Source organism: Mycobacterium sp. MAA66 (genome assembly GCF_041261665.1).
Lineage (GTDB): Bacteria > Actinomycetota > Actinomycetes > Mycobacteriales > Mycobacteriaceae > Mycobacterium.
The window spans coordinates 1,134,391-1,191,454 of sequence record NZ_JBGCCC010000001.1; the positions used below are offsets into that span (position 1 = coordinate 1,134,391).

Consider the following 57,064-nt stretch of genomic DNA (forward strand, 5'->3'; position numbering starts at 1 on the left):
TGGATGGCCGAGTTCGCCCGTCATCTTGAGGCCTGTGGATTCGAATCCATTGTGGTGGTGGAGCATACGGTCCTGATGACGCGGTATTCCAGCGTATACCCGTACGATGCGTCCGGTCGGGTGGAGCTCGCCGCGGACTGCCCGGTACCTGATCCGCTGGATCTGTTGGCCTTCCTTGCCGGGCAGACCACCACCTTGGGCCTGGCCACGGGTGTGCTGGTGCTGCCGAACCATCATCCGGTGGTGTTGGCCAAGCGCACCGCGACGCTGAATGTGTTGTCCGGCGGGCGTCTTCGGCTCGCCGTCGGCATGGGCTGGCTGCGCGAGGAGATCGAAGCGTGCGGGGTGCCGTTCGAGTCGCGGGGACGGCGGGCTGACGAACAGCTAGACGTTTTGCGGCTGCTGTGGTCCGACCACCCCGACGGCGCGGACTTTCACGGGGAGTTCTTCGAATTCGCCGGGGCCGCATGCTATCCCAAGCCGGTTTCGCCGATTCCCGTCCACATCGGTGGACACAGCCGCGCCGCTGCCCGACGAGCCGGCCGTCGCGGCGACGGACTGCAGCCGCTGGGCGTCGCGGGTGCGGAGCTGACCGATCTGATCACCGTCATGCGTGAGTCGGCCGAGCAGGCCGGGCGCGATCCCGACGCCTTGGAGCTCTCGTTGGGACACCTGGTGACCAAGGTCGACGCCGATCGTGCCGGACGACTGGCCGACCTGGGCGCTCATCGCGTGGTGCTGGCGATGCCGGTCGTCACCGACATCGAAGAAGCCAAGGACATGCTGTCGGCCTGCGCCGAGAGGCTGGGCTTGGCGCCGTGTCGTTGACCATCGCGGACCGGTTGGCCCTGTCCGACCTGGTGCACCGCTACGCCGCCTACGTCGACGACCGCCGTTTCGACGAGGTCGTCGAATTGTTCACCGAGACAGCGGAAATGCATCTGCCAGAACCGCCTGCACAGCTGGAGCCGACGCTGGTGCGCCGTGGACCGGACGGGGTCCGCGCGGCGATGGCCGCCCTGGCTGCGCTCACCCGTACCCAGCACGAGATCGTCGGCGAGGTCTATGCCGACGGGCCCGGGCACGCCACCGGAAGGATCGTCTGCGTAGCCCATCACTGGACGCGGTCCGACGACGGTGTGACCGACGTGGTGTGGCATCTGCGTTATGACGACGAGTACCTGCCGACGGCGCAAGGCTGGCGCATTCGCCGGCGGGCACTGACCCTCAACGCCATCGAGACCCGGCCGATCCGCAAACTCCGGGACTAGGCCGGCCGGCAGGTGATCAGCAGGGTGTCGCCGCCGACCTGAACGCCGTCCTCCCCGATCAATTCGCCGAGCCTGCTTCGCAATTCACGCGCTCGCTCCGGTTCGAGCACCAGGTGGTTGGAGTAGGTGAACACCAGGTCCAGCCATCGCTCGCGGCTGTACTGCTCGCCTCTCACATACGTGCGACTGTCGACCACGAACCCGGCTCGCTGTAAGTCGGCAACCAATCCGCCACTGTCCATCCCCGACCCGGTGCCACCGGTGGGGGCGGCCGTCACCAAAGGTGAAGCACCATCGATGAAATCGCGGTAGACGTCTGCGAAGTCGGTGCGTGACGGCACCACCGGGAACAAGCGATTCCAGGCCAGCGCCAAGGTGCCGCCGCCCCCGTCGCTTCGCAAGAGCCGGCGGATCTTCGGCAAGGCGACTTTAGGATCGACCCAATGGAACGACTGCGCGAACAGGATCACATCGAATCCGTGTCCGGCGTCGTCCCAGTCCTCGAAGGTCGCCACCTCGACCGTCAGGCCCTTGCCCCGGGCCAGCTCGGCCATTCTCGGATCTGGTTCCAGCGCAAGAACTTCGGCACCGTGGTCGACCAACTGCTGCGACGCGATCCCGGTTCCGGCCCCGACGTCCAGCACCCGGGCAGCGCGGCCGCCGAGCAGGTCGTCGAACATAGCTTCGGGGTACCGCGGCCGGTGCGTGTCATAGGCCCGGGCCGCACCGCCGAAGGAGTCCGCGCGTTGTCGTTGTCGGTGCAGTTCCTGGGACTCAGCCACGATTCGACCGTACAGTGGTCGCCCACATTCCCAGCGGCCGCCTGACAGGGCATTCTGGACATCATGACGGATCCGCCACGCCCTTGGGATTGGCAGCTGGGCCAGCTGGCATCCGCGTGGTGGAATGCGGCGACCTACCCGATGAACACCGGCGCAGCCGCGCTCTACCAGGCGACGTTCAAGGCGCTACGCACCTTCGCAGTCGGTCGCCGGATCACGGCGCGTATGGGTGGTGGCGAGTTGACCATGACCATCAACTCCTTCAACGCCGAGCCGGACGTCCGCGGCATGTCGGTGGGCAAGCTGGGCCAGGCCGAGTTGGCAACCCGGAGCCTGCGGTGGAATGGGATCGACTTCAATTCCGGTGGAGCCACGCTGCACAACCTGCGGATCCGACCGTCGATGCCACCGGTACTGACCGCCGGACCGATCGACTTCTCCATCGAGGTGCCGTCAACAGCGATCGATCCGCTACTCCGCAACTCGTTGCCCACGCTGGCCGGCCTGTCCGGTGCGGTCGACCCCAACGGGGTGGCCAAGATCGGGCTGTCGCGGCTGCCCGGGGTCCGCATCGAGGTCGATATCAGCCTGCACGACTCCACCCTCTGGTTCACTCCGCGCAAGCTGGCCGTGCGCCGCGCCCGAATCCCCATCCCCCGCCTGGTTCCGCCGGTTCCGGTCCGGTTGCCCAACCTGCCGCGCGGCCTGGTCCTGACCTCGGTGGCCATCGAGCCTCAGGCCATCCGCCTGCTGGTCACCATGCCCGAATGGGAGATGGACGTCCCCCGGACGGTACTCGAGGAGGCTGCCGGCCAACTCGGGGCGGTAGGACGGGCACCGGAGTGGTTCTGGCTGGGCTGATTGGACGTCTACCGGCGCGCGCCGCGCTGAGGAATCGCCGGTCATTTATTACAGTCAGCAACGTGACCCGTGGCGGATATGCCCGATACGTCGCCCTCGGCGACAGCCAGACCGAAGGTCTGTGGGACGGCGACGACACCCGTGGTGTCCACGGTTTCGCCGACCGTCTCGCGCTGCGCATCGACGGATTGTGGCCGGGCCTGTACTACGCCAACTTGGCGGTGCGCGGCCGGCGGATCCGCGATGTCCTCGATCATCAACTGGCCGCCGCGCAGGCGATGCAGCCCGACCTGATCACCAGCTGCATCGGGATGAACGATGTCACCCGGCCGGGGCGCAGCTTCGACCGGGCACTGGACGAGCTGAACGTGTTGCACGCCGAACTCGCGGCGACCGGCGCCACCGTGGTCGTCACGACGTTCCCGAATATCGCGCAGATTCTTCCGGCCGGTCGGCTACTCAGCAGCCGGGTACAGCAGATCAATGCGGTGATCCGCGCCGATGCAGCGCGGCACGATCTGTGTCTGGTTGATCTGTATTCGGCGTCGTCGATGACCGACCCGCAGACCTGGAGCGCTGATCGGGTGCACGGCTCCCCCCGCGGGCATCATCTGTTCGCCGAGGCAGCGGCCGAAGCACTGCGACTGCCCGGCAGCAACCACGACTGGGCCGTGTCGCGACCGGATGTCGTGCTCCCCGGATTTCGATCGCGGATGTATTCGCAGGCACTTTGGGGCCAGAACATGCTGATGCCGTGGATCTGGCGACACCTGCGGGGCAGGTCAGCGGCCAATGGACGTGGCCCGAGACGACCGATGTTGGAGCCGGTCAGCGAGGCGCGGGTGTTCTCAGAAGCCGAGTAGGCCGAGCGGCAACGGCGGTTGCCCATTGCCGACCGCCGAGACGACGCCCGGGCAGAACGCCGATATGGCCAAGCCGGTGAACATCGTCGCCGGTCCGAGCGACATTCCGGACGCATCGGCCACCTTGGCGGCCGCATCGGCGACGTGCTGGCCCGGCTCCGACAGCATCGGGCACACCGACTGCCCCAGCGCCACCGGATCGGAGGCGTTCGGCAAGGTCAGGCCGGCATTGCTCAGCGAATTGATGAACGAGCTGGCGGTGTCGTCGGCATGGGCGGGAACCGCCGTCAAGGTCGCAACACCGACCAGCACCGCCGCAGCAAGAATGTTCTTCATCAGCTGCCGATGGTAGGCCAGGGGTCTGTCAGATGCCTGTCCAGGCAGAGTCGATCATCGATCCGATATCTATGATCTTGGCTTTCTGCGCACCCGGACTGTTGATCTCACCGGCCACGTGCGACGCGATGAACCTGCGGATCTCGCCGTCAACGTTGCCGACGATCCGAACCAACTCGGCACGGATCGACGACGAGGTGACATGGATGGCGATGTCCGAAGCCCGCGGACGCTGCACGTCGAGGATGAGTAGCAGCGGCTTGGCGGCCACCGCCCTGGCCCGCAGGTTGATCTCACCGAACACCAGGAATTTCGGGCGGTCGATCCGGAGGTCGATCGTCAGATCGATCTCCAGCGGGATGCGGATCGCGAAGTCGATGTGCTCGCCCAGGTTGCGGGTGACGATCGGCTGTTTGATCCGGACATTCGCCGAGATCTTGGCGATCTTGCCTGGTCCCTGCGCGAATGGGCCCATCGAGAACTCGTCGCCGGCCATGGTGCCGATCGCGTCACCGACGCGCCCCTCGGTAACGGCTATCTCGAAGAACCGGCGACCGAATTCCTCATAGCTGAGGGCTTCGTATTCTGACTGCTCTGACATTGTCTGAATACAGTCTCATGCCCGCCCGCGGCACGACAGCAAGGTCGGCGTTTACGTCGACGAGTGTCTTCGGCCGACGGGGTTATTCGACGAACAGCCGCAGTGCGCCGATGGCCGGACGACCCGGCGTCATTTCGGCGATCACGACGCCCCGTTCGCCGTTTCGGTCGGTCCCGGCCACGACGAACCGGCCGGCGGCGATCAGCTTCTGCACCCGGGCTCCGGCGAGTTCGGCCGCCAGTTCCGAAATGCCCATGCGGACGCCGTCGCCCCGCGTGATCTGCACCGGCTCGGACAGCCGCCGTCTGACGGCCAGCTCGTCTCCGGAGGCCGCCGCGGTCAGCACTTCACTGACCAGCCGCTTGGCCCGGCGGCCGCCGGTGCGCAGCCCCGTCAGAAATCCGCCCGCACCACCCAGGCCCTGATTGCGCAACAGCGCACCGGACAGGCCCAGACCGGCAGGGACGGCAGCCACCCCGCTGCGTACAAATTGCCCGATCATCGCCGGGAGTTCCCAAAAGGCTTGCAACCGCGTGATTTTGAGTTCACCGGCGACATCGGTCAAGTCGTAGCGCAGATAAGCCGGGATGCGCATCCGCACCGATTTACCCATCACGACTTCCAACTCCACGTCGCGCACCACGGTGTCGCCGAGCACGATGTCCGTATCCCGGCGGAACGTGATGGTGCGCGGACCGATGAAGGTGTCGTAGAACCGCTCGATGGCGGCGCGCCCGACATGTGGGCGGGAACCGACCGGGTCCTCGACCTGGCCGTCGGCACCGAACAGGCCGACCCAGGCTGCTCGATCGTGTGCGACAACGGCCTGAGGTGAACGTTCGACAGCGGCCAGCCGCGCGCTGCGTGGTGTCGATGCGGACATGCCACCATCGTCCCTCACGCCCATCCGACCTCCACGACCGGACATGGCGGCCACCGCACCAGTGGGCGCACACTGGTCGTTACAGCGACGGAACCCAGGAGCAGCCATGAGCCAGAGCGGGCCTTTCGGCATCAACCCCGAGGACTTCGACCGGGCGTTCCGGGATGCCGGGGATGGCATCCGGGACGCGCTGGAGCGGCTGGCTCGCGGCTCGAACTGGGCCTCGCTGCTGGGCGATCTGGCGCGGCAGCCACGAACCGAACACGAGCCGGCGACCGCAGGTGCCGCCGGAGACGGGATCTGGGTCGTCCATACGGTCGGCGCCGATGGTGGTGCGCACATCGAGGAGGCCTACCCGTCCGAACTTGACGCATTGCGCGCCAACAAGAACAACACCGATCCGACCCGGCGAGTCCGCTTTCTGCCGTACGGAATCGCTGTCAGCGTGCTCGACGCGCCGGAGTAACCGGTCCAGCGAAACCCGCCGACGGCGCAGCGCCAGCCGTTAGGCTTTGCCGCAAACGCCTAGGGGAGTTTCGTCCGAGGGGAGACACGCAGTATGTTTCGCGCAATCACGGTGGGTGCCGTCGCATTCGCCGGAGCCGCCGTCGCATTGGCACCGATCGCCGGTGCCGACCCGGCACTGGGCGGCAACGACGATTCCGGCCGCTACCCCACCGACGTGCCCGGCATGAACTACCAGGCCGCAAGCGGCGCACCCTGCGACAACACCGATACCTTCATCTTCGGCCGCGGCCCCGGCGGCGAGTCCATGGCCTGCCATTGGATTCCGAATCAGTGGCCACCGGTCAGTACCGGTTTCTGGGTGTACTCGTACCCGATCCAGGGAGTCCAGCCGATCGGCTCGCCGTGCCCAGGACCGCAGAGCGCCGCACAGGCTCCCGATGGCCGGCCGATGCTGTGTCTGGGCGCGCAGGGCTGGCAGCCCGGCATCTTCACCGGGGACGGGTTCTTCCCCGGCTGATTCACTCGAAGTGGCAGCCGATGGCGGCCAACATGGCGGTATGGGCTTTGACGGCCTGCCCGACCGTGAACGCCGCCAGCGGTCTCGGCGCGCTGATGTCGATGTTCTCGGTGATGGTCGTGCCCGTCGCACTGGGATCGAATGTCACTGCTCCCGAAAGCTTCACCTGCGGGAACTGGCGGGCTTCGGTGTAAACGAACCCTTTTGGGTCGACGAGTATCGAGGCGCGGTACGTCACCGACAGATTCAGCGGCCCGATCGGAATCCGGTCGCGCACCAGATAGTCACTGAAGTCGCCCGCCGCATCGCTACGTCGGTGGACGCGGTCCACCGACACCACCAGCGGATGCACCAGCGTCATATTGTGCAGGTCGGTGTAGAAATCACGCACCAGCGCCGGCGGCGCGGGCACCTCGGCAGTGAGTCGACGCCTGGTCTGCACGATCCACATGGAGCCCAACCGTACGGGTCCGGATATATGCGTGGGTCCGACTCCTTATATACGCGATATATGCGCGGGTCCGACCTGGTGTTTTCCCGCCTCCGAATCGGGGCACTTGACCGGTTCAGCAACGGCCGCGGCCCGGCAAGATCCACCCTCAGCACTATTGAAAGTTAGCTGATTACAGCTCCACAACGACGTCCGTGACCTTGCATTTGCACAAAGGCTATGCATGGCAATACATTAGACGCACTACCTGCGAGTTCTCGAATCTGCCTATGCACCAACATCATCCAGTTAAACAGGGATGTTGCGGACACCACAGTTCTGCCGAAATGTGATGGCAGACACAGAATTTTGCTAACTCGGAATTTTTCTTGCTAGCGTCCATCCGCATGTTTGCTATTGCGACCGCATCCCTGATCGCTCTGGTCAATCAGGTGTCGGGTACTCCGTACGTCACCGGCGGTGACTCACCGCACGGCACCGACTGCTCCGGATTGGCCTCCTGGGTGGCCAACGCGGCCTCCGGTCGCCCTGTTTACGGCAACCGGTTCAACACCGGCAACGAAGAGGCCGCCCTGCGCGCCCGTGGCTTCGTCTACGGCACTCAGCCGGGTGCGCTGAACATCGGCTGGAATGGCGGCCACACGGCCGTGACGCTGCCCGACGGCACGCCGGTCTCCAGCGGCGAGGGTGGCGGCGTCCGCGTCGGTGGCGGCGGCGCCTACCAGCGCCAGTTCACCCACCACATGTACCTGCCGACGGCCATGGAGGAGAACGCTCCGGCCGATCCGCCCGCCGGGGACCCGGCGCCCATGGCCGCACCCGCTCCGATGGACGTTCCGCCGCCTCCGCCGGGCCCGGCTGACCTGCCGGCCCCGGACATCGCTCCGCCGGGCGCGCCGATCGTCATGGCGGCGGCCAACATCGCTCCCGAAGCACCTGCCGGCCCGCAGGCACCTGCCGCACCGGAGGCACCTGCCCCGCCGGCGCCGGGTATGCCGGCCTGAGACGAACTCGAACGGGCGCTATCGGCCGACATAGTCGGCCAGATGCCGGCCGGTCAGCGTGGCGCGAGCCGCCACCAGATCGGCCGGGCACCCTTCGAACACCACTCGGCCGCCGTCATGCCCGGCGCCGGGGCCCAGGTCGATCAACCAATCGGCGTGCGCCATCACCGCCTGGTGGTGCTCGATCACGATCACCGACTTGCCTGCATCGACCAATCGGTCGAGCAATCCCAGCAGTTGGTCGACATCGGCGAGGTGCAACCCGACCGTAGGCTCGTCGAGGACATAGACCTCGCCCTGCTCGGCCATCTGCGCGGCCAGCTTCAACCGCTGCCGCTCCCCACCGGACAGCGTGGTCAACGGTTGACCAAGCGTCAGATAGCCCAATCCGACATCGGTCATCCGGTCCAGGATCTTCTGCGCCGCCGGCACCTTGGCCTCGCCATCGGCGAGAAACCGTGCGGCGTCGCCGACCGGCATGGCCAGCACTTCGGCGATGTTGCGCCCACCGAGGGTGTATTCGAGCACCGAGGCACCGAACCGCCTGCCTTCGCATTCCTCACAGGTCGACTCGACGGTGGCCATCACACCCAGCTCGGTGTAAATCACTCCGGCGCCGTTGCACACCGGGCACGCACCCTCTGAATTCGAGCTGAACAGTGCGGGTTTTACTCCGTTCGCCTTGGCGAAGGCCTTCCGGATCGGTTCCAGCGCACCACAATACGTTGCCGGGTTACTGCGTCGCGACCCACGGATCGGACTCTGGTCAATGGACACCACGCCCTCACGGCCGGCCACCGAACCGTCGATCAACGAGCTCTTGCCAGAACCGGCCACCCCGGTGATGACCACCAGCACCCCCAACGGGATGTCGAGGTCGACGTCCTGCAGATTGTTGGCGCTGGCACCTCGAATCTTCAATGCGCCGTTGCCTTTACGTACTTCGACCTTCAGTTCTGCACGGTCGTCGAGATGGCGGCCGGTGACAGTGTCGCTGCGCCGCAACTCCTCCACCAGACCCTCGAACACCACCTGACCGCCGGCCGAACCGGCACCCGGACCGAGGTCGACGACATGATCGGCGATCGCGATCATCTCGGGTTTGTGCTCCACCACCAGGACGGTGTTGCCCTTGTCCCGCAACTGGATCAACAGGTCGTTCATTCGCTCGATATCGTGCGGATGCAGGCCGATGCTGGGCTCGTCGAACACGTACGTGACGTCGGTCAGCGAGGATCCGAGATGACGAATCATCTTGACCCGCTGCGCTTCTCCGCCTGAAAGGGTGCCGGCCGGCCGGGACAGCGAAAGATACCCCAGGCCGATCTCGACGAACGAATCCAGGGTGTGCTGCAACGCGGCCACCAGTGGCGCAACCGACTTGTCCTTGACCGTGCCGATCCACTGCGCCAGATCGGTGATCTGCATCCCGCTGGCGTCGGCGATGTTGACGCCCTTGATCTTTGACGACCGTGCCGTTTCCGACAGTCGGGTGCCGGCACATTCGGGACAGCTGGTGAAGGTCACCGCGCGGTCGACGAACGCCCGGATGTGCGGCTGCATGGCCTCGACGTCCTTGGACAGGAAGGACTTCTGGATCTGCGGGATCAGGCCGAGGTAGGTCAGGTTGACGCCGTCGATCTTGAGCTTGGTGGCCTCTTTGTGCAGCAGCGCATCGAGCTCTTTCTTGGTGAACTTGTTGATCGGCTTGTTCGGGTCGAAGAAGCCGCAGCCGTTGAAGATTCGCCCGTACCAGCCGTCCATGCTGAACCCCGGGATGGTCAGCGCACCGTCGTTGATCGACTTGGTGTCGTCGTACAGCGCGGCCAGATTGATGTCGTTGACCGCGCCCCGTCCCTCACATCGCGGGCACATGCCGCCGACGATGTTGAAGTCCCGGCGTTCCTTGACCGTCCGTCCACCCTTCTCGAAGGTCACCGCGCCGGCGCCGCTGATCGAGGCGACGTTGAACGAGAAAGCTTGGGGCGAGCCGATATGCGGGGTCCCCAGCCGGCTGAACAGGATGCGCAGCATCGCCCCGGTATCGGTGGCGGTGCCGACCGTCGAGCGCGGATCGGCACCGAGCCGCTGCTGATCGACGATGATCGCGGTGGTCAGCCCCTCCAGCACGTCGACGTCCGGCCGGGCCAGCGAGGGCATGAAACCCTGCACGAAGGCACTGTAGGTCTCGTTGATCAGCCGTTGCGATTCGGCGGCGATGGTGTCGAACACCAACGAGCTCTTACCTGAGCCCGATACCCCGGTGAACACCGTCAGCCGGCGCTTCGGCAACTCCAGATCGACGTTCTTGAGGTTGTTCTCCCGAGCCCCGGTGACCCGGATCAGGTCATGACTGTCGGCAGCGTGTGATGTCCTGGCCATGGCGCCTACGCTAGCGGTGCGTCCGGTCCGGGTGCTTCTCGATTCCTGATCTCAACGACGGTCCCGGCCCGGCCCGGTGAGGAATTCACGTATCGACAGCCGACGGGAGAACGGCGGGATGTTGAGCCGGACGATCCGCAGTGTGCCACCGACCAACACTGCGGCCAGCGGCAATTCACCGAACGCAGCCGACAGGATCGAGGTGAGCCGATCTCCTGAGCGGGCGGTCATGATGTCGAACCAGGCATCACAGACCAGCAGCACGCCGGTCGTGAATGCGAAAACGGTCAGCAGTGGACTGTGCAGGAAGCCCAGCACCGCGGTCGCCGACAAGAACACCACCAGCACCACGTCGAATCCGATCCAAGTCCCGCGCCAGTTCTCAGCGGTGTAGTCCTGCGGCAACGTGGCGCCCAGGTAGACGATCCACGGCAACAGGGCCAGCGCAGCGCTCACACTCACCCACGACCGGATGCGACCGATGGCCCGGGTGTGTTGTGCTCTGGCCATCAACCACCGCGACTGACTTCGAACGCCTTGACCACGAGCAGGACCGCTCCGGCAACCAGGTAAGCGCGCAACCCGATCATGCCCAGCCGGGTGGCCGGGTTCCAGGTGACCGGCTCCAACAGGGCCAGCGGGGGCATCCGCCAGGTATCGCGATCCAACTCGGCGATGTCCTTCAACGCCGGTCCCGCAGGTTGGCGTTTCGACATTGCCCGCAGTGCCACATAGGCCAATACTCCGGCGACGGCCAGGCCGATCGCCAGGTACTCGCTGACAGTGACGACATTGATCTTGGGGAACAACGTCGTTGCCATCAGAATGCCGGACAGCATCAACAGCACACCGACGATGACCGCGGCCAGCCAATTGAGCCACGGGCGATTCACCCAGGGCCCCAACACTTCCCGATCGTTACACAGCAGCAGCAGGAACACGCTGGCACTGGGCAGCAGCAGACCTGCCAAGGCCTGCACCGCGGTGGTGATCAGGCCAAGCGGGGCATTCGGAATCAGCACGACGGCCGCGGCCAGCATGATCATGGCGCAGTAGGACACGTAGAACTGCTTGGCGTCCTTGAATCCGCGGTGCAACGAATGCTTCATCCCGAACACGTCACCGAACGCGTAGCTCGTGGCCAGCGTGACCGCGGCGGCACCGACGATGGCCGCATCCATCAGAACGATCGCGAAGATGTTGCCGAGGGCGTGATTGTTCCGGCCGAGGAGGTCCGCGACATTTCCGGCGTCCTGGAAATTGCCCACCTGGTTGGTGGAGTTGGCAGCCCAATCGCCCACCATGACCAACGCCGCCGCACCGATGACCACGACGAACGCGCCGATCACCGTGTCCGCACGCTCATAACCGATGAACCGGGGGGTGATGCGCTTGTCGACGATGTTGGACTGTTGGAAGAACAACTGCCACGGCGCCACCGTGGTACCGACAATGGCGATGATCAACAGCACCGCATCCGAACTGACGCCCCCGGAAATACCAGGCACCACAAACGATTTCGCTGCTTCGCCCCAGCGCGGATGGGACATGAACAACATCGGTATCTGCAGCAGGGTGATCGCGATGAACACGAACATGGCGCGTTCCCAACGGCGGAAACTGCCGGTGGCCATGATCGCCACCAGGGCCACCGCCGCCGTCGGCACGACGATGTACTTGGACACCCCGAAGTAGTCCGCCACCAGCGCGATGCCGATGAACTCGGTCACGATGGTCAGAAAGTTCAACAGAAACAGATCACCGACGGAGAACCAGCCCCAGCCGCGGCCGAACCGCTCGTTGATCAGTCGGGCATGCCCGACGCCGGTGACCGCTCCCAGGCGCACCACCATCTCCTGGTTGACGATCAGCACCGGGATCAACAGCAACAGCGTCCACAGCAGGCTGTAGCCGTAGTTCTGGCCGGCCTGGGCGTAGGTCGCCACCCCACCGGCGTCGTTGTCGCCAACCATCACGATGATGCCGGGGCCGAGAATCGCCGCCAGCGTCAGCAACCGGGTCTTCAGCGTCGAGCCGCTGTCCGGGTCGCTGACGCTGATCTTGCCGAAGGCGCCCTCGATGTCACCGAGATGCGCCGAATCCAGAACGGCGCTCGGCTGCCGTGGCAACGCTGAAGGTGTTGGCTGAGAAGGTGATTCGGGCGCACTCATGGCCGTGTTCCGTTCGGACGGCCGGGCCCTGCGCCGATGTCGCGGATCGGACGCGGCGCAGGCTCGCGCCGGCGCCAGTCCTCGGGTATGAGCGCCTCGAGGATGTCGTCGTAGGTCACCACACCCAGCAGCCGGTCGTTGTCGTCGACGACCGGCACAGTGGCCAGGTTGAAATCCGACATGAGCAAGGCGATGTCGGTCAGATCCGCATCCGGCGACACGCGCACCGGGTCGGGATCCATCAATTCGGAAACGCCGGCGCCGGCCGGGTCGGCCTGCAGCAGCCGTATCACCGAGACCACGCCGATCAGCTGCTGATCGGTATTGAGCACGTGCATCTTCAGCAGCGCCTCGGGCTGCAATGAACGCGCTGCGGCAATCAGGCCAAGGGCGGTGGTCGCGGAGGCGTCCGCGGCGCAGGTGACGACGTCGATGTTCATCAGACCGCCGGCAGACTCGCGGTTGAAACCCATCAACGTGATCACCTTGGTGCGCTGCCCGTGCGGAAGCAGATCAAGCACCTTGCGGCGGCGCGACTGACGTAGGTCGAACACCGCATCGGCGGCATCGTCGGCACGCATCCGTCCCAGCACCGCAGCTACTTCGACGTCAGGCATGTCGCCGAAGAGCTGACTGGCCTTCTCGGGATCCAGTTCCTCGAAGACATCCGCCTCCAGCTCGGGGTTCTCTCGAACCCGATCCAGGATCTCGTCTTCTTCCGCCTCGGTGGCGTCTTCGAGCAGGTCGGCGATCTGAGCCGGCTTCAGGGTGTTCACCCGGCCCTCGACACGACGCACCAGCATCGACTTGTCGTGGCCGATCAACGGCTCGAACGCACGCCAGTCCCGGCTGGCATGTCCCCCGCTGGCCTTGATCAGGCCGAACAGCCGGGACGGCTTACGGGTGTCCAGTCGCGCCAGGATCCAGCCGTCTGCGGTGGATTCCAGCTCCAGGTCATACGCATGGACCAACTCGGCGTTCGGAACATCGATGAATCGATGGTCGAGGATGTCGGCCTTGAGCAGATATTCGCCCTCGCGGCGGCCGAAGGCCCGCAGGTCGACCTTGTTCTTGGTCAGCTCTACCTGGTCGGTGGCGAGTTTCTTGACGTGCTCCGCGGGCACGAAGACCTGATGGCCACCGAGGCCGACCACCAATCCGGTCACCAGCGGATAGCTCTCTGCTCCGCGCAATCGGACGATGATGTCGTCGACCTTGCCCACGGCCTCGCCGGAACGCGAAACCACCGGCGCTTTGAGCAGTTCCGAAAAATGCATCACCGGATTCTCGGCTCCAGTGTCGGCCGGTTTCCCTGATTTGCTCATAGCGACTCCTTCGAGTACGGCACGGCCGATCGTGACGGCAGCGCTCGGGCAATACGGACCTGAGGTCGATTCGGATTACCGTTTAGTAAATCGACTGCAAACAAACGGATTTCGCCAACCCGAGTGACCGATCACGACACCGCGAGCACGCATCAACATACCTGCATGGCGGGAACCGCCGATCAGTTGCCACGAGGGAATTGCACCACAGATCTTCTGTGGATTGGCTGGAGATCACCAGCGGCACACACTGGCGTCAGCGTGTGCCGTTCGACCGCGCTCGGTCGGTCAGCGGCCGAAGCCGGCGTCCCGCAGAGCCTGCGCCATCGAGCCACTCGGCGCCGCCGACTCCCGACGACCAGAGTTGTTGCCGCGCACCTGATTACGGTTCTGACCTCCGTTGCCCTGGCCACCACGGCCCTGGTCCCCGCGGTTCTGCCCACCGCCGTCCCGGCGCGGACCCGCAGGCCGCTCCCCTCGGCCGGCCGGCCGTTGCGCCTCATCGTTCAGCCGCAGGCTCAACCCGATCCGTTGGCGTTCCACGTCGACCTCGAGAACCTTGACCTTCACCACCTGGCCCGACTTGACCACCTCATGGGGGTCGGACACGAACCGATCGGCCATCGCCGAGACGTGGACCAGACCGTCTTGATGCACACCGACGTCGACGAAGGCACCGAAGGCGGCGACGTTTGTCACCACGCCTTCCAGCACCATGCCGACCTTGAGGTCGGTTACCTTCTCGACGCCGGCCGCGAACGTCGCGGTGGAGAACGCCGGGCGCGGGTCACGTCCGGGCTTCTCCAGCTCGGACAGGATGTCGCTCACCGTCGGGATGCCGAAGCGCTCATCGGCGAAATCCGCGGGCGCCAGCGACCGCAGCTTGCGCTCATCGCCGATCAATTCCGCCAGCGTCACACCGGACCGGTCCAGGATGCGCCGCACCACCGGGTAGGACTCGGGGTGCACCCCGGAAGCATCCAGCGGGTCCTCCCCGCCGGAGATCCGCAAGAAGCCCGCGCACTGTTCAAATGCCTTGGGACCCAATCGAGGAACATCCAACAGCGCGGCACGACTGCGGAACGGCCCGGCCTGGTCGCGGTGGGACACGATCGACTCGGCAAGCGACTCGGTGACGCCGGAGACCTTGGCCAACAGCGGCACCGACGCGGTGTTCAGGTCCACGCCGACGGCGTTAACCGCATCCTCGACCACCGCGTCCAGACTGCGCGCCAGGGTTCCGGGCGTGACGTCGTGCTGATACTGGCCGACCCCGATGGACTTGGGTTCGATCTTGACCAGCTCGGCCAGCGGATCCTGCAGGCGGCGGGCGATCGACACCGCGCCGCGCAGCGTGACGTCCAGTTCGGGTAGTTCGTGCGCCGCGTACGCCGACGCCGAATACACCGAAGCGCCGGCCTCGCTGACCATCGCCCTGATCGGGGTCTTGGCCGGCCCCTTGGCGCCGGCGGCCTTCAGGTCGGCGATGAGTTCGGTTGCCAGCGCATCGGTCTCACGCGACGCGGTGCCGTTGCCGATGGCGATCAACTCGACATTGTGCCGGGCGACCAGTGCCGCGAGGGTGGCCTTGGCGTCGTTCCATTTGTTCTGCGGCTGATGCGGATAGATGGCGCAGGTGTCCACCACCTTGCCCGTGCCGTCGACCACCGCAACCTTGACGCCGGTGCGGAAACCGGGGTCCAGTCCCAGCGTGGCGCGGGTGCCGGCCGGTGCGGCCAGCAGCAGGTCTTTGAGGTTCTTCGCGAATACCGCGACGGCGTCCTCCTCGGCGCGCTGGCGCAGTTTGATCCGGGCATCGACCGAGGCCGAGATGCTGAGCTTGGTCCGCCAGGCCCAGCCGACGGTCGAGGTCAACCACGGCGTCGCGGCACCACCGGCTCCCCTGTCGACGCCGAGAGAACGGGCGATCATCGCCTGGTACAGCTCGTCGTCACCGCCGTTGAAACTCAGCGAAAGCGCTTCTTCCTTCTCACCGCGCAACACCGCCAGCACTCGGTGCGAGGGCATCTGCTCCAGCGGCTCGGCGTACTCGAAGTAGTCACGGAATTTTTGTGCCGCAGGGCTTTTCGCGGCCGCTTCGGACCACGGCTTGGTCTGCAGACTGCCGTCGTTCCAGAACTTTTCCCGTACCGCGCCGACCAGTTCGGCGTCCTCGGACACCCGCTCGACCAGGATGTGCCGCGCACCCTCCAGCGCTGCGGCGGCATCAGCCACCTCCTCACCGAGGAACTCCGCTGCCAACTCCTCGGGGTTGAGCGACGGGTCGGCAAGCAACCGGTCGGCCAGCGGCTCAAGCCCAGCCTCGCGGGCAATCTGCGCCTTGGTGCGCCGCTTGGGCTTGTAGGGCAGATAGATGTCCTCCACCCGGGCTTTGGTGTCGGCCGTCAACAGCGCGCGCTTCAGCTCGTCGGTGAGCTTGCCCTGCTCCTCGATGGAGGCCAGCACGGCGTCGCGGCGCTGATCCAGCTCGCGCAGATACCGCAGCCGTTCCTCCAGCGTGCGTAGCTGACCGTCGTCCAGGCTGTCGGTGACTTCCTTGCGGTACCGCGCGATGAACGGCACGGTGGCCCCCTCGTCGAGCAGGCCGACAGCGGCCGCTACCCGGCCCTCGGCCACGGCCAGCTCCTCGGCCAGACGGGCGTTCACGGACTTCACGGCGGGGTTGGCGCTCGAATTCACGCGCTGGACCCTACCCAATGCGGCTGACAGCACCCGGGCAGGCGCGCCCGCCCGTGGGTGAGGTGCTCACGACACTTCGACCAGATCCCGGCGCAGGCCGGAATTGAGCTACAACGACAGCCTGGTGGCAGCCACGCGGCAGGCCGATACGGCGATGTACGCCGCGAAGAACACCCGGCGCGGCTGCGGCATCCGGGCTTCGGCACCCACCGGCTGAGCCTCAGCTACGCCCCTCCAGCAAGTCACGTGAGCGCAGCGCCAGCCAGAGCTGCGCGATGTCGGCGGTATCGGACAGCTGAGCGCCGGTGAGTTCTTCGACCTTTCGGACCCGGTAGAGCACGGTCTGCCGGTGCACGTTCATCGCTGCGGCGGTGCGCTGCCAGGAACGCTGGTTGTCCAGGAACGCCTCAAGCGTTTCGACCAGCCCGGTGCGGTGCACCGCGTCGTGTTCGACGAGTGGACCCAGCCAGCGCTGCACCAGGGCCCGGGCATCTTCCACCCCGCCTACCCCGGCCCACGGTGTCGCTGAGCCGTAACGCACCACCGAATCCGAGGTTCGTTGCGCGGTACCCAGTGCCCAGGCCGCTTCCCGCGCCGCCTCGGCAGACCGGCCGACGGTTCGCAAGGTCCGGCTGGCCCCGATCTTGGCCGTCGAGCCGAGTGAGGTCGCGATCGCCTCGATCGACCCGTCGCCGCCGGGCACCACGGCGTGCGCGACACCGGCCCGGAACACCGACAGGTGCGCGACACGCCGGCGCCACAGCGCCACATGCAGGTCCCGCAGGCGCTGTCCGTCATCACACACAGCTGAGACGAAGATCGCCTGCGCTGGGTCCAGACCCGTGGAGACCATCAGGCGACGGGTGGCCCGATCGTCCGCGCGGCCGTCGATGAGCTGCGCGGTGAGTTCCGCGCCGGAGCGTCGGGTGTGTTCCAGGGCCAGACGTGTCTGGGACAGTTCGAGCGCCACCACGGTCGCGGCGTGCTGCATCAGCACGCCGTCGAGCGCTGCATTGCCGTGCCGGACGGTGGCCAGCACCGCGTCGTCATGAGTCGGCACTTCACCGACCAAGACCTCGGTGCCGTCTGCGGTGACTATCGACCGTGACCCGGCAGCCAAGGTGCCGAGCGACGCGGTGCACACCGCCTGGGCTACTGCGGCGTCCGGGTGCGGCCCGTCCGGGTGGTAGGCCAGTCCGGTGACCCGATCGCAGACGAATACCGGACAGCGCAGTTCCTTGGTCAGTGCCTCCGCGATCCGAGATCGCTCGATGCCTGCAGATGTGGTGCGCCGCAACGTGTCATAGATCCGGGCGGTACGCATCAACCGCTGCGACTGCTCGAGCAGGGTGGCTTCGGCGATGGTCCGGGCGATCGCCACGAACGGCATCGGATACCGGATCCACAGCACGGGAAAGTGCAATCGCTCGCTGGCCCGGGTGAATCGCTGGGTGAGCTCTGGGCAGTACATCTGCTCGCCGATGGCCAGGGCGCTGGTTCCGACGCGTTGCAGTTCCTCCAGCAGTTGTTCCTGTTCGGCCGCACCGGCGGGAAACGACATGCCGTTGGTCATCAGCAGATCGCCCTCGCTGACCCATTCCCACGGTGCCGGCAGGTCTGAGGTGTGAGTCCAGGTCACCTGCCGGTCCAGTCCGGACTTGCCTGAGTGCAGCCGCAGCTGCAGGTGCGGGGCGTCCAGTAGTTCTCGGACCGTGATGCTCACCGTCCAACGGTATCGCTCGATGCGATCACGCGACTGGGATCACCGGACACTTTCCGCGGCGAGTGCAGGCTGCACGTCGCCTGCGGTGCGCGCCCGCCACAGCTTGATCAGACCGAAGTAGATGAAGAACGTCCCAACCGTGCCTACGATCCACGCCGTGTCGATGCCGCCGATCTTGTTGGCCACCGCGCCCGTATAGAAAGCCGTTGACATGAAAGGGATTTGGATCACGAAGCCGAGGAAGTAGCTCAGTACAGCCGGGACATTGAAGGCGCCGTAGCCACTCTTCGGGTCACTGAACGAGGACGGGTCGTAGTGGCCCTTCTTCACCACGTAGTAGTCGATCAGGTTGACGATGCTCCACGGGATCAGCAGGTAGATCAGGACGTTGATGAAGTTGGAGTACTCCACGAGGAAGTCGTCCGAGAATCCGATGGCGGCGACGAACACCACCACCGCAATCACCATCGCCGTGATGTTCCTGGCCGAAGACTTCGGCGACCACTTCAATTTGAAGGCCTGGATACAGGTCAGTGTGCACAGCGATGATCCGTACATGTTGATCACGCCGGCGTCGATCGCACCGAAGAAGAACACCAGCATCACGAACACGAACAGCGGGCCGGGCATGATGCGCGACAAACTGGCCAGCGAGGCATCGGCGCCCAGGCCCGCCACGAGAAGCGCACCGACGATCATCGCGCCGACGGCCCCGAGCAGCGTGCCAAAATACGTGTACCAGAAGGCCGAGCGGGGGGTGGTGGAGCTCGGCAGATAGCGGGAGTAATCCGAAACATACGGCGCATACGACAGCTGCCAGATGCCGGCTACCGATGCCATACCCAGGAAGCCGATCCAGTTGAAGGAGCCGCCGCCACCGCTACCGCCGGCGCCGCCGTGGGCCGCGGAGACTGCGGTATAGCCGAGGGTGAGCACCAGCGCCAGACCCGAGAGCCAGACCATCACCCGGTTCATCCGGAGGATGAGCTGGTATCCGACCACGACGGTGGCCAGCGTGAGAAGAGTGCTGAACGCCAGCGCCACAACGGTATTCAGCGAAGGGAAGACGGCGACCAAAGTCTGCTGCGCCAATACCATCAGGGATACGATCCAGCCGACGTAAGCAAGTATCACGACGACGATCACCAGTAGTGAGCCGTACATCCCGAACTGCGCACGCGCCTGGATCATCTGCGGTACCCCAAGGCCCGACCCCTGCACCGAGTGCAGCGCCATGAACACCGCGCCCACGACGCTACCGACAACGATGGCGATGACCGTGGAGGTGACGTCCAATTTATAGATCGTCGGACCGAGCAGACCGGTCACCACAGCTAGCGGGATGATCTGGACCGTGAACCAGAAGGAGAAGAGATGTCGGACCTTTCCGGTGCGCTGCGATTCCGGCACCGGTTGAATAGTCAGATACTCGACCCTAGAGCCACTGTCATGCGACATGGGACACGTCCTTTTACGTTGGTGTGGCGATGATTTCAGATGATTTGGTGCACATCGGCGGAGTCAGCGGATGGCGAAGCCGCGGTCGACGACGTTTTCCAGCAGGTCCAGGTAGTCGTCCAGGTCCTCGCGGGCGGCGCGGGGCGCGGCGGCGTACGGCATCGCGGTTTTCACTGCAGGACTGAGGAAATAGGCCCCCGCGGCCAGGACTGTGAGCGCTTCGAACTGCTCGGGCGCACCGACCACGAGATTGTCCAGTGCGGCTTCGGGTTCCTTGCCCGCACTGGCGTCCAGTGCCGCGGTGAGGTCGTCGACGAGGTCGGGCCGATAGCCCAAAACCTGGTCGAGCAGCCGGCCGGAGACCTCCGCCGTGGTGGCCGAAGGCATGGAATCGCTTGCCGGAATCAAGGTTTCGGCCAGGGCGGCGAACACGCTTCGCTGTTCGGTGGTGAGCATCGTGTCCTCAGAACGCAGTCGGGATGCTGGAACGGGTTTCGGCCAGATGCCGCATGGACCGCAGTGCGACGGCCATGATCGTGGCGGTGGGATTCATGCCGGTCGAGGTGACCATGGTGCTGCCGTCCACGATGAACAGATTCGGGATGTCATGTGTACGGCACCATTCGTCGACGACGGAGGTGGCCGGGTCGGTGCCCATCTTCGTGGTGCCGAGCAGATGCCATGCGCTGTGCCGGACCACCGGAACCGGATGTACCGCAACGGCTCCCGCGGCCTGGTGGGCCTCGACGGCCCGCGCGACGTTGAAGTCGAGCATCCGCCGGCAGTTCTCGCCGATCGTGTAGTGGATCTTGGCAGCGGGGATCCCGTCGGAATCGGTGACGTTGGGATCCAGTGTCACGGTGTTGGATTCATCAGGCAGGTCTTCGGTGGTGATGCCCCACTCGGTATAGCGGCCGAACGTCTGTTTCAGCCGCGGATGGAAGTTGGCGCCGAAGCCGTCGCGCCAGTTGTCGCCGGGCTCCCACAGGGTCTGGGCCAGCGGGCCTCCGGTCGGCATAAGGTTCCACTTCGCACCGCGGACGAATCCTCGGTCGGTGTCGGTCTCGTAGAACTGCAGTGACTGCAGCGCCTGACCGGCCGGACCGAGCCAGGTCTCCATCTCGTCGTCGTAGGCACCGTAGACCGAGGCATAGGGGTGGGTCATCAGCCGCTTGCCGACCAGTCCGGACGAGTTGGCCAGGCCGCCTTCGGCAGAGTTCAGCAGGAGCCGGGGCGTTCCGATTCCGTTGGCCGCCAACACCGTTACCCGGGCTGACTGATGCTGCAACGTGCCGTTGCGGTCGATGTATTCGGCGCCGGTGACCAGGCCACGCGCGTTCGTGGTGAGCCGGCTGACCCGGGCCCCGGTCACCAACCGCACCCCGAGCTTGATCGCGTCACGCCAGTGCGTGATGTCGGTGCTGGCCTTGGCACCTACCGGGCAACCGGATTCGCACGCGCCGTAACGCTGACACGCTTCCTGGTTCTTGTACTTGCGCGAGGCGATGGCGTTCGGGGCGGGCCACCAGTGCCAGCCCAGCTTGTCCATGCCTTTGGCCGCCACCAGGCCGTACTTACCGATCGGCAACGGCGGCAGCGGGAAGGTGTGCGGATCGGGATAGGCCGGGTCGCCTTCCAGTCCCGAGGCGCCGATGTGGTGGGTGATCTCGTCGTAGAACGGCCGCAGATCCTCGTAGGTGAACGGCCAGTCCTCGGCGACCCCGTCGAGCGTCTTCACCCGGAAGTCCGATGGCATGGCACGCACCCAGTGGCCGGAGAACATGATGGTGCTGCCGCCGACGCCATTGAACATCAACGGCTCGACCGGACTCTCGGTGCTGTCGATCGGGTAGTCCGCTTCGTTCTGCCGGACGTTCGGGCTGGCGTTCCATTGCTTGAGCCGGGTCAGCTCCCACTCCGGCTTACCGGCGGTGAAATCGTCGGGCAGGTTCCAGCCGCCCTGTTCCAGGCACACGACCTTCAGTCCATGACCGGCGAGTTCGAGCGCGGCTACCCCACCCGATGCTCCGGCGCCCACGATGAGCACATCGAATTCATCACTACTGCCGTCATGTGGCGCGTTCACCAGTTCGCACTCCTGGTCAGGTCGGGGCGGGTGCCGCCTCGGGCTGGAGACTTGCGATCAATGATGCGTGCGTCACACTCGAGACGGCGAGTGCTGTTCTGCACAAATTGGTGAACCCCCCTTGTGCATCTGAATAAATCCGCCGACGGGGCGCTATCGACTCACGTTTCGGATCCGACGGGCGGTGAGGGCGACGGCCAAGGTGGTCAGCTGCTTGGGGTCATCCAGATCGGCGTCGAGCAACCGGTTGATCTGCCCGAGCCGGTAGTACAGCGACTGGCGGCGAATATGCAGCCGTTGCGCAGCCTCGGCCTTATGCCCAGCGCACGCCACCAGCGCCTCCACCGTCCGCACCAGCTGCCCGCCCCGGGCCTCGTCGGCCCGCTCCAGGGCACCGAGCTGGTCGTCGATGAACTGCCTCAGCGCGTCATGGTCGCCGTGCATCGCCAGCAATCGGTCCAAGGCCAGCTCGCGCACCGAGACGACCGAACCGGCGTCCTCGTCCGCACGGGGCAGTCGCAAAACGTCCAGGGTTTCAGCCATCGCACGCGGCAGCTCCGCAATATCCTCGACCACGCGACCCACTGTGGCGCACAACATGTTTCGGTGTGGGACGGTGCCCTTCAGCGCTTCAATCACCGTGCTGAACAGGTTCGAACCGGCCGGCGTCGCCGGCGCGACCAACAACCCACACAGCACGCCGTCGATCAGGCTGACGATCCCTTGCCCCACCGCACCGATCACCGCGTCGGCGACCTGCGCTGCCGAGTCGACGCGGGTTGGATCCACACAGATGCACACGTACTGGTGACGTGTGGTGGCCAAGCCGGCGGCTCGCAGCCGCGATTCGAGGACCGCGCGGTCGGTGGGCCGGTTCGCCATCAGGTATTCCAACACCAGATGCTGCGCCCGCAAGGCGCCGGCGATCGCGGTACGTTCCCGGATGAGGCACAGGCCCAGCACGATCGGCGCCCGGTCGAGCACCGCTTCGCACAGCACGGGGGCCGGCCCTACCGGACCGATCGCTAGCCGGCCCCACACAGTGCCGTCGACCAGCACCGGGGCTTCCGCGAAATCACTGGTGGGCGTGCCTGATTCAACAGCGATTCGACCTGCGTAGTCGCTGACCCGGGCCCAGGTGCCCAGGATGATGGCCACCTGATCGACCAGCTCGGTCAACGATGCGCCGCGAGCCAATGATTCGGACAGCGTGCGTGAGGTCTCGTCGGCATGCCGTAACCGCACCACCGACTGATTGATCAGCTCACTGTTCACGGCCTCGGCAACCTCGGTGAACCGCAGCGCGGGGGCCAGTTCGACGACCGGAAATGACAGCAGCTGCGCCTCCTGCACGAGCTCGTCCGGGATCCGACCGAAGGTCCGGCCCACTTCGAAGAACAACCCGGCGACGCCTCGCTCGGAGAGCTGACGGACGTATCGCCTGCGGGCGTTGTCGTCCACCCCGACCAGCCCGACACCATTGGTCAACAACACCTCATCGCCGCGTAGCAGCGCCGCGATGTCATACAAGTCGGTTGAATGCACCCACCGCACCACATGGTCGAGATTCGTTGCCCCACTGAGGACCTTGGGGCTCGCGGCCTGCAGCGACGGGTGCGCAAGGACATCGGCGACGGTAAGTGCCATACGACAGTATGGCCCAGATACAGCACCAAATGTATGACAATACGTCCGTTGCTCCCATCCGGACTACAAGCGCATCCTGAGATGGCTCCTCTGGGTTTAAGGAAACACATGACAACACTGGTGACCGGCGGCCGCGGATTCGTCGGCCGGCATCTCGTCGAACAACTGCTGGCCGCCGGTGAGCCGGTGATCACCTATAACCGCGACTACTCGGTCGATCCACGGCCCGGGGTGACCCCGGTACTGGGTGAGCTCTTCGACCTCCCCCGACTCACCGACACCCTGCGGACCCACAATGTGGGCCGCATCATCCACACCGCCGGCCAGAGCCATCCGGCGTTGTCCATCGAACTGCCGGTCACCACGTTCGCCGCCAATGCCGACAGCACCCTGGCGGTATACGAGGCGGCCAGGATGTCGGACGTGCGGCGCATCGTGTTCTTCTCGTCCGAATGTGCACTGGGCAACATCCAAGCTCCCGGACCGATCACCGAGGAGATCAAACCCGAACCGACGACGGTGTACGGGGTGACCAAGGTCGCCGGCGAATTGCTTGGCAGCGTGTACAACTCGCTCTACGGAATGGAAGTGGTATCGCTGCGTATCACCGAGGTCTACGGGCCCGGGCTATGGATGCCGAGCCTGCTCGGCGACATGATCCGGGCGGGCCTGCGTGGCGAGAAGTTCACCCTGCCGTCCGGTGGGGATCACGGGTTTCAGCTCGTCTACGTCGACGACGTCGCGACTGCCGCCCGGTTGGCATCCACCACCGACACACTGACCCAACAGGCGTATTTCGTCTCGGGCGGCTCCCGGGCGACGGTGTTCGAGACCGCCGACCTACTGCGAAAATTCCTGCCGGACGCACAGTTTGAGATCGGCCCCGGGTTCCTGCCGGACTGGGACCGACAGGTGCAGTTCGATCTGACCAACTCGACGCGCGATCTGGGGTATGTGCCGGCCTGGTCGTTGGAGGATGGCCTGGCGGCGCAGATCGACTGGATCCGCTCAACCGAAGCTTCCTGAAAGGTACTGCACATGGGCGAAATGACCGGCCGCATCGCGTTGGTCACCGGGGCATCGTCGGGCATCGGCCTGGCCACCGCCGAGGTGCTGGCCCGCGAGGGTGCCGACGTCGCACTGTTGGCCCGCCCCGAGGACGACCTCGCCGAGGCCGTGCGCGCGGTGCAGGCCCACGGCCGCAAGGCGATTGCGTTCAGCGCCGATGTTCGTGATCCGGTAGCGGTGCGCGCAGTTTTCGAGCAGGCCGAAGCCGAGCTCGGTCCACTGGATGCGGTGCACAACAACGCCGGCATCTCCGCCGTCGGACCGCTGGTCGACACCTCCGACGACACCTTCCGAGCCCTGGTCGACATCAATCTGGCCGGGTCGTTCTACGTGTTGCGCGAGGCCGCCCGGGTGATGCAGCCGCGACGGGCCGGTGCCATCGTCAACACCGGTTCCGAACTCGCGCTCATAGGCCAGCCGGGCTACGTCGCTTACACCGCCACCAAGGGCGCCATCGTCGCGATGACCCGCAGTGCCGCAGCCGAACTCGTGTCGTGGGGCATCCGGGTGAACTCGGTGTGTCCCGGCACGACCCGAACTCCGTTACTCATGGTCGAGTTCGAGGACAGCCCCGACCCCGACGCCGAGATCGCCGAAATCTCATCCAGCGTCGCTGCGGGACGTTTCGGCGAGCCACAGGAGATCGCCGAAGCCGTCGTCTTCCTGCTGTCCGATCGGGCCAGTTACATGGTCGGCACTCAGATGGTCGTCGACGGTGGACGGTCGACCTGCATACCTGCCGGCAACATCGGCGTCTCCCACCATGACTGACCTACAAGGAGTTTCGATATGACCGAGCAGAAACCGTCCCGGCTGTATCGGGAGATGACCTGGCCGGAGATCGCAGAGGCCGCCCGCGCCGACATCCCGGTCGCCATCCCGATCGGGTCCACCGAACAGCACGGCCACCATCTGCCGGTCTGCACCGACTGGCTCATCCCCGAGAAGCTGCTGGAGGCGGCCAGCCACCGGACCGACCTCGTCGTAGGCCAGTTCGTCCCGTTTGGTTATCGAAGCCGGCCGGCCAGCGGTGGCGGACAACATATCCCGGGCACCTTGTCGCTGCGGGCCACCACCTACATCGCACTGCTCGAGGATGTCCTCAGCGAGCTGAAGCGGGCCGGGTTCCGCAACATCGTGCTGTACAACTGGCATTACGAGAACAGCGGCTTCATCTACGAGCCGGCGTTCCTGATCTCAGAGAAGCACCCGGAGCTCAAGATCCTGGTCATGGAGGACGTGAACCCCGACTTCACCCCTGACCGCCAGCAGGCCATCTGGCCCGACGGATTCCCCGGTCTGGCCTTGGAACACGCAGCAGTGATCGAGACCTCACTGCTGCTCCACCATGCGCCGCACCTGGTGCGGACCGCGCACATCGCGGCCGATGCTCCCGAGCGCGTGGTCAATCACGATGTGCTGCCGATAGATACCCGGATGTCCACAGCTACCGGCACGCTGTCCTCCCCCGAGGCGGCCAGCGCGGAGAAGGGCGAGATGCTCACCGAGTGGATGGTCGATCGCCTCGTTTCCATCCTCGACGAGGAGTTCGCCGGCCGCCGCGGTACAGCCTAGGAGCACGTCCACAACGCCGAGCATTGCTGCCGAATAGTGACCGCGATCCTCGGCGTACAGAGTTATCCACAGATCGAAGACTGGGGTCTGGTGGGCATCGCGCCGGCAAGCTCTCGATGCCGGGCTGCAGCCCCATCAGATTCGACGGATGCTCAGGCGCAATGAATGGGCGCGGGTCCGCCACGGCGTATATGTCGACCACACCGGACCGCTGCCGTGGTTGCAACGGGCCTGGGTTGCAGTACTTTACGCGGCGCCGACAGCTCTGTGCTTTGAGTCGGCCTTGTCGAACGAAGGCCCGCTGATCCATGTCGCGGTGTCCCGTAACCGGGCCATGCTGGTCGAACCGGACGGTGTGCGTATCCACCACCTCGACCACCTTGACGAGCGGGTGCTCTGGAACGTCGGACCGCCAAGGTTGCGTCGCGAGGAAGCCATTCTTGACATCGCCTCCCGTGCAAAGGGGTTCGACGCCGTCGCGATACTGGCCGACGCCTGTCAATCGCGGCGCACCACCGCGCGCCGTCTACTTCGAGTCCTCGACGCTCGTCGGAGGGTTCGCCGTCGCAGCTGGCTGCGAGCGGTCCTGGTCGACATCGCCGAGGGAACCTGCTCGGTCCTCGAGCACCGGTACCTCAATCGTGTGGAGCGGGCGCATGGGTTACCCCGGGCCGCGCGGCAGACCCGCTCGACCTCCTCGGTCGGCGTGAGCTACCGCGACACCGAATACGGCGAACGACTCGTGGTCGAACTCGACGGGCGCCTGTTTCACGACTCAGCGTCTGCACGGAACAGGGACTTCGAGCGTGATCTCGACGCCGCGGTCGGTGGCCGATCAACCGTCCGACTCAGCTACCACCAGGTGTTCGATCGATCCTGTCAGACTGCCGCCAAAATCGCTCAGGTGTTGCGGCAGCACGGGATAGCCGTAAATAGCCACGCCTGCGGGCGGGATGCGAGTACACCGGAGTGACCGGCGTCTAGCGACAACGCCGAGGATTTCTGCCAGATAGTGACCGCGATCCTCGGCATGACGTCAGCTGTGCAGGTGTAGCGGCGCCCCCGATACCGCCATCAAAGCCTCCCCCAGTGCCTCGTTCTGAGTCGGGTGGGCGTGCACCAGTCGGGCTGCCTCACTGGCCTTGATCTCCAGGTTGTACAGCAGCTGTGCCTCACCGATCAGCTCGCCCACGCGGTCACCGATCATATGTACCCCGACCACCGCACCCGAGGGTGCGACAACGACCTTGACCACGCCGGAGGCCTTGAGAATCTGACTCTTCCCGTTCCCCGCCAGGTCGTAGTTGACGCTGCTGACCCCGTCGCCGAACTCGGCACGAGCGGCAACCTCGGTGAGTCCGACCGACGCAATCTCCGGACGGGAGTAGGTGACGCGCGGTATGCCCGCGTCGGACAGTGGCTCGGGCGTGCCGCCGGCCAGCTGTTCGGCAACAAAGATTCCGTGCTGGAAAGCCCGATGCGCCAACTGAATTCCGGGAACGATATCGCCGACGGCGTATACGCTCGGGACGGTGGTGCGCAACCGGTCGTCGGTGACCACAAAGCCGCGGTCCAGGTTCACCCCGCACTCCTCGAAGCCCATGCCCGCGGTATGTGGTGCGCGGCCGACAGCCACCAGCAGGACGTCGGCCTCCAACGCCTCGCCCGAATCGAGCGTGACGCGCACCGAGTTGTCGTCGGCGATCACCGCATCGACTCGGGCACCCGTCTTGGCGGTGACCTTGCGGCGCCGCAGCAGCCGCTCCAGGTAGGCCGAGATCGCCTCATCCTCGTTGGGCACCAGCCTTGGTAACGCCTCGACGATGGTCACCTTTGCGCCCAACGATGCCCAGAGACTGGCGAACTCGACGCCGATCACGCCACCACCGAGAATGACCGCGCGGTCTGGTATGTGCGCCAACTCCAGGGCCTGGTCGCTGGTGAGGACCCGCGGGCCGACCTCGACGTGCGGCAGCAGCTTGGGCACCGATCCGGTGGCCAGAATGATCGAGTCACCCGTGATGGTCTGATCGCCCACCGTCACGGCGGTCGGTCCGGCCAGTCGGCCCCGGCCTGCGATCACGGTGATGCCGAGTGACTCGATCAGTCCGCTCAGCCCCTTGTGCAAACGGGTGACCACGGTGGTCTTGTAGCCGTTGAGTTTGTCGACGTCGATTCCGTCCAGGGCCGCGTTGACCCCGAACTGGGCGGCCGACCGAACGGTGTCGACCACCTCTGCCGCGTGCAGCAGCGCCTTCGTCGGGATACACCCGCGGTGCAAGCAGGTGCCGCCCAGCCCGGCCTCGTCGACGACCACCACCGATTTTCCCAACTGGGCGGCGCGGATCGCGGCGGCATATCCTCCGGGCCCGCCACCGAGGACGACGAGGTCAGCTGTATTCATGCGGTATCTCCTTGTGTCACTTCAGTTGCCGGGCCTTCGGTCGGCTCAGCACTCCACCACGTTCACCGCGACGTTGATGGCCAGGCCGCCGGTCGAGGTCTCCTTGTACTTGGCACTCATATCCAACCCGGTCAGCCGCATCGTCTCGATCACCTGATCGAGACTGACCCGATGGGTACCGTCGCCGCGCAGAGCCATGCGCGCCGCGTTGATCGCCTTGCCCGCCGAGATGGCGTTGCGCTCGATACATGGGATCTGTACCAGGCCGCCGATCGGATCGCAGGTCAACCCCAGACTGTGTTCCATCGCGATCTCAGCGGCGTTCTCCACTTGTTGCGGTGTGCCACCGAGGATTTCGGCCAGTCCAGCAGCAGCCATCGAGGCTGCTGACCCGACCTCACCCTGGCAGCCCACTTCGGCCCCGGAGATCGACGCCCGCTCCTTGTAGAGCGAGCCGATCGCGCCTGCGGCGAGCAGGAACCGCACCACGGTGTCATCGGGATCGGCCGGTCCGGCCTTGGTGTAATGCAAGGCGTAGTGCAGCACCGCCGGAATGATGCCGGCTGCCCCGTTGGTGGGCGCGGTGACCACTCTGCCGCCGGATGCGTTCTCCTCGTTGACCGCCAAGGCAATCAGGTTCACCCAATCCTCGGCGAACAACGGGTTACGGTCCGGGTCTTCCGCGGCTAGGCGGTCATGCCAGTCCTTCGCCCGGCGCCGCACCCGTAGACCACCCGGCAGGTAGCCGTCACGAGCCAGCCCACTGGCCGCGCACCCCACCATGACCTGATGGATGTGCAGCAGACCCGACCGGACCTCCGCTTCGGAGCGCGACGCACATTCCTGCGCCATCACCACCGAACTTATCGACTTCTCTTGCCGTTCAGCCAGATCCAGCAGCTCCGCAGCCGAATGGAACCCTCCAGGTGCAATCTGTTCGGAGTCCGGCGAGTCGGATTCGGCAATGACGAACCCGCCACCGACCGAGTAGTAGGTCTGCCGCCACACCAGAGTGCCGTCGGCGGCCGTCGCGGTCAGCGTCATGGCATTGGGGTGGCGCTCGAGCACGCACTCCGGATGCAAGTCGATGCCGTCCTCCGTCAAGGCCACCGACACTGTGCCGCACAGCAGAATCCGCCCGTCGGCTCGGATAGCGAACAGTCGCTTCTCCAGAGTCTCGGTCGAAATCGTCTCCGGTGCATAGCCTTCCAGGCCGAGCAGGATCGCCGGCATGGTGCCGTGCCCGGCGCCGGTGGCTGCCAACGATCCGTACAGGTCCACCCCCACGTCAGCGACTCGCTCGACCCCGCGGGCCGCCAGCTCGGCGCTGAATCGGTGCGCCGCCCGCATCGGCCCTACGGTGTGCGAGCTGGATGGCCCGATACCGATGGAGAACAGATCGAAGACGCTGATCGCCATTACATCCCCGGGTAGAGCGGATGACTGTCGGCCAGCCCACGGACCCGTGCGGCCAGCGCGGAGGTGTCGGCGTCGGGCGCCGCGGTGAGTGCCTCCGCGATCAGGTCGGCGACCTCGGCGAACTGCTCGTCACCGAAGCCGCGCGCCGCCAGCGCCGGGGTTCCGATGCGCAGGCCAGAGGTCACCATGGGCGGGCGCGGGTCGAACGGAACAGCGTTGCGGTTCACCGTGATTCCGATGGCATCCAACCGGTCCTCGGCTTGCTGACCGTCGATCGCGGCGTCGCGCAGATCGACCAGCACCAGGTGTACATCGCTACCGCCGGTGAGCACCGTGATGCCGGCATCCTTGGCGTCGGACCGCCCGAGCCGGTCGGCCAGGATGCGCGCGCCGCGCAGGCAACGCTGTTGGCGTTCGACGAATTCCGGCTCTGCTGCCATCTTGAATCCAACGGCCTTGGCCGCGATGACGTGCTCCAGCGGCCCGCCCTGTTGCCCGGGGAACACCGCCGAGTTGATCTTCTTCGCGATGTCGGCGTCGTTGGTCAGAATCACACCGCCGCGGGGGCCACCGAGAGTCTTGTGCGTCGTGGAGGTCACCACGTGAGCGTGTGGCACGGGCGAAGGGTGCAGACCGGCGGCAACCAGTCCGGCGAAGTGCGCCATGTCGACCATCAGGTAGGCGCCGACCTCGTCGGCGATCTGCCGGAACCGGGCGAAGTCCAGATGACGGGGATACGCCGACCAGCCGGCGATGATCAGCTTCGGCCGGTGCTCGCGGGCGGCCTCCGCGACCTGATCCATGTCGATCAGGTAATCCTCTTTGGAAACCCCATATGCGGCAACGTTGTACAGCTTGCCGGAGAAGTTGATCCGCATGCCATGGGTCAGGTGCCCACCGCAGTCGAGGGACAGTCCCAGGATGGTATCGCCCGGCTTGATCAAGGCATGCATCACCGCCGCATTGGCCTGCGCACCCGAATGTGGCTGCACGTTGGCGAATTCCGCGCCGAACAGTGCTTTGACCCGGTCGATGGCCAGCCGTTCGATGACGTCGACGTGCTCGCAGCCGCCGTAGTAGCGTCGGCCCGGATAACCCTCGGCGTACTTGTTGGTCAGCACCGAGCCCTGCGCCTGCATGACGGCCCACGGCGCGTGGTTCTCCGAGGCGATCATCTCCAAACCTGTTCGCTGCCGGTCGAGTTCGGCTGCGATCGCCGCTGCGACTTCCGGGTCGTAGTCGGTCAGTTGGTGGTCCAAGACGCTCATGAGGCCTCCTCGTTGAGTTCCGCGTACTGCTCGGCGGTCAGCAGGTTGCCAGCAGCGGTGGCCTGCACCTCGAACAACCAGCCGTCTCCGTAGGGGTCGGCGGTGATGACGCTCGGGTCGTCGACGGCGGCCTGGTTCAGTGCGGTGACCGCTCCGCTGACCGGCGGATACAGCTCGGACACCGTCTTGGTGGATTCCACCTCACCGCAGGTCTCACCCGCCACGATCGTGCTACCGATTTCCGGCAGATCGACATAGACCAGCTCGCCCAGCGCAGCTGCCGCGACCGAGGTGATACCCACCCGCACCGGCGCGTCGGGCAGTTCTGCTCCGGGCAGCAGCGAAACCCATTCGTGCTCCTCGGTGTAACCGCGGTCGTTCGGGATACCGCCTGAAGCCATGATTTGGTCTCCTCCAAAAATGTTGTCGGGATACGGAAATGGCCTAGATGTTCGCCGCTCGGCGGTAGAACTGCGATGCAGTGACGGCGAAAGACTCCCGGGTGCCACGGACATCGACGGTCAGCTCGGTGCCCGGCCCAGCGTGCGCGATGTCGACGTACGCCAAGGCGATCGGGTACCCGAGGGTCGGCGACAACACGCCCGAGGTCACGACGCCGACCTCGGTGTCGCCGACGTACACCGGGTATCCGGCGCGGGCCGCGCGGCGCCCGCCTCCCTTGATCCCGACCAGCTTGCGTAGTACGGGCTGAGATGAAAGTTCTTGCAGCGCATCGCGTCCGACGAAGTCCTTGCCGAGCCGCACCACCTTGCCCAGGCCGGCCTGATACGGGTCGGTGTCGATGGTCAGCTCGTGACCATAGAGCGCCATGCCGGCCTCCAGGCGCAGCGTGTCGCGGCAGGCCAATCCGGCAGGCACACCGCCGGCGCCCGTGGTGCCGGCCAACAGCGCCCGCCACAACTCGACCGCCTGCCCATTCGGCACGTACAGCTCGAATCCGTCCTCGCCGGTGTAACCGGTGCGCGCCAGCAGCACATCGATGCCGGCCACCTGCGCGGGCATCACCGCGTAGTACTTGAGCGCCACCACCTCGGGCCGCTGCTCGTCGGGCATCAACGCGGTGAGGATGGTCTCGGCGGCCGGACCCTGCACCGCGATCAGTGCGGTCTGCGCCGATTGGTCGATGACCTGGGCATCGAATGCCGCTGCACGACTGAATAGTTCACTCGCGACCGTCGGGGCGTTCGCCGCATTGGCGACCACCAGGAAATCATCGTCGGCGAGTCGGTAGACCACCAGATCGTCGATCACCCCACCCGCGGTGTTGCAGATCAATGAGTACTTGGCCTTACCGACCGCGATCTGCGACAGCTCGCCGACCAGTGCGAAGTCGAGGACGGCGCCGGCCTGCGGTCCGGTGATCCGGATCTCGCCCATGTGGGACAGGTCGAACAGCCCGGCACTGCCGCGAACCGCCCGGTGTTCGGCAAGTTCGCTGCCGTATTTGAGCGGCATCTGCCACCCCGCGAAATCGGTGAACTTGGCGCCCAGCGTCCGATGTTCTTCCAGCAGCGGCGATTCCGCGATAGCTGCGGCATTGCCAAGAGCGTGTGACATGAGGCGACTCCAGTTCCGGGTGCCGGACTACCCCGGCACGCATGCGGTGCTGACACCTCCCCGCTCTGTCCTTCAACCTGAGAGTTTGGGCGCGAAGTGCGCTGTTCACCTTCGGTAAGCGCACGACGGCGCTGTTCTCCAGAGTTGCCTCGACGCTGCGGTGTTGGGCCTGAGAGATTCCCGGGGAGGAGTTGCTCCTACGGCGCCTCCGAAGTGGAGGTTCTCCCGCTGCGTATCAACGGCGTATTCAGTTGTGTCCGAAATGCTACGTCGGATCAGGTGGCTGCGGCTACTGTTTCGCCGTTCACGGCCTTACCGGCCTGCTGTCCGGCGACCATGAGCGATACCAGGTCGAAGACCACGGTGGCCGCCGCGACGCAGGTGATCTCGGCGTGGTCATAGGCCGGGGCGACCTCGACCACGTCGGCGCCGACGATGTTGAGCCCGGTGAGCCGGCGCAACATCCGCAGTAGCTCACGCGAGGTCAGGCCGCCAGCTTCGGGCGTTCCGGTGCCGGGCGCGAACGCCGGGTCCAGGACGTCGATGTCGATGGACAGATACACCGGCAGGTCATCAACCCGGCGCCGGACCACGTCGACCGCGGCATCGATACCGATGACGTCGAGGTCGCCGGCCCGAATGATCTTGAACCCCATACGCTCATCGTCATCGAGGTCGATCTGGTCATAGATCGGGCCGCGGATACCGATGTGGATCGAGTGATCCTCGATCAACAGACCTTCCTCGAACGCGCGACGGAAGATGGTGCCGTGGGTGATCGGGGCATTGAAGTAGGTGTCCCAGGTGTCCAGATGTGCGTCGAAGTGCACCAGTGCCACGGGCCCGTATTTGGCATGCAGCGCACGCAGATTGGGCAACGCGATGGTGTGATCGCCACCGATGGAGACGATCCGTCGATCCCGGTCCCCTAGTACCTCACTCGCGTGATCCTGGATCTGCTGGCACGCCTCGGCGATGTCGTAGGGCGTCACCGCGACGTCACCGGCATCGACCACCTGCACGTGTTGCAGTGGCGCGACACCGAGTTCGACGTGGTAACCGGGGCGGAGTGTGCGGGCGGCATTGCGCACTGCCAGCGGACCGAAGCGGGCGCCGGGACGGTAGGAGGTGCCGCCGTCGAACGGTACGCCGAGGATGGCGATGTCATAGTCGGAGACCTCGGCGACATCGGCAATGCGGGCGAAGGTGCTCTTGCCTGCGTAGCGCGGAACCTTGGTCGCGGGGACCGCGCCGACGATTCCGTTGCGGTTACTCATCGGATTGTGCCTCCGTTCACAGCGGTGGGTGCTCGGACTTCAGCATCGTCTTCGACAAGGCCGTGTGGCGACGGGTTGATGCGCAAAACATCCGACTGCGCTTTGAGCATTCGCACAAGCCGCTCCCGGTCGTACCTCAGTACTGACCGCAGTTCGGCGTGGTCGGTGCGCCGTTGAAGCGCGCGGCGATCCACTGCATGGCGGGCTCACCATCGACCAACATCGGCAACGCGTGGTTGATCACCAACTTGTTCAGGAACGGCGGCTCTTCGTTGGTACGGAATTCGACATCGGCGCCTTTGTCGCACCAGTCCCGGCCGAGTTGGTTGGCAGCGGTCCACGGAACCAGCGGGTCGTAGCGATTGCTGTTGATCAGGACCGGCGCATTGGGCTTGTATTTGCCCAGTTTCTGCATCTCGAACAACGACTTGAAAGGCTCTTCGTCGATGAGCACGTTGATGTCGTCGGTGAAATAGGGCTGCAGATGCCGGAACATGAAGTCGACGATGGTCTGGCCGACGCATTGGCGCGACACGCTTTCGAGCATGTCCTTGCCACGCTGGGTGAGCTTGGAGCGAATCAGGTCGGCGAATTCGGGGTACGCATAGATCTCACCGTTGAGCGCATAGCCGACCACACCGACCAGGGCGCTGCCGTCGGTGTAGGGAAACAGCTCTTTGAGGTCCGCCACCGGCGCGCCGGCGTAGGTGCCCACGACGTGCAGTTCCGGTGCGTAAGACGCTGCCATCTCCGCTGCCGACGCGGCCGCACCACCGCCTTGTGAGTAACCCCAAAAGGCAACCGGCCCATCGGGATCCAGCGACGTACCGGGGAGGTTCTTGGCCGCTCGGGCGGCGTCGAGCACGGCGGCGGCCTCGGCCACCCGGTTGACGTAGGTGTGCATGCCGGGGGTGCCGAGACCTTCGTAGTCGGTCATCACGACGGCGAACCCTCGGGCCACCATGGTCGCGATGAACGCCTCCTCGTAGTTGACCATGATGTCCCAGCCGCCCGAGTAATGGATGCCCTGGTTGAACTGGCGCGACGGCGCGCACTGGTTGCCCTGGCCTTGGGTGCCAACGGCATAACTGATCAACGGACGCGGCCCCTTACCCGGCCAGTCGTTGTAGGGCTCGAAATAGGTGCCCGTCACCGCGACCGGATTGCCGCGAGCATCCGTGCTGCGGTACATGATCCGCGTTCCGGTGGCCATGATGGCCCCCAGTTGGCCGGACGGCTCGAGCACCAGTCGCGACGGCTCGGTGCGAATGAGATCGCCGGGCTTCCCCGGCGGCAGCGGATCTGGCGGCAGATAGAACGCCTCATACTGCGGTTCGTCACCGTCGGCCAATGCCGTCGCACTGCTGGTGAACACCGAGCCAACCAGTAAGAGGACGGCAAACAACCCCCGAAAGCCACGCACAACGAAACAGTAACAATATGCCTCTCGCAAACGAAATCATGGTACTCACAACCGAGAATCTTGTTCTCGCACGCCATCGGACGCAATTTGCCAGCCGCTCGACACGGTAGTCATCCACCCACGCCGCCGGCCCGGCGGCAATCCGCAAAACCGGGCCCGAAAGGCCAAATTCCTCAGGCCACACCTATATCAACGACTCCAACTTCAAATACGCTCCGGTCCGCTGCGTATTTCCTGGCCCCGGCCACCAGCCGGGGTACGGGCACCGTCGGCCGCCGAGGTCCTGTCACCCACGCCATAGCGTGGACAGATCCGCCCGACATCACAGGGACTCCAGCGACCTTGAGTAGCGGATTTGCCTGTCCACGCTGATTTACTTGCGTGGATCCCCTGAACTCGGAGAAGAACAGCCATGGATGAACCGGACGCCGCGGCACCGGCGCCACCTGCCGGGCAACCCGTCTCAGCACCGCCGCTGATCAAGGCCAGCGGGCTTGGCCTCGACAGCGAACACGGGCCGCTGTACTCCGGTGTCGATCTGGAGCTGGACCCGGGTTTTCACGCGATCCGGATGCCGGGCGGGCCGTCTCAGCACACGTTGCTGCTGACGCTTGCCGGCCGCCTCAAACCGACACACGGCATCGTGACGGTCAACGGCGACAGCACGGCGCGAGGAATCCGTCAGCACTGCGCCATTGCCGCCTTCACCGACATCGACGAGTTGGAAGAAACCGTCACGGTGCAGACCGTGCTCACCGAGCAACGTCGCTGGTTGTCACCGTGGTTCTCCTGGGTGCCAAACCAGACCACCGCCCCCGAATTCAACATCGCGTTCGGCGAGATCCCTGCACCGACTCCAGACACTTACATCATCGAGTTGTCCGATCTGGAACTGTTCCTGCTACGAATCAGCCTCGCGTTGATGTCCGACCGGCCGATTCTCGTGGTCGGTGATCTGGAACAGGTGCGCGACAACACCCGACGGGCGACCGCCGTCGAACGCCTGGGCGCAATCGCACAACAGCGCACCGTGGTGGTAGGCGTGACCAATCCACTCGGTGAGGCCGCGGCCGCACACACCCTTCACGACCATCTGATCCCCGCGGGGAAGGACTGACATGCTGGCTGGACTCTCCTTCGGTTCGGAGATCAAGCGATTCGGCCGTAGCCGGATGACCCGCGCAGCCATCGTGGTGCTGATGCTGCTGCCCCTGGTGTACGGCGCGCTGTACTTGTGGGCGTTCTGGGACCCGTTCGGTCAGGTCAGCAAGATGCCGGTGGCACTGGTGAACTCCGATCGCGGCGCCGTGGTTTCGGGCCAGCATGTCAATGCCGGCGACGAGATCGCGAAGAGCCTGACCGCCGACCACAGCCTGGATTGGCACATGGTGAGCGATCAGGAGGCGCGCGACGGTGTCAAGCACGGCAAGTATTACTTCATGCTGGAGCTGCCTGCGAACTTCAGCGAGGCTATCGCCTCTCCGATGACCGGCCAGCCCCAGAAGGCCGAGTTGATCGCGCTGTACAACGACGCCAACAACTACATCTCCTCGAGCATCGGCCGCACCGCGACCAGCCAGGTGCTCAACGCAGTGTCCACCCGGATCTCCGGCCAAGCGGTGAATCAGATTCTGTCCGTGGTGGTTTCGTCGGGCACCGGCATCAAGCAGGCCGCGGACGGCGCTCGGCAGCTGGCCGACGGAGCCGCGCAACTGCACACCGGCATAGTGAAGGCCGACGACGGCGCCGGGCAACTGTCGACCGGTCTGGATTCGGCCCGCACTGGGTCGGCCAAGCTCGCCACTGGCGCCAAGCAGCTCTCCGATGGAATCAATCAGGCCACTGATCCCCTGCTGAAAGTGAGCAAGGCCCTTTCTCAGGTCGGCGGCAATACCGATCAGCTGCAGGCCGGAGCGGCTGCGCTGGAACAGGCCACCGACCAGGCCGGGACCATCGGCACCGCGCAGGACACTGCGGCCGCCGCGGTCGCCTCGGTGATCCAACAACTTTCGGTCAACCAGGACCCGGTGTCGGTCGGAGCGGTCAACACCCTGCGCGGTGTGCAGGACCAGTTGCAGACTCATCAGTTCACCCCGCAGATCCGCCAGCAGCTCACCGACGCGCACAACGCGGCGATCTCGATGACCGAGACGCTGCGGGCTCCGGGCAGCCCGCTGCACACGGCACTCGACCAGGTCGGCGCCAGCGGTCAGCAGCTGACCGACAAGCTGAACCAGCTGCGCAACGGTGCCCAGCAGCTGGCGACCGGAAACGCCCAATTATCAAGCGGTCTGGTCAAACTCGATGACGGTGCCCGGCAGCTCAAGGCCGGCACCGTCCAGTTGAAGGACGGATCGGCCCGTCTTCAGGACGGCTCCAACGAGCTGGCGACCAAGCTCGCCGACGGCGCCAAGCAGGTGCCGACCTGGACAAGCCAGCAGAAGGACGCCATCGCCGACACCATCGGCGGACCGGTGAAGCTGAAGACCTCCGACGAGAACGGCGCCCCCAACTTCGCGACCGGTATGGCGCCGTTCTTCCTGACCCTGGCGCTGTTCTTCGGGGCGCTGGTGTTGTGGATGGTGTTGCGGCCGTTGCAGAATCGACCGATCGCCGCCGAGGTGCTGGCGTTTCGGGTCGCACTGGTCAGTTACGTGCCTGCGGCGCTGCTCGCGGTGGGTCAGGCGATCATCCTGTACTGCGTGGTGCGATTCGCGCTCGGCATGCAGGTGGCGCACCCGGTTGCCATGGTGTTCTTCATGATCTTGGTGTCGTTGGCCTTCGTGGCGGCCACCCAGGCCATCAATGCGCTGGTCGGCGCGGCCGTCGGCCGAGTGTTGATCATGGCGCTGCTGATGCTGCAGATGGTCAGCGCCGGCGGCATGTACCCGGTGGAGACCACCACCAAGCCGTTCCAGACCCTGCACAAGTTCGATCCGATGACGTTCGGCGTCAATGGACTCCGGCAACTGGTGTTGGGCGGCATCGACGAACGGCTGTGGCACTCGATCATCGTGTTGTTCTGCATCGGTATCGGATCGCTGGGTATTTCGACCCTGTGTGCCCGGCGCAACCGGACCTGGAATCTGATCCGGCTGTTGCCCGCGATCAAGATGTAGACGCCGCCTGTCACGTTAGGCTCGGGCGGTGCACAACCCGCGATCAAGCATCCGCCTGCGGACTCTGGCCGGTGCCTTCGGGGCCGTCGTCGTCGTGTGTGCCGCTGCACTACCAGCCGCTCACGCCGACCCCGATCTGGCTGGGACGACGGTCTTTCTCGACCCTGGGCACGGCGGCCGGTACGACGCCTCGATGACCCGGCAGGTACCCACCGGCCGGGGCGGCACCAAGGATTGCCAGACCGCCGGCGCCAGTACCGACAGCGGATATCCCGAGCACACCTTCAATTGGGATGTGGTGCAGCAGATCAGCACCGCGCTCACCGCCCGCGGGGTGCGCGTGCAACTGTCCCGCAGCGACGACGCCTCGCTGGGTCCCTGCGTCGACCAGCGGGCGGCGGCAGCCAACGCGCTCGCGCCCGACGCGATCGTGTCCATCCACGCCGACGACGGGCCCGCGGGCGGCCACGGCTTTCACGTGAATTACTCGGCGCCGCCGTTGAACGACGCGCAAGCCGCGCCCGCCATGCAGCTGGCCGACACCATGCGCGATGCACTGGTCGCATCGGGAATGGTTCCGTCCACTTACCTCGGTTCGAACGGGCTGTACGGCCGAAGCGATCTGACCGGACTCAATCTCGCTGAGTACCCCGCCGTTCTGGCCGAGCTCGGAAACATGAAGAACCCCGGCGATTCCGACCAGATGACCGACCCCGCCGGCCGTGCACGATATGCCGCGGCGGTGGTCCAAGGGATCACCGCGTACCTCGGCACACATCCGCACTCAGCTGCCCAGGTGCACTGATCCGTCCGGGCCGAACCGCCCCGGCTGAGGCGTCTTCAGGATCGATCCGCCTGCCGCGGCGGCGACCTCGGTCAGCCCGAATACCTAATCCCGGCTACCGACGTTGTGCGCCAACGTGATTCCGCTGACGGAAGAACCCAAGCAGTTGATCGGGCGCAGTCTGGTAGAAGACGATCTCGCCGGGCACGTCGAGGGCCGGCGACCAGCCGAGCGCCGCGTAGAACTGCCGGGTGGCCTCCAGGCCGACGCTAGAACGCGGCGACGTCCAGTTCCATCACTTCCACGTCGACCGACTCGATGACCTCACGAACCGCGGTCAGCATCGGTAACATGTTGTGCGCGAAGAATTTTGCCGCGGCGATCTTGCCCTCATAGAACGCACGGTCGTCCGCCCCGGCCTCTAGCGCCGCCTGCGCGACTCCGGCTCCGACGAGCAGTCGCCAGCCGATCACCAGATCGCCGACGGCGAGCAGGAACCGCACCGATCCGAGCCCGACCTTGTACAGCTGCTCGGGTCGCTGCTGGGCTGCCATCAGATAGCCGGTGAGGGTGGCGGCCATCGATTGCACATCAGCCAAAGCGTTGGCCAGCCGGTCGATCTCGGACTTCAGAGCGGGGATGCCGGAGTCGATCGTCGCCGAGATCTGGGCCGCGACGTGGGCCAGCGCCCCACCCTGGTCCCGAATGATCTTGCGGAAGAAGAAATCCAACGACTGGATGGCCGTGGTGCCCTCGTAGAGCGAATCGATCTTGGCGTCCCGGACGTACTGCTCGATCGGGTAATCCTGCAGAAAGCCCGAGCCACCGATGGTCTGCAACGACTCGGTGAGAACCTCGTAGGCACGTTCGGAACCGACGCCCTTGACGATCGGCAGCAGCAATTCTTCCACCCGATGGGCCAAGCCGGCGTCCGCACCGGAAACCTGTTGCGCCACCACCGGATCCTGATGCGCGGCGGTGTACAAATACACCGACCGCAAACCCTCGGCGTAGGCCTTCTGGGTCAGCAGGCTGCGGCGGACATCGGGGTGCTCGATGATCGCGACCCGAGGGGCTGTCTTGTCGGCCATCGCCAGCATGTCCGATCCCTGGATGCGGTCCTTGGCGTACGCCAGCGCGTTGAGGTAGCCGGTGGACAAGGTGCCCGCGGCCTTGACGCCGACGGTCATCCGGGCGTTCTCGATGACCCGGAACATCTGGGCGATGCCGTCGTGCACGTCGCCGACCAGATACCCGATGGCGGGAGTGCCATGCGCGCCGAACGTCAACTCGCAGGTCGGCGATGACTTGATGCCCATCTTGTGCTCCAGGCCGGTGACGAACACCCCGTTGCGCGAGCCGAGTTCGAGCGTCTCCGGATCGAACAGGAACTTCGGCACGTAGAACAGGCTCAACCCCTTGGTGCCCGGGCCGGCACCCTCGGGACGGGCCAGCACCAGGTGGAAGACGTTCTCGGCGGCGTCGCCGACATCTCCGCCGGAAATGAATCGCTTGACGCCTTCGATGTGCCAGGTTCCGTCCGGTTGGGCAATGGCCTTGGTACGGCCGGCACCGACATCCGAGCCGGCATCGGGCTCGGTGAGCACCATGGTGCCCGACCAGCCCTTGTCCAGGCTGATCCGCGCCCAGCGCTGCTGTTCGGCGGTACCGACTTCGGCGAGGGTGTGTGCCATCGCCGGACCCAGACCGTGCAGGAAGGTCAAGGCCGGGTTGGCGCACACGGTCAGCTCTTGAAGGGCCCACACCAGCGGGGCGGGAGCCGCTGTGCCACCCACATTTTCAGCCAGTCCGACCCGCCACCACTCCGCCTCTTTGACCACCTGGACCGTCTTGGCCAATGGACGCGAGATGGCGACCTCGTGCGTGACCGGGTCGAAGGTGGGCGGATTCCGGTCGGCTTCGACAAAGGTCTCGGCAATCACGGTCTCGGCGAACCGAGCGACCTCGTCGATCATGGTTCGTGCGGTCTCGGTGTCGAGTTCCCCGAACTCACCGGCGTCGAGCAGCCCGCCGAGCTGCAGCACCTCGAACAGGTTGAACTCGATGTCGCGAACGTTGGCGATGTAGTGGCTCACGAAACACCAGCATTGACCTGCAGCTCTAACGTACGCAACCGTAAGTTGGATCGACTTACGGTTACGCAACCGAAGGGTGCCAGCTCAGTCCGGTCTATGAGCTAGCTCACATCGGGCCGGACTCCGTCAAACGGCAAGCGCCGCGGCGGTTCCGGCGGCTCGCCCTGAGAAAATGCAGCCGCCGAGGAACGTACCCTCCAGCGCGTTGTAGCCGTGCAGGCCGCCACCACCGAAACCGGCAGCCTCCCCGACTGCATACAGGCCGCCGATGACGTTGCCATCATTTCCGAAGGCACGTGAGGACAGGTCGGTTTGGATGCCGCCCAATGTCTTTCGGGTCAGGATGTGCAGCTTCACACCGATCAGCGGGCCGGCGGCAGGGTCGAGGATGCGGTGCGGCGACGCCGCGCGCCCCAGCCGGTCCCCCAGGTACCGGCGGGCATTGTGAATACCTTGCACCTGCGCGTCCTTGGAGTACGGGTTGGCCATCTGCAGATCGCGGGCCTCGATCTGGCGGCGAATACCCGCCGGGTCCAACAGCGGTTCGTCGGTCAGGGTGTTCATCTTCCTGACCAGCGAATCCAGATCGTCGGCGACCACGAAGTCTGCGCCGTGACGCTTGAACGCCTCCACCGGCGCGGTCGCCGACTTGCTCAGAAGTCGTTCCCGAACAACGGCTTTCATGTCCTTATTGGTGATGTCGGGGTTCTGCTCGGACCCCGACAGCGCAAACTCCTTCTCGATGATCTTCTGAGTGAGGATGAACCATGAATGGTCGTACTGCGCAATGTCGGGCTGGGTGCGCAGGTAACGCAGCGTGCCCAGGGTGTCGTAACCGGGAAGATAGGGCTCGGGCAGGCGCCGACCGATCGCATCGAACCACATCGATGACGGCCCGGGCAAGATTCGGATGGCGTGATTGGGCCAGATCGGATTCCAGTTCTGGATGCCTTCGGTGTAGTGCCACATCCGATCTCGATTGACCAGTCGCACGCCTGCTTCGCTGGCGATACCCAGCATCCGGCCATCGACATACGCCGGCACGCCGGTGATCATCGACTTCGGTGGAGTACCCATCCGACTCGGCCAGTACTGCCGGACCATGTCATGGTTGTGCCCGATACCGCCGGTCGCGATGATGACGGCCGCCGCGCTCAGCTCGAAGTCACCGGTCACCTCCCGGTTGGACGACACACCACGCGCGGAGTCGTCCGGCGCCAACACCACACCGCGAACACCGGTGACGGCCCCGTCGGTGAACACCAATTCGTCGACCCGATGGCGGTGATGGAAGGTCACCAGCCCCCGGCCGGACGCCTCCAGGGCCGCGTTGACAAACGGTCCCACCACTCCGGTGCCGGTTCCCCATGCGATGTGGAAGCGCGGTACGGAGTTGCCGTGCCCGTCGGCGCGCAGGTCGCCGCGCTCGGCCCAACCGACGGTCGGCAGGAACTTGATGCCGTGCTCGAGCAGATACGAACGTTTGTCCGCGGCCGCGAACTCGACGTAGGCCCGGGCCCATTTGGCCGCCCACTGGTCCTCGTCGTCGAGACGGTCGAATCCCGCGCTACCCGACCAGTCGTTCCACGCCAGTTCCAACGAATCCTTGACGCCCAACCGGCGCTGCTCGGGGCTGTTCACCAAGAAGATGCCACCGAACGACCAGAAGGCCTGACCACCCAAGTTGGCGGCATTCTCCTGGTCGACGATGACGACTTTCTTTCCGCGCCGGGTCAATTCGCGGGTGGCGACCAGTCCGGCCAACCCTGCGCCCACCACGATTACGTCAGCATCCACCTGTCGGCTCCTCCATGCCCGGGCTGGGGGCAAGCAAGCTGCCACCCGATTTCACCGCCGATGGCAACCTACCCGCCGCATCCCCCCCATTCCCTGGCAATCAGCGATTCCCGCCGCGTCATGCACACCCCGCTGCATGCCTCGATGAAATCGTAGGTTTGGCGCAGGCCATCTGCGGCTACTCCTAGGGCATGACGAAATTCAACTTCACCCACCTGCTTGTCGCGGGCGCAGTCGTATCAGCCGTTGGCGCTGGAGCGTTCGTCGCGACCGAACCGGTACCTGGCACATCCGGAAACCCGGTGGTGCTATCGAACTACGCCCCACTGCCTGCGGACGACGGGCCGGGCGGTGGCGGCTGTGTCAACGGTCAGTGCGGATCCGGCGGCGTCAACGGCGGTCCCGGAGGGGGCCCGGGCGGCACCGGCTGCGTACCGACGCCCTATGGCACGGCTTGCGGATCAGGTGGTGCCAATGCCGGGCCGGGCGGATTGCCCGGCGGTAACGGCTGCCTCCCCGGTGTCGGCTGCGGCGGTGGACACGGATAGCAAGCCGCGCTAGCCCTGCGGGTCGGTAGCCGGTTCTTCGGCGAGCAGGAGTCGGTCGAGGGCGCCGGTGGTCTCCGCCGGCAGCCCTTGATCGATCAGCGCACCGAGCAGGTTCTCGGCGACCACCCGCAGTTTGACCTGGGTGGTTTGCGAGCGCCATCGCAAGATGTCGAATGCCCGGTCGGCATCGATGCCGTACGCAACCATGAGCACACCTTTGGCCTGGTCGATCACCGAGCGCGACTCGACGACGCCCGACATGACCTTGGTGACGTCGGATTGCAAGCTGTCGGTCACGTCGACGTAGAAGCCTTCGGTACCGATCACTTCACCGGCATCATCGAGCATCCGATCGGCTACCACGACCACCCAGTGCGTGCGTCCGGCAGCGTCGATGATCCGGTGCCGACTGGAGAACTGACCTCCGGTTCTGACCCGCTCCAGAATCTGGGCAACCTTGGCGCGATCGTCGGGATGCTTGTGGCTGAGCAACAACTCTGTGGTGGGCTGCACCGCACCGGGCTCATAACCGTGCATCCGGGCAACCTGGTCCGACCACAACCATTGTTGGTCCTCGATCAGGTACTTGAACTTGCCGACGCGCTGCGCCTCACCGCCGCCGAAGACGGCGGCAACTTCCCATGACTCAGGCTCGTCGACGGACATGTCGGGCATCATCAGTGAACGATCTCCGGTGGGTTGGGGACTGGATGCTAATTCTAGGTCGGCCGATCGCCGGGGCACCAACGGGAATACGCACCATAGACGCCGGTCGACCGATCACGCAGTCACATCGGCACTTCGCCGTCACACTGCATCTGCCCAGCAGATCTCGGGGCGCCGACCGAGAATTCAGTGACATCACGCCAAAGATGTTTGTCCGCCAAATAACTGGGTACTGCGAACCATGCCCCTTATCTCAAATGAATGACGGAAAGCAGATTCGCTGATGGCGGTGTGCGTTACGTGTGGGACAGAGACCGACCAGGTGTTCACAGTCACGTGGGAAGGGCGTAGTGCCACGTTCGACTGCATCGAATGCCTGGCCACCATGGTGGCGCCGATATGCGGACACTGCGGCTGCCGAATTCTCGGCCACTCCCTGCTGATCGACGGCCACCCCTACTGCTGTCCCCATTGCGCGCAGTCCGCGCAGTGGGAAGGTCCCGTGGGGCCGGATTCGTGGACGGGCGGCCGTTGGCATTTCGACAACACGTCCCACGGCGCCCGCTACCCCGGCCAATAGGCACGTTTCAGATCGAGTTGTCGCGGGTAGATACGGTCCAGGTCCAGTAGCGCGTCGGAGCGCATAGAGGCGAGCCGACCACGAGAAACCAGACGACTATTCGGGGTCGAAATGAAGAAGATCGGTCTTTACGTCAGTGCTCTGCTGCCACTGGTGATGTCGGGGGCACCCGTCGTCGCCGCCCAGGTCCACGCCGATGCTTGTCCCGACGTCGAGGTGGTATTTGCTCGCGGCACGATGGAACCCCCGGGCGTCGGCAACGTCGGACAAGCTTTCGTCGACTCCCTGACGGCACGGGCCGGGGCACGGTCGGTCGACGTCTACGCGGTGAACTATCCGGCATCGCTGGACTTCGCCACAGCGGCAGATGGCGTCGTGGACGCATCGAACAAGGTCATCGATACCGCCACAAAGTGCCCCCACAGCAAGATCGTGCTGGGCGGTTACTCACAGGGCGCGGCAGTCGCCGCCTACATCACCGAGGACGCCATTCCGGCGGGCTTCAACTTGCCTCCGGGGATCACCGGGCCGATGCCGGCGTGGGTCGCCGATCATGTGGCCGCCGTGACGCTGTTCGGAAAGCCGTCAAGCGGCTTTCTCCAGATGGTCTACACCGGCGCACCGCCGATCAATGTCGGCTCGCGGTATCAGGCCAAGACCCTCGATCTCTGCATTCCCACCGATCCGATCTGCTCGCCGACCGGCTCGGACAACGCGGCCCATGCCCAGTATGCCGACAACGGAATGGCTGATCAGGCAGCAGATTTCGTGATACACCACGTGCCGTCGAGCAGCCCGGGCCAGGTGGTCAGCCAGGCCGGGACCCGCGGCTAAGGGGCGCTACGGGGTCTCGATCGGTCCATCCGCAGGTGGCCAGTGTTCGCCCTGCGAGATGGACCCGGGATCGGTGAAGTCTCCACGAGACAGTGGCACCCATTGCTCGCTGGCCACCTGCTGCTCGGACGGGAAATCCTCCAGGACGCCATACGGTTTCGAGTCCCACGCCTCGAACGTCAGCGGGGTGTTCAGCCATTTGTGCAAGAGCAGGTAGGTGGCCTCGAGGGAATCCAGATGAGTGCGTTCCCAGCCATGGCTACCGTCGAGGCCGAACCCCACCAAGGCCGCTCGGGTACCGGCGCCGGCCTCGATCGCGGCCGCGACATCCGATCGGTAATAGCGAAAGATGTCGCGCGAGTGTGGGATTCCTTCGTCACGGGCGATTCGGCACAATTTCCGGGTCAGGTGGTAATCGAATGGGCCGTGCATGTCGGCCATCGGGATGGTGACGCCGTGTTCGATGGACTGCTGCCCAGGCGCGCATACCGCGTTGTCCACCGACACCAACTCCGCCACATCAGCCGGCAATCCGTGGCTGGCACCGTGCCCGACTTCCTCGGTGATGGTCACCATGATCGTCGTGCGGTGTGGCAGCACAACATTGCGCTCCGCGATGTCCTTGGCCAAGGTCAACGCAATCGCCACGCCTGCCTTGCCGTCCAGGTGCCGGGAGACGATGAAGCCGTCCTCGGTGAGCTCGGGGCTCGCCACCAAGGCCACGAAATCGCCGACGTTGAGTCCGAGGCGTTGCAGGTCCTCACGTGAGAAGACGTTGCGATCCACCCGGACTTCGACGTCGGACCAGCCGGTCGGCTGGGTGTCGATCTCATCGCCGAAAGCGTGGCCACTCGCCTTGAGCGGCATCACCGTTCCGGTGAAGAACTGCTCTGTGTCGTCCAGCAGGATGCGAACCCGCGCGCCCGTGGCGAAGCGCGCGGAGAACGTGCCGACCGGTACCAACGCGAGTCGGCCGTTGTCCTTGAGTTCGCGCACCATGCATCCGATGGTGTCGGCGTGCACGACGATCGCCCGGTCCGTGGTCTGCGACCGGCCGGGCAGTTCGGCGATGAGCGCACCGCGCCGAGTGAGCGTGAACGGGACACCGAGGTCGGTGAGAATCCGGCCGATCAGTTGCATCACCGCGTCGGTTCTCCCGGACGGGCTCGGCGTCTGAAGCAACGCCAAAAGTGTATCCACCAACCAGGTTTGGTCTTTCGGCGGCATCCTCGGGACCTCGGCGCCCACAGAATCGGTCATGAATCCCCCCTTATCCGACGGGATCTGGCTGCCACGCCCACGGGGTACCGGCAGTGCGTGGAAACAGCAGATCGATGAATGCCTGGGCGGTGGGTCGCGGCTCGTGGTTCGCCAGACCTGGGCGCTCGTTGGCCTCGATGAACGCGTACTCGGTGCCCTGCACCGACGGCACGATCAGATCGATTCCGGTCACCGGGATGTCGATCGCGTCCGCGACATCCACCGCCACCTTCGCCAGCGCCGGATTGAGCTCATCGGTTACGTCGTGAATGGTCCCTCCGGTATGCAGATTCGCCGTATGCCGCACGACCAGGCGTTCGTTGGCGGGCAGCACGTCGTCCAACGACCATCCCGCCTCGCGTACCGCTCCTTCGGTGATGTCATCCACCGGAATCGCCGACTCGCCGTGGGTGGCGGCGCTGCGACGCCGACTCTGCGCCTCGATGAGCTGACGGACGGTGCGGCTGCCGGTGCCGATGACCTCGGGGGGCCGCCGGATCGCGGCGGCGACCACTTTGCCGTTGATCACCACGACGCGCAGATCCTCACCCGCGCAACGCTCTTCCAGCAGCACCTCCGGGCAGTGCCGGCGGGCCAACCCGACCGCGCGGTCCAGGTCTTCGGCGGCGGTCACGCCGACTGTGATACCGGCGCCCTGTTCCCCACGCGCGGGCTTGACCACCACCGATCCGACCTTCTCCAGGAATCGGTAATCGGTGTCGGTGAATGTCGCTGTGCAGCCTTCCGGCACCCGAACCCCCGCTTCGGCCGCCACCGCGCGGGCCACCCTCTTGTCATCGCAGCGGCTCATCGCGACGGCATTGGTGAGCTCTGACAACGACTCTCGGGTAACCACACTGGTGCCGCCGTGGGTGAGGCGCAAATAGCCGCCCTCGGCATCAAGGACCTCCACCGCGATACCGCGCAGAATCGCCTCGTCGGCGATGATGCGCGCGTAGGGGTTCAGCTGCGCCAGATCCTCCGCCGGATTCACTGGCGCGAAGAGAGATTCATTGATGGCGTTCTTGCGCTTGATGCCGAGCACGGCGGGGACTCGCTCGAAACCGATTCGCTCGTACAGGGCGATGGCTCCCTGATTGTCATGCAGCACCGACAGATCCAGCTGCGCACGACCGCGTCGGCCGAACTCGTCGATGAGGGAGCGCACCAGCAGACCTCCGGTGCCCGGACGCGCCAGCGTCGGCTCAACCGCCAGACACCACAGGCTCGAGCCGTTGTCGGCATCGCCGAACAGCTGTGCGTGGTCGACTCCGGTGACCGTACCGACGACCTGACCGGTCTCGTCGTCGACTGCGACCAGGTACACCACATGACGTTCTGACCGGCAGTTGTCCCACATCAGATCACCGTCGGCCGGCACCATGTGGCACCTCACGTAGATCTGGTTGATCGCGGCGCAGTCCTCCGGCGACATGACCCGCCGGACTGTCAGCCCCGGAACGTCCGGCGGGCGATACAGCGGCGCCGTGGTCAAATTGAGGCGATAGGTGAAGCTCGGGTCGATGAAGAACTCCTGCGGATGCAGCGCGACGAACACGTGCGGCGCGTCGAGATACATGCCGATGTCCCGGCGACCACTGGCCTCTTCACGCAGCGCGTTGCCGAAATCGTCTGGGTTGGGGAAGGTTTGACCGAAAACCAACCGACCCCAGCCGAGATCCTGGACTACGCTTTCAACCGATCCGTCACTGCTCGTGTCGAGTGCCATCACCCGCCAACTCCATCCACCTGGTGCGCCAGCCACAGCTCCAGTAAACCTATTTGCCACAACGGGTTTCCACGTAGTGGGGTAAGGCTTCCGTTCGGATCGTCGGTCAGCGCAGTCAGTTCTTCCGCGGTGAACAACCCGCGATCGCGCGCGGCCCGACTGTGCAGTGCGTCGAATACCAGAGCCTGGTACGGCCCGGAGAGGTGCTTGAGCGCCGGAACGGGAAAGTAGCCTTTTGGCCGATCGATGACTTCGTGTGGAATCACCTTGCGCGCAGCCTCTTTCAGCACCCCCTTGCCACCTTGCGCGGTCTTCAATTCTGGAGGACAGGTCGCGGCGAGTTCGACCAGCTCGTGATCCAGGAAGGGAACCCGACCTTCCAGACCCCAGGCCATGGTCATGTTGTCGACGCGTTTGACCGGGTCGTCGACGAGCATGACAGTGGTATCCAGTCGCAGCGCCCGATCGGTGGCGGTCGCTGCACCCGGATGAGCGAAATGCCGCAGCGCGAACTCGCCGGATACGTCGGCGTCCAGCCGCCACCGCGGCTGTAAAAGTCGGTTGATCGACTCGTGACTGCGATCGAAAAATGCTGTCCGGTAATAGCTCAATGCGTCTATCGGATCGTGGTCAGCGGCGTTGGCCAACGGTGGATACCAGTGATACCCGGCGAAGATCTCGTCGGCACCCTGTCCGGACTGCACCACCTTGACGTGCTTGCTGACCTCTTCGGACAACAGATAGAACGCCACGCAGTCGTGACTCATCATCGGCTCACTCATCGCGCCGATCGCCCCGGACAACGCGGGCAGCATGCGTGCGGAGTCGACGCGTATCTGGTGATGCTCTGTGCCGTAATGAGCGGCGATGACGTCGGAATACTTGAACTCGTCGCCCTCTTCTCCCCCAGCCGCCTCGAAGCCGATCGAGAACGTGGCCAGCCCATGTTGGCCCGCCTCGGCGAGCAGGCCGACAATCAGACTGGAATCCAGGCCGCCCGACAGCAGGCAGCCGACCGGAACGTCCGCCACCAGGCGACGCTCGACCGCGGTACGCAGCGACTCGAGGATGGCGTCTTCCCAGTCACGCTTCGACCAACCGGAGCGCTCGGTGCAGCGCTCGAAAACTGGTTCCCAATAAGTGGTTTCAGTTCTCCTGCCATCGGGTTCGATACGCATGAGTGTTCCCGGAGGGAGTTTGTGCACACCCCGCAAGATCGTGCGGGGTGCCGGTACCACCGAGTGAAAACTCAAATAATGATGCAGCGCAACGGGGTCGATGTCAGTGTCCACGCCGCCGGCCGCCACCAACGCCGGCAATGTGGACGCGAAGCGCAGCGCACCACCAGCGGCTTCACACCAGTAGAGCGGTTTGACACCAAGTCTGTCCCGAGCCAGTAAAACTCTGCCGCTGTCGGTTTCGGCGATCGCAAATGCGAACATGCCGTAGAGGTGTTCTACAACCCGCTCACCCCACTCCCGATAGCCCTTGAGCACCACCTCGGTATCGCTATGAGAAAAGAAGCGGTAGCCCTTGTCCGAAAGTTCCCGGCGCAGTTGAGGATAGTTATATATGCACCCGTTGAAGGCAACGGTGAGCCCGAGTTCCGGGTCGTGCATTGGCTGGTGCCCGTGGCTCGACAGATCGATGATGGCGAGGCGTCGGTGCCCGAAGGCGACGCTGTCGCGCGCCCATGAGCCGCTGCTATCCGGGCCACGCGGTACCAAGCTGTCGGTCATGGCGGCCACGGCCGTCACGTCAGCTTTACGCCCCCAGGCTATTTCGCCGGCGATGCCACACATGGTGGTAGTCAACTCCCTTGATGGACCTGCAATCCACCATACATACGTTCACGCTCGATGTCCGGTGTGCACCCGATCGGGTGTCTGCTGCAATTTCACTTCTTCCCAATGCGTTTCGCGCATCGGGTCGCCGACTCCATGATCTACCGGTGTCTGTTGGTAGACCATGGTGTCGCGAAACCTCTTGTCCGCTAACGGCCCGAACCCGGCACGTAGCCACCCGCGCCCGGCACCACGCCCGGAGATCCGGTCGCAGATGTCGGCGGTGCCGAAGGAGCCGACGTATACGTTGACGTCGCAGTCGGCGTCTGAGTGCTCGGCTGAGAAACCGAAGTCGTGCTTTCCCGCTGCGCACTCACCGCCGCACCGATCACCCCCACTGCAAGCGCACCGGCGACACCGGTGATCGCAGCGAGTCGGCTCATTCGTTTCGCGTTGTGCTTCGTGGCCATCAAAGAAAACCTCCCTCAGGTGGATACAGCTGCATACAGCGAAGACACGGACGTGCCGTCGTCAGACGGTTACCCGGGCGCTGTGGTCGCCAAACACATTTCTGCGCCATTGTTCCCACCGACCGCGGTTTGACCTGATCACGGCCGGGGTATCAGCCGATTCATGAGTGATGACTCGCGGTCCCGGGCCGACGTCGCGGACGCTCGACCCAAACGCAACATGGTTGTCGCGAATTGGGCTGCAGCACTGTCAACTGCGCTTGGCGCAGCCGTGGTTGTGGTGTTCGCCTACGTCCAGGTATTGGGCACCGCGGGGTGCAGTGACCGGGCATGCCCGCACGTGGGTCCTGGTGAATTCGGTTTCACCGTGATCACCTACGGGGCGCCGATCGTAGCTGCTGTGGCAATCCTGTTGTCGTTTTCGACGGCACGCAAGCCCTGGGCGCCGGTGGTGCCGGCAGCCGCCTGGCTACTGCTGATCGCGGCATTCGTCGTACTTGTCGTGACGTTCCCATGACGGTGAAAGCGCTCCGGCGGATGACATGCGAAGCGCACACCAAGCCGGCGGTCACCTCTGTTCGGTACCGCAGTCGCGCTGCCGACCAATTCACGTTTGGGGTGCCTCATATGGGGCATCCCCACGACCATGATCGTTCGTAAAGTCGCCCGCCCACTGCTGGCTACCGCCTTTGTGGCACAGGGCATCGAAATGCAATTGGCGACCGAATCGGACGGCGCCGATATCCGACCAGCGCTCAACGCGATGCGGAGCCTTCCGAATCCGATCGGAAACAGGATCCCCAATGATGCCGAGTCGGTGGCACGGGTGAGCGGCGCCATACAGACCGCAGCAGGAATGTTGTTGGCGACCGGCCGGATGCCACGGGTTGCTGCTGCGCTGCTCGCCGGAACGGCGATACCTGCCAACTTCGGCAGTCACATGTACTGGGCCGAAACGGATTCGCTGCGAAAAGCTCAGCAACGCCGTGCTTTTCTCACCGATGTCAGCCTCGTCGGAGCCCTCGTTCTGGCGGCCGCCGACACCGCGGGGAAACCGTCGCTGGGTTGGCGGGGACGGCGCGCCGGCCGCCGGGCCGCCGAAACGCTGTTGAATGCATTGCCTTCCAGCGACGGCGGCCCGCACGGCGGAGCGCAGTTGAAGGCCGGTTGGCGCCGATTCCGCGCGGACCGCGCCTAATACCAATAGCGTCGGCCGGCGACCGGACGTCCGATCGACCCGAGTAGCCACAGCACCACGCCGACGACGGTCAGGACGATGCCGATAGACCACAGCACGTACACGTTGAAGACAAAACCCAGAATCAACAGGATGACACCGAGCGCAATCACGATAACTTCTCGTTACTCCCCGAACCTCTGCACCGGGATCTCAACGCATGGAACTCGGCTCAGGCAACCGACACTCGACCATTTTGGGATTCACGCCGGCATAATTCAGGGGACCGGCGACGACTGTCAACGCAATACGGCCCGCCGTGCCGCAACTCGTCGGGCCGCCGCGGAAGTAGTCACGTTGCCATGCGGCGAGGACGCCGACCAATAGCCAAACTACGACGACCGTACTCACTGTCCCGCGCCACATGCGTCCTCCAGATGTCGAATGCCGAGCCGTCGCGTCGCTCAAAACCTTTACGACAACATCGAACTTGCTTTCTCGTGGGTATGAGATACCCGCGTCAGCCCAGCTCAAACCACGACACCGCGCTACCCCGCGACCCCGACCTGGCTCCGCAGATCCCGCAGGGTGCGGTCGAGGATCCGAGACACATGCATCTGCGATACGCCGATGCGATCAGCGATCTGGCGTTGAGTTTTCGAGGCAAAATAGCGCAGGTACAACACCTTCCGCTCTCGTTCCGGGAGCGCCGCCAACAGCGGTCTGACGGACTCTCTGTCAGTCACTCGTTGGTAACCCTCGTCGATGTCTCCATAGGTGTCCCCAACCGACTGCGAGCCGTTGTCCTGGTCTGTCACCGCAGCATCCAGCGAATCGGGTTGGTACGCATGCGCGGCCAACAGACTCTCGACCACCTGGCTGCGCTCAAGGTCCAGAGCTGTCGCCAGTTCGTCAACCGTCGGCGACCTCCCGATGTCATGCATCAAATCAGCAGTGGCACTGCTGATATCGTGCTGCCTGTCGCGAATTCTCCTGGGCACATGGACTTTCCATCCGTAGTCCCGGAAATAACGTCGCAACTCGCCCATCATCGTGGGCAATGCGAAAGCCACAAAGCTGGAACCACGGCTGGGATCGAAGCGATTGACCGCATGGATCAGCCCGACGCGCGCGACTTGGACCAGGTCCTCAATACTTTCACCGCGCCTGTTGAAATGTCGCGCCACATGGTCCGCCAACGGGCAGCACCGCAGCACGATGCGCTCATGTTGCCGGGTGTACGCCTCGGAACCTGTAGGCAATTCTCGCAATTCGGCCACCATTGCAACGACGTCGGCGTACTCGTCATCGTGTCCGACTTCGCGGGGCGCCGAACGATCTGTCCGAGGTCCCTCTTGCATGTTCTGTGACGCGTTGTTCTGCACTGGAATTGACATGCGATGCCCTCCCCGGGCTCTCAACACGCACTGTCTGACCGTGGTCCGCGCGCTTCGTCGCATATGGACCACTGGTAACAGTTGCGAGTTGATCTCCGCCGTAATGGCGGAATTGGCAATTTGCCATCGTCGAGACGTCAATCTCCGGCATATCGCGAAAGTAGCCCCATGCTGGACCGCGTCCACGCGCCGCACGAAAGATTCTCGACCGGCACCGCTTTTGGCTAAGCAGCTACGCTGAAACAGCGTTAAAACAAACACTACACGCGAACACATGCCAGGACCAGCCTCTTGGCGCGATGACACAGTTCGGCCGCTCCGTTATGGCCGCTCAACCAGCCACAACGCCCAATCTGGTCAATTCGACATCGGAGTGCCGCGCACCTGCCCTCGGCGTCGTTTGGTCGGCATTGATGTTTGCCACCGGCGCCAGCGGGTAGGCAAACATCATGAACAAGATGCGCGATCCGCTGATCTCCCGATCGGAGCAGCTGTTCGCGGACGAGACGGACCTTGACTACGGCACCTCCGTGCCCGCGATGGTCGCTTATCTGATCGGCATGATTGCCTTGTTGACAGGCTATTTGGCCCTCGGCGCCGGACATCTGTATCTCGGCGCCACAGCACTATTCATCGCATTCGTCAGCGTCGCACTCGGTTCACTGTGGGTGCTCGCCCGGCTGATCCAACATCCACATCATTCTCATCACGGCGCACGCCACTGAACTTTTGGCAACGTCCGGTTCCACAGCAGGTTGCTCGTTGACCCGGCCACATGAACTGCGAACCGGGCCATCGAGCAACCCTCATTCAGCTACTGGCTGGGCCGTTGGTTGGCCTTCTGACGCTGCTCGGCCAAGCGTTCGCCGGCGCGAGCCGCATCCGCCTCAGCCTCCTTCTTGGCGGCGTCACGTGCGGCGTCCGCCCTGTCCTGCTGTGCACGCCCCTCCTTGACCAGATCATCGCGTCCCGCGAGGCCGCCTACCACCTCTTTCGCCTTACCCTTTACGCCCTCGACGATGCCTTTGACTGCTTCTTCGGGGCCACTCTGATGTTTACGTTCGCCCACTGAACCGCTCCTCATCTTGTATCCGGCCGGTTGGCGAATCTTGTCCAGCCACCAGCCATTTCGGACACGGCACCGATTCCATTCACTCCAGATCGGTTTCACATGCGCGAGATCTATCGCCACGAACAACGCTGTAGAGCAGAGACCTCGCGACGGTGCCGCTGAACCCGTACGTGCCGTACTAACACGTCCATGCTTTTGCATGTCTAGCCTGGGTACCCGGCGACCTGCCGCGGAAACTGTTTCACTGCTGAATGTTTCGACCGTCACACACCACCTGATGTCGACGGTTCGCCAAGAACACGCCGCGACAGGCGTTGACACCGCGGCCGGCCGGACACTCCGAGGCGCGTTATGCCACCCCGCGCACGTGTGCCACCGAGGCGCCAATGGTTGCCGGACTATCACCGATCATGGTGTGCAGCAACGTTTCTTGTTCCCGGCTGCCACGCCTCGCCGAGCGGTTCAGCCCTCCCGGCGTTACCAGTTCCGCAATGCTGCGGACACCGTTTACCGGAATCTTGACTATGGGATACCAGGGCGGCATGTACGCCGGTAGCCCGAGCGTGCGCATCGCGCGCGGCCCGAGGAATGCAGTGGTCACCGACAAATGTTGGGCCCAGGCCAGTCGGCGGCGCACACCGGCCAAGCTCTCGTAATGCCAGGCCAACGGGTCTTTGGCCATCGGGACCGACAGCTGCTGTGTGGTCCCATCTGGTGTGGACAGTGCCGTGGAGGTGTGGAAGAGAATGCGGATGGCATCGCGGAACGACCGGGGCAGCCATTCGTCCTGCACGCCGATCAACCAGCCGACATACCGGGTCAAGTGAGCGATACACGTCAGTTCGCGCGGTGTCATCACGATGCCCATGGCCAGTCCACCGACCACCGGCGCGATGAGGGCCCCGACCAGGGTCGCCGCCATGTCGGTCTGATTGACGGGCACCCCCCATTCTTCGGCGTCCCAGTCCGGCATGGCCGTTACGTGGCGACGAACCAAAGCATGCACGAACCGGACCCGGAGCGTCGACTGGTAGCCGAGCCCCTGCGGCTCCAGCCCACCGACACTGATCACGTCCAATGCCCACCGCATGGTCTCGGCGAAACGCTGATTAGATCCCTTCTCCAAAGCCCCTGTGCGCAGCAAGGTCTGGTTGAATCCGGAGAACTGATAGCCACCCAACAGGGCCACATCGCGCGCGATGTACATGCCGTCGGCGCCGCCCCGGCGTAGTGCCCGTTGCCCTACCCTCAGCATGTCGGCGTTCACCCAGTCCGGGCGGGCCTCGACCGCAGTGAGGAACTGGCGCAACGGTTCGGGCGCCTCCGGGACGGAGGCGATGCCACCCGCCAAGGCCTTGTCGAACAGCGGACGTTGCTGTTTCATCCCGGCAGCCGACATCGATTCGACCAACTCGTCCATCGGCTCGTCACCGACGTTGAGTCGCTCGCCCAACCGCCGCCACTGATCGGCGTCGGGCTGTCGGAGCGCGAGCACTGACGCTGCGACCTGGATACCGATCGGCACTGGGCGTGGCTTGTCGGGGTGGCGCGCCGGAATCGGCAGAGGCATCGTCACTGTCCTTTCGAACACCTAATGACAACGTATGTAGTCAAAATCTAGGCGTCCGATATCCAGCCGTCAACCCTGCGCGGCGCCGGCCGGATTACCCGAAGAATTCGCGGATCTTCGGCGCCTCGACGGCAGCCCGCTCGTAACCGGTCCGCAATGCCGGTCGGATCTGTTCGGGGTCAAGGAGATTCACGCCCGGCGGGGTGCCGGCGATGATCAGCATCGGTGCGGTGCCGGTGGCACGGAGCGCGTCGATCTCGGCGTCGATGTTGTGTGGGATCCCGCTCAGCAGGGCACCGTCGTGGCCGTTGGTCAACGTGATGACCAATGCCCGCCTGGACCCGGCGACCAGGTCGGTATGCGCCCACGTCCTGCTGATGCCGCCGTCCATCCCGAACCGTTGACCGACCAAAGTCGGGCCGATGATCCCGGGCAGTGAAGAACTGGCCGCCGTTGCATGGACCAGCCCAATGTTGTTGCGCCGCGCCACATCCTGGCCGATTACCAGTCGCTCACCGGTATAACAGTCGTTGGCCGTGGTGAACATCTTCGCCGGCGGCCAGTCGGTGCGACTGTCGTCGGTGAGCATCCACGCCAGGCGCTCTAGGGCGTCGCCACTCAGCGCGTTGTCCGCCGCGAG

General features: G+C 64.9%; 55 protein-coding genes and 1 riboswitch (2 of these 56 running past the window's edge). Of the genes, 20 read left to right on the forward strand and 35 right to left on the reverse strand.

The features are described from left to right. Both ABIA30_RS05545 and ABIA30_RS05550 read left to right on the forward strand, forming a co-directional pair. Window positions 1-828: the 3' portion of an LLM class F420-dependent oxidoreductase gene (locus ABIA30_RS05545; RefSeq protein WP_370063362.1), read on the forward strand. 54 nt of this gene lie to the left of the window's left edge; 828 of the gene's 882 nt are visible here — the last part of the coding sequence; the start codon falls outside the window, past its left edge; it ends in the stop codon at window positions 826-828. Then, a complete protein-coding gene (locus ABIA30_RS05550) occupies window positions 819-1,271 on the forward strand; it encodes a nuclear transport factor 2 family protein (protein WP_370062829.1) in 453 nt (150 codons plus the stop codon). Before ABIA30_RS05545 ends, ABIA30_RS05550 begins: the two co-directional genes overlap by 10 nt. On the opposite strand, the gene ABIA30_RS05555 is transcribed toward ABIA30_RS05550, so the two are convergent. Next, on the reverse strand, window positions 1,268-2,035 hold the full coding sequence (locus ABIA30_RS05555) for a class I SAM-dependent methyltransferase (protein WP_370063364.1): 768 nt from the start codon (window positions 2,033-2,035) through the stop codon (window positions 1,268-1,270). The two genes, ABIA30_RS05550 and ABIA30_RS05555, sit on opposite strands and share 4 nt — an antisense overlap. Before the next feature lie 81 nt (window positions 2,036-2,116). On the opposite strand from ABIA30_RS05555, the gene ABIA30_RS05560 reads away from it, so the two are divergent. Continuing rightward, on the forward strand, window positions 2,117-2,914 hold the full coding sequence (locus ABIA30_RS05560) for a hypothetical protein (RefSeq protein ID WP_370062831.1): 798 nt from the start codon (window positions 2,117-2,119) through the stop codon (window positions 2,912-2,914). Window positions 2,915-2,976: 62 nt separating this feature from the next. Beyond that, window positions 2,977-3,777 (forward strand): SGNH/GDSL hydrolase family protein, encoded by an 801-nt coding sequence (locus ABIA30_RS05565; protein WP_370062833.1) that lies wholly within the window; start codon window positions 2,977-2,979, stop codon window positions 3,775-3,777. On the opposite strand, the gene ABIA30_RS05570 is transcribed toward ABIA30_RS05565, so the two are convergent. The 3 genes from ABIA30_RS05570 to ABIA30_RS05580 all read right to left on the reverse strand — a co-directional run bounded on the left by ABIA30_RS05570 (window position 3,763) and on the right by ABIA30_RS05580 (window position 5,597). After that, window positions 3,763-4,113, reverse strand: coding sequence for a DUF732 domain-containing protein (locus ABIA30_RS05570; protein WP_370062835.1), 351 nt, complete (start codon window positions 4,111-4,113; stop codon window positions 3,763-3,765). The two genes, ABIA30_RS05565 and ABIA30_RS05570, sit on opposite strands and share 15 nt — an antisense overlap. 28 nt (window positions 4,114-4,141) lie before the next feature. Next, window positions 4,142-4,714: a hypothetical protein gene (locus tag ABIA30_RS05575; protein WP_370062837.1), complete on the reverse strand. Its 573-nt coding sequence runs from the start codon at window positions 4,712-4,714 to the stop codon at window positions 4,142-4,144. A gap of 82 nt (window positions 4,715-4,796) precedes the next feature. After that, window positions 4,797-5,597, reverse strand: a complete 801-nt coding sequence (locus tag ABIA30_RS05580; RefSeq protein ID WP_370062839.1) for a ketosteroid isomerase family protein — start codon at window positions 5,595-5,597, stop codon at window positions 4,797-4,799. 106 nt (window positions 5,598-5,703) lie between these two features. Here ABIA30_RS05580 and ABIA30_RS05585 point away from each other — a divergent pair, with 106 nt between their 5' ends. Continuing rightward, window positions 5,704-6,063: a hypothetical protein gene (locus tag ABIA30_RS05585; RefSeq protein ID WP_370062841.1), complete on the forward strand. Its 360-nt coding sequence runs from the start codon at window positions 5,704-5,706 to the stop codon at window positions 6,061-6,063. A gap of 93 nt (window positions 6,064-6,156) precedes the next feature. Continuing rightward, a complete protein-coding gene (locus tag ABIA30_RS05590) occupies window positions 6,157-6,582 on the forward strand; it encodes a hypothetical protein (protein WP_370062843.1) in 426 nt (141 codons plus the stop codon). Between the two features lies 1 nt (window position 6,583). Here ABIA30_RS05590 and ABIA30_RS05595 read toward each other — a convergent pair whose 3' ends face one another. Next, a complete protein-coding gene (locus ABIA30_RS05595) occupies window positions 6,584-7,033 on the reverse strand; it encodes an SRPBCC family protein (protein WP_370062845.1) in 450 nt (149 codons plus the stop codon). A gap of 386 nt (window positions 7,034-7,419) precedes the next feature. Between ABIA30_RS05595 and ABIA30_RS05600 the strand changes: the two genes are divergently transcribed. Next, window positions 7,420-8,037 carry a peptidoglycan endopeptidase gene (locus tag ABIA30_RS05600; RefSeq protein WP_370062847.1) on the forward strand — a complete coding sequence of 206 codons (618 nt, stop codon included), beginning with the start codon at window positions 7,420-7,422 and terminating at the stop codon, window positions 8,035-8,037. Between the two features lie 18 nt (window positions 8,038-8,055). On the opposite strand, the gene ABIA30_RS05605 is transcribed toward ABIA30_RS05600, so the two are convergent. The 10 genes from ABIA30_RS05605 to ABIA30_RS05650 all read right to left on the reverse strand — a co-directional run bounded on the left by ABIA30_RS05605 (window position 8,056) and on the right by ABIA30_RS05650 (window position 23,529). Beyond that, window positions 8,056-10,419, reverse strand: coding sequence for an ATP-binding cassette domain-containing protein (locus ABIA30_RS05605; RefSeq protein WP_370062849.1), 2,364 nt, complete (start codon window positions 10,417-10,419; stop codon window positions 8,056-8,058). A gap of 51 nt (window positions 10,420-10,470) precedes the next feature. After that, a complete protein-coding gene (locus tag ABIA30_RS05610) occupies window positions 10,471-10,929 on the reverse strand; it encodes a hypothetical protein (protein WP_370062851.1) in 459 nt (152 codons plus the stop codon). Continuing rightward, the gene (locus ABIA30_RS05615; protein WP_370062853.1) at window positions 10,929-12,590 is read right to left on the reverse strand and encodes an NRAMP family divalent metal transporter; all 1,662 of its coding nucleotides are present in this window, start codon (window positions 12,588-12,590) and stop codon (window positions 10,929-10,931) included. Before ABIA30_RS05615 ends, ABIA30_RS05610 begins: the two co-directional genes overlap by 1 nt. Then, window positions 12,587-13,915 carry a CBS domain-containing protein gene (locus ABIA30_RS05620; RefSeq protein ID WP_370062855.1) on the reverse strand — a complete coding sequence of 443 codons (1,329 nt, stop codon included), beginning with the start codon at window positions 13,913-13,915 and terminating at the stop codon, window positions 12,587-12,589. Before ABIA30_RS05620 ends, ABIA30_RS05615 begins: the two co-directional genes overlap by 4 nt. A 288-nt stretch (window positions 13,916-14,203) precedes the next feature. Continuing rightward, window positions 14,204-16,591 carry a Tex family protein gene (locus ABIA30_RS05625; RefSeq protein WP_370063366.1) on the reverse strand — a complete coding sequence of 796 codons (2,388 nt, stop codon included), beginning with the start codon at window positions 16,589-16,591 and terminating at the stop codon, window positions 14,204-14,206. Window positions 16,592-16,835: 244 nt separating this feature from the next. After that, window positions 16,836-18,338: a PucR family transcriptional regulator gene (locus ABIA30_RS05630; RefSeq protein WP_370062857.1), complete on the reverse strand. Its 1,503-nt coding sequence runs from the start codon at window positions 18,336-18,338 to the stop codon at window positions 16,836-16,838. A 39-nt stretch (window positions 18,339-18,377) separates the two neighbouring features. Beyond that, window positions 18,378-19,748: a cytosine permease gene (locus tag ABIA30_RS05635; RefSeq protein ID WP_370062859.1), complete on the reverse strand. Its 1,371-nt coding sequence runs from the start codon at window positions 19,746-19,748 to the stop codon at window positions 18,378-18,380. Window positions 19,749-19,859: 111 nt separating this feature from the next. Next, window positions 19,860-20,252, reverse strand: a complete 393-nt coding sequence (locus ABIA30_RS05640; protein ID WP_370062861.1) for a hypothetical protein — start codon at window positions 20,250-20,252, stop codon at window positions 19,860-19,862. 7 nt (window positions 20,253-20,259) lie between these two features. Then, complete coding sequence (locus ABIA30_RS05645) at window positions 20,260-21,882, reverse strand: GMC family oxidoreductase (protein ID WP_370062863.1); 1,623 nt, start codon at window positions 21,880-21,882, stop codon at window positions 20,260-20,262. Window positions 21,883-22,035: 153 nt separating this feature from the next. Beyond that, entirely contained in the window at window positions 22,036-23,529 is a 1,494-nt protein-coding gene (locus ABIA30_RS05650) for a PucR family transcriptional regulator (protein WP_370062865.1), read from the reverse strand. Between the two features lie 108 nt (window positions 23,530-23,637). Here ABIA30_RS05650 and ABIA30_RS05655 point away from each other — a divergent pair, with 108 nt between their 5' ends. The 4 genes from ABIA30_RS05655 (at window position 23,638) to ABIA30_RS05670 (ending at window position 27,145) form a co-directional block, all read left to right on the forward strand. Next, on the forward strand, window positions 23,638-24,555 hold the full coding sequence (locus ABIA30_RS05655; protein WP_370062867.1) for an NAD-dependent epimerase/dehydratase family protein: 918 nt from the start codon (window positions 23,638-23,640) through the stop codon (window positions 24,553-24,555). Window positions 24,556-24,567: 12 nt separating this feature from the next. Further along, window positions 24,568-25,368, forward strand: coding sequence for an SDR family NAD(P)-dependent oxidoreductase (locus ABIA30_RS05660; protein WP_370062869.1), 801 nt, complete (start codon window positions 24,568-24,570; stop codon window positions 25,366-25,368). Between the two features lie 18 nt (window positions 25,369-25,386). Next, a complete protein-coding gene (locus tag ABIA30_RS05665; protein WP_370062871.1) occupies window positions 25,387-26,172 on the forward strand; it encodes a creatininase in 786 nt (261 codons plus the stop codon). A gap of 64 nt (window positions 26,173-26,236) precedes the next feature. Continuing rightward, window positions 26,237-27,145 (forward strand): type IV toxin-antitoxin system AbiEi family antitoxin domain-containing protein, encoded by a 909-nt coding sequence (locus ABIA30_RS05670; protein ID WP_370063368.1) that lies wholly within the window; start codon window positions 26,237-26,239, stop codon window positions 27,143-27,145. Window positions 27,146-27,208: 63 nt separating this feature from the next. Here the strand turns inward: ABIA30_RS05670 and lpdA are convergent, their stop codons facing one another. The 7 genes from lpdA to ABIA30_RS05705 all read right to left on the reverse strand — a co-directional run bounded on the left by lpdA (window position 27,209) and on the right by ABIA30_RS05705 (window position 35,493). Then, the gene (gene lpdA / locus ABIA30_RS05675) at window positions 27,209-28,576 is read right to left on the reverse strand and encodes a dihydrolipoyl dehydrogenase (protein ID WP_370062873.1); all 1,368 of its coding nucleotides are present in this window, start codon (window positions 28,574-28,576) and stop codon (window positions 27,209-27,211) included. A 45-nt stretch (window positions 28,577-28,621) separates the two neighbouring features. Then, the gene (locus tag ABIA30_RS05680; RefSeq protein ID WP_370062875.1) at window positions 28,622-29,995 is read right to left on the reverse strand and encodes an L-serine ammonia-lyase; all 1,374 of its coding nucleotides are present in this window, start codon (window positions 29,993-29,995) and stop codon (window positions 28,622-28,624) included. After that, on the reverse strand, window positions 29,995-31,263 hold the full coding sequence (glyA, locus tag ABIA30_RS05685; RefSeq protein ID WP_370062877.1) for a serine hydroxymethyltransferase: 1,269 nt from the start codon (window positions 31,261-31,263) through the stop codon (window positions 29,995-29,997). Before glyA ends, ABIA30_RS05680 begins: the two co-directional genes overlap by 1 nt. Next, on the reverse strand, window positions 31,260-31,664 hold the full coding sequence (gene gcvH, locus ABIA30_RS05690; protein ID WP_370062879.1) for a glycine cleavage system protein GcvH: 405 nt from the start codon (window positions 31,662-31,664) through the stop codon (window positions 31,260-31,262). Before gcvH ends, glyA begins: the two co-directional genes overlap by 4 nt. Window positions 31,665-31,707: 43 nt before the next feature. Further along, window positions 31,708-32,841: a glycine cleavage system aminomethyltransferase GcvT gene (gene gcvT, locus ABIA30_RS05695; RefSeq protein ID WP_370062881.1), complete on the reverse strand. Its 1,134-nt coding sequence runs from the start codon at window positions 32,839-32,841 to the stop codon at window positions 31,708-31,710. Between the two features lie 148 nt (window positions 32,842-32,989). Next, window positions 32,990-33,079: riboswitch (glycine riboswitch) on the reverse strand. Window positions 33,080-33,116: 37 nt separating this feature from the next. Then, entirely contained in the window at window positions 33,117-34,118 is a 1,002-nt protein-coding gene (gene speB, locus ABIA30_RS05700) for an agmatinase (RefSeq protein WP_370062883.1), read from the reverse strand. A gap of 136 nt (window positions 34,119-34,254) precedes the next feature. Continuing rightward, window positions 34,255-35,493 carry a lipase family protein gene (locus ABIA30_RS05705; protein ID WP_370062885.1) on the reverse strand — a complete coding sequence of 413 codons (1,239 nt, stop codon included), beginning with the start codon at window positions 35,491-35,493 and terminating at the stop codon, window positions 34,255-34,257. Window positions 35,494-35,953: 460 nt separating this feature from the next. Here ABIA30_RS05705 and ABIA30_RS05710 point away from each other — a divergent pair, with 460 nt between their 5' ends. The 3 genes from ABIA30_RS05710 to ABIA30_RS05720 are packed head-to-tail and all read left to right on the forward strand — an operon-like array spanning window position 35,954 to window position 39,465. Then, window positions 35,954-36,658, forward strand: a complete 705-nt coding sequence (locus tag ABIA30_RS05710) for a hypothetical protein (protein WP_370062887.1) — start codon at window positions 35,954-35,956, stop codon at window positions 36,656-36,658. 1 nt (window position 36,659) lies between these two features. After that, complete coding sequence (locus tag ABIA30_RS05715; protein ID WP_370062889.1) at window positions 36,660-38,660, forward strand: YhgE/Pip family protein; 2,001 nt, start codon at window positions 36,660-36,662, stop codon at window positions 38,658-38,660. Window positions 38,661-38,688: 28 nt separating this feature from the next. Continuing rightward, on the forward strand, window positions 38,689-39,465 hold the full coding sequence (locus ABIA30_RS05720; RefSeq protein ID WP_370062891.1) for an Rv3717 family N-acetylmuramoyl-L-alanine amidase: 777 nt from the start codon (window positions 38,689-38,691) through the stop codon (window positions 39,463-39,465). 248 nt (window positions 39,466-39,713) lie between these two features. Here the strand turns inward: ABIA30_RS05720 and ABIA30_RS05725 are convergent, their stop codons facing one another. Beyond that, window positions 39,714-41,540: an acyl-CoA dehydrogenase gene (locus ABIA30_RS05725; RefSeq protein ID WP_370062893.1), complete on the reverse strand. Its 1,827-nt coding sequence runs from the start codon at window positions 41,538-41,540 to the stop codon at window positions 39,714-39,716. A 126-nt stretch (window positions 41,541-41,666) separates the two neighbouring features. Further along, complete coding sequence (locus ABIA30_RS05730; RefSeq protein WP_370062895.1) at window positions 41,667-43,337, reverse strand: FAD-binding dehydrogenase; 1,671 nt, start codon at window positions 43,335-43,337, stop codon at window positions 41,667-41,669. Window positions 43,338-43,528: 191 nt separating this feature from the next. Here ABIA30_RS05730 and ABIA30_RS05735 point away from each other — a divergent pair, with 191 nt between their 5' ends. Further along, window positions 43,529-43,885: a PE-PGRS family protein gene (locus ABIA30_RS05735; protein ID WP_370062897.1), complete on the forward strand. Its 357-nt coding sequence runs from the start codon at window positions 43,529-43,531 to the stop codon at window positions 43,883-43,885. A gap of 9 nt (window positions 43,886-43,894) precedes the next feature. On the opposite strand, the gene ABIA30_RS05740 is transcribed toward ABIA30_RS05735, so the two are convergent. Further along, window positions 43,895-44,560, reverse strand: coding sequence for a PAS and ANTAR domain-containing protein (locus ABIA30_RS05740; protein WP_370063370.1), 666 nt, complete (start codon window positions 44,558-44,560; stop codon window positions 43,895-43,897). Between the two features lie 274 nt (window positions 44,561-44,834). On the opposite strand from ABIA30_RS05740, the gene ABIA30_RS05745 reads away from it, so the two are divergent. Beyond that, window positions 44,835-45,131: a hypothetical protein gene (locus ABIA30_RS05745; protein WP_370062899.1), complete on the forward strand. Its 297-nt coding sequence runs from the start codon at window positions 44,835-44,837 to the stop codon at window positions 45,129-45,131. Between the two features lie 111 nt (window positions 45,132-45,242). Beyond that, window positions 45,243-45,965: a cutinase family protein gene (locus ABIA30_RS05750; RefSeq protein ID WP_370062901.1), complete on the forward strand. Its 723-nt coding sequence runs from the start codon at window positions 45,243-45,245 to the stop codon at window positions 45,963-45,965. A gap of 6 nt (window positions 45,966-45,971) precedes the next feature. Here ABIA30_RS05750 and ABIA30_RS05755 read toward each other — a convergent pair whose 3' ends face one another. The 4 genes from ABIA30_RS05755 to ABIA30_RS05770 all read right to left on the reverse strand — a co-directional run bounded on the left by ABIA30_RS05755 (window position 45,972) and on the right by ABIA30_RS05770 (window position 51,208). Then, window positions 45,972-47,225: an osmoprotectant NAGGN system M42 family peptidase gene (locus ABIA30_RS05755; protein WP_370062903.1), complete on the reverse strand. Its 1,254-nt coding sequence runs from the start codon at window positions 47,223-47,225 to the stop codon at window positions 45,972-45,974. Window positions 47,226-47,235: 10 nt separating this feature from the next. Then, window positions 47,236-48,954, reverse strand: coding sequence for an N-acetylglutaminylglutamine synthetase (gene ngg / locus ABIA30_RS05760; protein WP_370062905.1), 1,719 nt, complete (start codon window positions 48,952-48,954; stop codon window positions 47,236-47,238). Next, window positions 48,954-50,756 carry an N-acetylglutaminylglutamine amidotransferase gene (locus ABIA30_RS05765; RefSeq protein WP_370062907.1) on the reverse strand — a complete coding sequence of 601 codons (1,803 nt, stop codon included), beginning with the start codon at window positions 50,754-50,756 and terminating at the stop codon, window positions 48,954-48,956. The genes ngg and ABIA30_RS05765 overlap by 1 nt, the downstream gene beginning before the upstream one ends. 191 nt (window positions 50,757-50,947) lie before the next feature. After that, a complete protein-coding gene (locus ABIA30_RS05770) occupies window positions 50,948-51,208 on the reverse strand; it encodes a hypothetical protein (RefSeq protein WP_370062909.1) in 261 nt (86 codons plus the stop codon). 163 nt (window positions 51,209-51,371) lie between these two features. Here ABIA30_RS05770 and ABIA30_RS05775 point away from each other — a divergent pair, with 163 nt between their 5' ends. Continuing rightward, the gene (locus tag ABIA30_RS05775; protein ID WP_370062911.1) at window positions 51,372-51,725 is read left to right on the forward strand and encodes a hypothetical protein; all 354 of its coding nucleotides are present in this window, start codon (window positions 51,372-51,374) and stop codon (window positions 51,723-51,725) included. A 129-nt stretch (window positions 51,726-51,854) separates the two neighbouring features. Then, window positions 51,855-52,406, forward strand: a complete 552-nt coding sequence (locus tag ABIA30_RS05780) for a DoxX family protein (protein ID WP_370062913.1) — start codon at window positions 51,855-51,857, stop codon at window positions 52,404-52,406. Here the strand turns inward: ABIA30_RS05780 and ABIA30_RS05785 are convergent. From ABIA30_RS05785 to ABIA30_RS05795, 3 genes are all read right to left on the reverse strand, one after another. Continuing rightward, entirely contained in the window at window positions 52,403-52,558 is a 156-nt protein-coding gene (locus ABIA30_RS05785; protein ID WP_370062915.1) for a hypothetical protein, read from the reverse strand. The genes ABIA30_RS05780 and ABIA30_RS05785 overlap by 4 nt on opposite strands. 40 nt (window positions 52,559-52,598) lie before the next feature. Next, entirely contained in the window at window positions 52,599-52,811 is a 213-nt protein-coding gene (locus tag ABIA30_RS05790) for a hypothetical protein (RefSeq protein WP_370063372.1), read from the reverse strand. 122 nt (window positions 52,812-52,933) lie between these two features. Next, entirely contained in the window at window positions 52,934-53,782 is an 849-nt protein-coding gene (locus tag ABIA30_RS05795) for a SigB/SigF/SigG family RNA polymerase sigma factor (RefSeq protein WP_370063374.1), read from the reverse strand. A gap of 458 nt (window positions 53,783-54,240) precedes the next feature. Between ABIA30_RS05795 and ABIA30_RS05800 the strand changes: the two genes are divergently transcribed. After that, window positions 54,241-54,507, forward strand: a complete 267-nt coding sequence (locus ABIA30_RS05800) for a hypothetical protein (protein ID WP_370062917.1) — start codon at window positions 54,241-54,243, stop codon at window positions 54,505-54,507. Window positions 54,508-54,596: 89 nt separating this feature from the next. On the opposite strand, the gene ABIA30_RS05805 is transcribed toward ABIA30_RS05800, so the two are convergent. The 3 genes from ABIA30_RS05805 to ABIA30_RS05815 form a co-directional block, all read right to left on the reverse strand. Next, complete coding sequence (locus tag ABIA30_RS05805) at window positions 54,597-54,851, reverse strand: CsbD family protein (RefSeq protein ID WP_370062919.1); 255 nt, start codon at window positions 54,849-54,851, stop codon at window positions 54,597-54,599. 352 nt (window positions 54,852-55,203) lie between these two features. After that, window positions 55,204-56,424 (reverse strand): oxygenase MpaB family protein, encoded by a 1,221-nt coding sequence (locus tag ABIA30_RS05810; protein ID WP_370062921.1) that lies wholly within the window; start codon window positions 56,422-56,424, stop codon window positions 55,204-55,206. A gap of 94 nt (window positions 56,425-56,518) precedes the next feature. Beyond that, on the reverse strand, window positions 56,519-57,064 hold the 3' portion of the coding sequence (locus ABIA30_RS05815) for a patatin-like phospholipase family protein (protein WP_370062923.1). It continues 528 nt past the right edge of the window; 546 of the gene's 1,074 nt are visible here — the last part of the coding sequence; its start codon lies off the right edge, out of view; its stop codon occupies window positions 56,519-56,521.

Excerpts from the sequence above, each read along its gene's own strand:
- ABIA30_RS05560 (WP_370062831.1), top strand. The coding sequence starts at position 2,117 with ATGACGGATCCGCCACGCCCTTGGGATTGGCAGCTGGGCCAGCTGGCA.
- ABIA30_RS05570 (WP_370062835.1), bottom strand. The coding sequence starts at position 4,113 with ATGAAGAACATTCTTGCTGCGGCGGTGCTGGTCGGTGTTGCGACCTTG.
- ABIA30_RS05575 (WP_370062837.1), bottom strand. The coding sequence starts at position 4,714 with ATGTCAGAGCAGTCAGAATACGAAGCCCTCAGCTATGAGGAATTCGGT.
- ABIA30_RS05580 (WP_370062839.1), bottom strand. The coding sequence starts at position 5,597 with ATGTCCGCATCGACACCACGCAGCGCGCGGCTGGCCGCTGTCGAACGT.
- ABIA30_RS05585 (WP_370062841.1), top strand. The coding sequence starts at position 5,704 with ATGAGCCAGAGCGGGCCTTTCGGCATCAACCCCGAGGACTTCGACCGG.
- ABIA30_RS05590 (WP_370062843.1), top strand. The coding sequence starts at position 6,157 with ATGTTTCGCGCAATCACGGTGGGTGCCGTCGCATTCGCCGGAGCCGCC.
- ABIA30_RS05595 (WP_370062845.1), bottom strand. The coding sequence starts at position 7,033 with ATGTGGATCGTGCAGACCAGGCGTCGACTCACTGCCGAGGTGCCCGCG.
- ABIA30_RS05600 (WP_370062847.1), top strand. The coding sequence starts at position 7,420 with ATGTTTGCTATTGCGACCGCATCCCTGATCGCTCTGGTCAATCAGGTG.
- ABIA30_RS05605 (WP_370062849.1), bottom strand. The coding sequence starts at position 10,419 with ATGGCCAGGACATCACACGCTGCCGACAGTCATGACCTGATCCGGGTC.
- ABIA30_RS05610 (WP_370062851.1), bottom strand. The coding sequence starts at position 10,929 with ATGGCCAGAGCACAACACACCCGGGCCATCGGTCGCATCCGGTCGTGG.
- ABIA30_RS05615 (WP_370062853.1), bottom strand. The coding sequence starts at position 12,590 with ATGAGTGCGCCCGAATCACCTTCTCAGCCAACACCTTCAGCGTTGCCA.
- ABIA30_RS05620 (WP_370062855.1), bottom strand. The coding sequence starts at position 13,915 with ATGAGCAAATCAGGGAAACCGGCCGACACTGGAGCCGAGAATCCGGTG.
- ABIA30_RS05640 (WP_370062861.1), bottom strand. The coding sequence starts at position 20,252 with ATGCTCACCACCGAACAGCGAAGCGTGTTCGCCGCCCTGGCCGAAACC.
- ABIA30_RS05650 (WP_370062865.1), bottom strand. The coding sequence starts at position 23,529 with ATGGCACTTACCGTCGCCGATGTCCTTGCGCACCCGTCGCTGCAGGCC.
- ABIA30_RS05655 (WP_370062867.1), top strand. The coding sequence starts at position 23,638 with ATGACAACACTGGTGACCGGCGGCCGCGGATTCGTCGGCCGGCATCTC.
- ABIA30_RS05660 (WP_370062869.1), top strand. The coding sequence starts at position 24,568 with ATGGGCGAAATGACCGGCCGCATCGCGTTGGTCACCGGGGCATCGTCG.
- ABIA30_RS05665 (WP_370062871.1), top strand. The coding sequence starts at position 25,387 with ATGACCGAGCAGAAACCGTCCCGGCTGTATCGGGAGATGACCTGGCCG.
- lpdA (WP_370062873.1), bottom strand. The coding sequence starts at position 28,576 with ATGAATACAGCTGACCTCGTCGTCCTCGGTGGCGGGCCCGGAGGATAT.
- ABIA30_RS05680 (WP_370062875.1), bottom strand. The coding sequence starts at position 29,995 with ATGGCGATCAGCGTCTTCGATCTGTTCTCCATCGGTATCGGGCCATCC.
- glyA (WP_370062877.1), bottom strand. The coding sequence starts at position 31,263 with ATGAGCGTCTTGGACCACCAACTGACCGACTACGACCCGGAAGTCGCA.
- gcvH (WP_370062879.1), bottom strand. The coding sequence starts at position 31,664 with ATGGCTTCAGGCGGTATCCCGAACGACCGCGGTTACACCGAGGAGCAC.
- gcvT (WP_370062881.1), bottom strand. The coding sequence starts at position 32,841 with ATGTCACACGCTCTTGGCAATGCCGCAGCTATCGCGGAATCGCCGCTG.
- speB (WP_370062883.1), bottom strand. The coding sequence starts at position 34,118 with ATGAGTAACCGCAACGGAATCGTCGGCGCGGTCCCCGCGACCAAGGTT.
- ABIA30_RS05710 (WP_370062887.1), top strand. The coding sequence starts at position 35,954 with ATGGATGAACCGGACGCCGCGGCACCGGCGCCACCTGCCGGGCAACCC.
- ABIA30_RS05715 (WP_370062889.1), top strand. The coding sequence starts at position 36,660 with ATGCTGGCTGGACTCTCCTTCGGTTCGGAGATCAAGCGATTCGGCCGT.
- ABIA30_RS05735 (WP_370062897.1), top strand. The coding sequence starts at position 43,529 with ATGACGAAATTCAACTTCACCCACCTGCTTGTCGCGGGCGCAGTCGTA.
- ABIA30_RS05740 (WP_370063370.1), bottom strand. The coding sequence starts at position 44,560 with ATGCCCGACATGTCCGTCGACGAGCCTGAGTCATGGGAAGTTGCCGCC.
- ABIA30_RS05745 (WP_370062899.1), top strand. The coding sequence starts at position 44,835 with ATGGCGGTGTGCGTTACGTGTGGGACAGAGACCGACCAGGTGTTCACA.
- ABIA30_RS05750 (WP_370062901.1), top strand. The coding sequence starts at position 45,243 with ATGAAGAAGATCGGTCTTTACGTCAGTGCTCTGCTGCCACTGGTGATG.
- ABIA30_RS05755 (WP_370062903.1), bottom strand. The coding sequence starts at position 47,225 with ATGACCGATTCTGTGGGCGCCGAGGTCCCGAGGATGCCGCCGAAAGAC.
- ngg (WP_370062905.1), bottom strand. The coding sequence starts at position 48,954 with ATGGCACTCGACACGAGCAGTGACGGATCGGTTGAAAGCGTAGTCCAG.
- ABIA30_RS05765 (WP_370062907.1), bottom strand. The coding sequence starts at position 50,756 with ATGTGTGGCATCGCCGGCGAAATAGCCTGGGGGCGTAAAGCTGACGTG.
- ABIA30_RS05770 (WP_370062909.1), bottom strand. The coding sequence starts at position 51,208 with ATGGCCACGAAGCACAACGCGAAACGAATGAGCCGACTCGCTGCGATC.
- ABIA30_RS05775 (WP_370062911.1), top strand. The coding sequence starts at position 51,372 with ATGAGTGATGACTCGCGGTCCCGGGCCGACGTCGCGGACGCTCGACCC.
- ABIA30_RS05780 (WP_370062913.1), top strand. The coding sequence starts at position 51,855 with ATGATCGTTCGTAAAGTCGCCCGCCCACTGCTGGCTACCGCCTTTGTG.
- ABIA30_RS05790 (WP_370063372.1), bottom strand. The coding sequence starts at position 52,811 with ATGTGGCGCGGGACAGTGAGTACGGTCGTCGTAGTTTGGCTATTGGTC.
- ABIA30_RS05795 (WP_370063374.1), bottom strand. The coding sequence starts at position 53,782 with ATGTCAATTCCAGTGCAGAACAACGCGTCACAGAACATGCAAGAGGGA.
- ABIA30_RS05800 (WP_370062917.1), top strand. The coding sequence starts at position 54,241 with ATGCGCGATCCGCTGATCTCCCGATCGGAGCAGCTGTTCGCGGACGAG.
- ABIA30_RS05810 (WP_370062921.1), bottom strand. The coding sequence starts at position 56,424 with ATGCCTCTGCCGATTCCGGCGCGCCACCCCGACAAGCCACGCCCAGTG.